This is a genomic window from Nocardia anaemiae NBRC 100462 (assembly GCF_001612725.1).
GTDB lineage: Bacteria > Actinomycetota > Actinomycetes > Mycobacteriales > Mycobacteriaceae > Nocardia > Nocardia anaemiae.
Genome location: NZ_BDAZ01000004.1, coordinates 282,595 through 340,265 on the forward strand (window position 1 = coordinate 282,595; position 57,671 = coordinate 340,265).

Below are 57,671 nucleotides of genomic sequence, written 5' to 3' on the forward strand. Positions count from 1 at the left end.
GGCTACAACTACTGGAGCCTCACCGACAACTACGAATGGGGTTCCTACACACCACGTTTCGGCCTCTATACGGTGGACGTCCGCACCGACCCCAGCCTCACCCGCAAGCCCACCGACGCCGTCCCCGCCTACACCGCCATCACCAACCAGGGCGGCGTCACCCCCGACTACCGCCCGACCCGCGCCCCCAAACCCTGCTCCTTCGTCGACGCCGCCGCCAGCTGTGCCGACCCGGTTACTGTCCCGCGCTAGCGCGACTCGGGGTCGACACCCGCGGGTGCCGACCCCGACCTATCTCAGGAGCCGGTGAACTGTTGCCCGGAGATCGAGCGCGACTGCTCGCCGTCGACGCCGACCGGGATGTCGCCCTCGAGGGTGGTGCGGTACAGCACGCGGGTGACATCGAGGTGGTTGAGGTCGCCCGGGGCCAGATGCGCGGTGGCGCGGTTGTCCCAGAACGCCAGACTGCCCTTGTCCCAACGGAATCGGACGGTGTAGGCCGGATTCGACAGTTCGTCGAACAGCAGCTGGAGTACGGCGTCGCTCTGGGCCGGGCTCAGACCGACGATGTGGGTGGTGAAGCCGGGGTTGACGAAGAGCACCTTCTCACCGGTCACCGGGTGCACGCGCACGACAGGATGCTCGGTCACCAACGGAGCATCGGCGACCTTCTTGGCGTAATCGCTTTCCTCGTTCCATGCCGGACGGCTGCCACCGAACCGGTGCACGGCCCGCAGTCCCTCGACGAAATTGCGCAGCGACTCGGGCAGATTCGCGTAGGCCGCCGCGAGATTCGTCCAGCTGGTGTCCCCCCCGCGCTCCGGTGCGATCTCGGCGCGCAGCAGTGACGCGGCGGGCGGGTTGATCAATGCGGACACATCGGTGTGCCAGTGGTTGGTGTAGGTGAATTTCTTGACACCGAACCGCTTTTCGTAGAGTCGGCTGTCGACGGCCAGGATCTCGGGGAATTCGGTCGGCGCGTCATCGTCGTAGGGATGCGAGGGGGTCACGGCGCCGAACCGCCGGGAGAAGGCGATGTGTTCGGCATGGCCGATGTGCTGGTCGCGGAAGAACAGCACCTTGTATTCGTAGAGGGCCGCGGTAATGTCGGCGACCTCCTGATCGGTGAGCTCGGCCCGCAGGTCGACGCCCGCAATCTCGGCGCCGATATGTCCGGCGACGGGCGTGATCCGGAGGGTGGTGGTCGTGGGCTCGCTGACAGTGGTCATGGTCGTACTTTCTTCGGCGATGGTTGGGGATGGTCGGTGCAGCACGGGCGACAACCACTGCTGCCCATTCGCATGAAGTCGACGGCGCGCCGCCTGGTCAGCCGGAAACTCATGCGCCGAGTTCGGTTCGCACGTGGGCGAATTGGCTTTCCACCGGCGCCAGCCCGTAGTGCCCGCGCAGGGTCGTCGCGGTGTAGTCGGTACGGAAAAGGCCGCGCTCCTGCAGGATCGGGACCACCCGGTCCACGAAGTCCTCTAGACCACCCGGGAGGTACGGCGGCATGATGTTGAAGCCGTCGGCGGCGCCGTTCTCGAACCAGGACTGCAGTTCGTCGGCGATATCGGTGGGTGTGCCCGCGAAGGTGCGGTGTCCGCGCCCGCCGCCCAACTTGCCGATGAGCTGACGCACCGTGAGGTTCTCCCGCTCGGCGAGTTCCTTCACCAGCGTGAATCTGCTCTTGCCTCCTTCGATTTCGCTCTCCGCGGGCAGCGGTGGCAGCGGTGCGTCGAGTGCGTGTTCGGTGAGATCGACGCCCAGCAGCGCGGACAGTTGCCGGAGTGCGTAATCCGGTGAGATGAGATCGGTGAATTCCTGTTCGAGGGCCAGTGCTTCCGCGCGGGTATCGGCGATGAACGGCACCAGACCAGGCAGCACCTTCAGCTCATCGGCCGAACGCCCGTACTTGGGCAGTCGCGCCTTCAGATCCCGGTAGAACGCCTGCCCCTGCGCCAGCGAGCGCTGCGCGGTGAAAACGGCCTCCGCGTAGTGCGCGGCGAAATCCTTACCGCTCTCCGACGATCCGGCCTGCACCAGCAGCGGCCGCCCCTGCGGGCTGCGCGGCGAATTCAGCGGGCCGCGCACCCGGAACCGATCACTGACGTAGTCGATGGTGTGCACCTTGTCCGGATCGGCGAAGATGCCCTCGTCCGGGTCGAGCACGATGGCCGAGGATTCCCAGCTGTCCCAGAGCCGCACGGTGACGTCCACGAACTCCTGTGCCCGTTCGTAGCGCCTGGCGTGTTCGGGAATGGCGTCGAAGCCGAAGTTGAAGGCCTCGTCCTCATTGCCCGAGGTGACGATATTCCAGCCCGCCCGACCGCTGCTGATGTGATCGAGCGAGGCGAATTTGCGGGCCAGGTTGAACGGTTCGTTGTAGGTGGTCGAGGCCGTCGCGATGAGCCCGACCCGTTCGGTCGCCGCGGCGATGGCGGCAAGCAGGGTTACCGGCTCGAATACGGCCAAGGTATTGCGCTTGATGCGCGGTCCGACGGCCAGCCCGTCGGCGAAGAAGACCGAATCGAGTTTGCCGCGTTCGGCGATGCGGCCGAGTTCCTGGAAATGCCGCACATCCAGGACCCGGCGCTCCTCGGTGCGGGGATGCCGCCAGGCCGCCTCGTGATGACCGACGCCCATCAGGAAGGCATTGAGATGGAATTGCTTGCGGGGTAACGACATCGGAGTCCTTAACGGGATGGTTCGGCGCGCCAGCGGGACAGGCGGCGTTCGACAGCGACGAGTAGGCCGTTGAAACTCAGCCCGAGCAGCGAGATGGCGATGATGCCCGCATACATATTCGGGATCTGGAAGTTCTGCTGGGCCGCGGTGATCAGATAGCCGAGTCCGGCGCGGGCGCCGACCATTTCGGCTGCGATGAGCACCAGGATCGAGGATGCCGCCGCCATTCGCACGCCGGTGAAGATCGATGGCACCGCGGCGGGCAGGATCACCTTCTGGAACAGCCGAATCGGCGAGAAACCTAACGATACAGCGGATTTGATCAGCAGCGGATCGACCGTGCGCACCCCGGTAATGGTGTTCAACAGGATCGGGAAGAAGCTCGCGTACACCACGAGCGCGATCTTGGATGTCTCTCCGATGCCAAGGATCAGAATGAACACCGGCAGCAGCGCCAATGCCGCGGTATTGCGGAACAGTTCGAGGATAGGGTTCAGAAAATCGGCCACCGGGCGATACCAGGCGATGGCGACACCGACCGGAATGGCGACCGCGAGCGCGAGCGAGAATCCGGTCGCCGACCGGGTCAGACTGGTCGAGACGTGTTCCCACATCTCACCGCTCTCGACCAGATCCACAAAGGCCTGCGCGACGGTCGAAAACGGCGGCAAGAAGACTTCGTCCACCAAACCGAGCCGCGGCGCCGCCTCCCACACCGTGACCAGCAGGCCGATGGCGAAGGTGGGCTTGAAGATTCGCCATGCCAGCAGCGCGACCGCCCGCACTACCCGCGATACATCGACTTCCCGTGTCGGCACGGACTCGGCCCGGTTTCGGACGACAACCGGCCGTGACTTCTCGACGACTTGCACTGCGCTAGACATGAACCGGCTTCCTCTCGATGCTCGTGGCCGACAGCGACTCGCGTTCGAGTCCCTGTGCCCGGGTGACTTCGCTCTGCAATTGCGACCAGATCTGGTGCCGTGCCTCCCGGAAGGCTTCGCTGGAGCGCACATCCGCACCGGAACTCCGGTCGATATCGATATCGATCACCGCCTTGACCCGGCCGGGGCGTGAGGTCAGCACGGCGACTCGCTGGCCGAGGTAGACGGCCTCGTCTATGCCGTGGGTGATGAACAGAATCGTTTTGCCGGTGGCTCGCCAGATCCGTAACAGCTCGTCCTGCAACGACTCCCGAGTCTGGGCGTCGAGCGCCGCGAACGGCTCGTCCATCAGCAACACCTCGGGATCGAAGGCGAGGCTGCGGGCGATGGCGACACGTTGTTTCATGCCGCCGGACAGCTCATGCGGATAGCGGTCGCCGAATCCGGCCAGACCCACCAATTCCAGGTACTCGTCGGCGATCTTCCGGCGTTCCCGACCCCGCACACCCTTCGCTTCCAAACCGAATTCGATATTGGCCCGGGCGGTCCGCCACGGCAGCAGCGCGTACTGCTGGAAGACGATCCCGCGATCCAGACCCGGTCCGCTGATCGGCTTGCCGTCCAAGAGGATTCGCCCGGCACTCGGCTTGCTCAGCCCGCCGAGCAGATCGAGCAGCGTCGACTTCCCGGACCCGCTCGGGCCGACGAGTACCAGGAACTCGCCGTCGCGCAGCTCGAGCGAAATATCCTCGATCGCGGTGAACTCCTCGTTCGAGCCACGGATCGGGAACTGTTTGCGCACTCCGGTGAGTGCGAGTTTCACCTGAGTCATTTCGCCACCACCTCTCCGGTCGGACCGGTGGTCGGACCGTAGGTGCCGTTGGCGTAGGGGTTGTCCTTGTTGGTGTAGAGATCCTTCACCGACAGCTTCCCGGCGGGCACATCACCATTGCGGACCAGCCAATCGATCCAGATCTGCAGTTCCTTCTCCGCAATCACCGCGCCGGGGACCGGCAGGCCCGGACTCCGCCAGAATTTCAGCAGATCGGTATTCTCATTGCGGCCGCGCTTGTTGATGATCGAGGCGAAGCGCGCCACCACCTCGTCGCGCGGGGTCACCTGCAGCCAGCGCGTCGCCCGCGCGGTCCCCTGGACGAAGTCCTTGACGGCCTCCGGGTTCTGCGCGATGTAGTCCTTGCGGAAGACATAAGTGCCGTAGTCGAATTGACCGAACAGGTCCTTATCGGTGTAGAGCGCGTGGATACCGCCACGCCCGACCGCGCCTTCCCGGAAAACTCCGCCCAGCGCGCCGACATCGATCTGGCCCTTGCGTAGCGCATCCTCGGTATTGGCCGGTGGCACCACGATCAGTTCCACCTGCTTGATCTCCTGATCGGTCAGCCCCTGCTGGTGCAGCCATTCGCGGGTGATGAATTCATGGTGTGCGCCGAGGGTATTGATGCCGACCTTCTTGCCGATCAGGTCACGGGGCGATTTGATGCCCGCATCGTCACGGACGAAGTAACCGGTGAACGACTGCTCGTCCGCGCCGTAGGAGCTCAGCACCGAAGTCACGGGTGCACCGCCCGCGACCAACTTGACGACCGCGCCGTTGAAGGCGCTGCCGAACTCGATCTGACGGGTCGCGGCGGCCTGGATATTCGCCGGTCCGCTGGTGGTGTCACCCTCCCAGTGCAGCGCGATCTTGCTGAAGTAGCCGAGATCGTCGGCAAGTTCGTAGGCCGAGACCTGGCCGGTCGATCCCTGGTAGCGCAGTACGGCCTTGCCGTCGGCATTGGTGCCCGGCTCGGATTTGCCGCAACCCGCGAGCACCGCGACCGCGGTGGGAATAGTGAGCACAGCGGCCACCGCACGGAGGAACCGTGGCCTGGTTTTCTGGGACAGCGTCATGGCAGTTCTTTCACGGAATGCGCTCTGCCGCAGCGTGATAGGGCACGCCACAGCGGCAGGCAAGCGCGGAGGATTACCTGATTCGGCTAAATGCGGCGGCCAATTTCGGCGACCGCGGATTCAGGCGCGACAGACTCCATGGGGCAGGCGCATGAAATCCACCGTGCGACGGCGGATCAGCGCAATGGATGCGATCATGTCAACGACCTTTGTGGGATTCGGATAGAAGCGGCGACCCCGCGGCTTTGTGTCCATGGTGAGGGTCGACCGTCATGGACGACAATGCCGATTTCACATTGTGAAAATCACCGTGAGTACAACTCCACCGGCGCATCGGTGATGGCGGCAGTGGACTGGAACAGTGGCCCGATCCGGCCCGCGATCTGCCGCATAGCGGGCACGATGCCGCGCACCAGCTCCTCGTTGAGCCGCGCCGAGCGGGCCTGCACGCCGAGCGCACCCCACACCTGCTTATCCGGACCGAGGACAGGCACCGCCACCGAGCGGACCGGATCCTCGCGCTCGATGATCTCCACCGCGAAACCGCTGCGCCGCACGCGATCCAGATCCGTCGACGGCAGTGGCGCTGGCCATCGATCGAGTCCGTCGACAACCGGCGCGAATGCCAGCAGGGCCTGGCCGACGGCGCTGGAGCGCAGCGACTGGCGGGCCTGGGGCAACTGGTTGGGGCAGAAGTACACCGGCGGCCGCGCCTGAAAGACGGTGACCGCGTCCCGATCATCGGCGATGCTGAGGCTGACGGTGATCTTGATGCCCGCGGCCAGCGCGTAGAGATGCGGTGCGGCCGCGTCGATGCCGAGGCGCGACAGCGCGGGCCGGGCCAGCGAGGCGAGCCCGTGCCCGATGCGATAGCGATCGGTCGCCGCATCCTGCTCCAGCAACCGACCCCGCACCAATGCCTGGGCCAACCGATATGTGGTACTGACCGGAAGTCCGGCCCGATGCGCCAATTCACTCACCGACAGTTCGGGATCATCACCCTCGAAGCAGTTCAGCACGTGAATCGCGCGGTCGACCGCTTGGGCACCCGAACGGGGTTGATCGGCGGCAGTCATGGTTCCTCCTGATATTTCTACCGATCGGGATGTGGACAGAACTATCGCCGGATGATCCGGGTGCGGCAATGGTTCTGCGCCCGCTGCGCCGATTCCTCGCATAGCAATGGCGGCACCGTCAAAATCGCGCTGATCCGAAGGGTTTTGCGAATCCCACGATGCGCACAGAATCGAATTCCCCGCGCTGACCCCGCATTCCGCCGACGATTGCCGCTTTCGCAATCCCGACGTATCAGGAGCAGACGCATGAGTGAACTCTGGCAGACCAGCACCGATGTACTGGTGATCGGCGGCGGTCCGGCCGCCGCATGGGCGGCCATCCACGCCAAGGAAGCTGGGGCCGAGGTGACCCTGGTGGACAAGGGCTACTGCGGTACCAGCGGCGCGACCGCACCTTCGGGCACCGGTGTCTGGTATGTCGCCCCGGAGGCGACCGCCCGTGCCAATGCCAAGGCCAGCCGGGAGGCGCTCGGCGGCCACCTCGCCGATCACTATTGGATGGATCGCGTCCTCGATCAGACCTACACCAACATGAATCGGCTTGCCGTGGAAGGCAAATACCCGTTCCCGACCGATCCGGCGACCGGTGCGCAGCTGCGCACCGGGGTGCAGGGGCCGGAGTACATGCGCCGGATGCGCGCGTGGGTCAAGCGGCTCGGCGTCCGGATTGTCGACCATTCACCGGCTCTCGAACTGCTCGTCGATGATTCGGGCACGGTTCGCGGCGCGGCGGGATACCAGCGTCAACTCGACCGCGACTACCGCATCTCGGCAGGTGCGGTGGTGCTGGCCAGTGGAGGTTGCGCATTCCTGTCGCGTGCGTTGGGCACCAATGTCGACACCGGTGACGGTGCGCTGATGGCCGCCGAGGTAGGGGCGCGCTTCTCCGGCATGGAATTTTCCAATGCCTACGCGATCGCGCCGAAGGGTTCGACGATCACCAAGACCGCCTACTACGGCTACGCGACGTTCTTCCACGAGGACGGGCAGGTACTCGAGGGTGCGGGCTCCACGAAGGGCCGATCGGTGATCGCCCGAACCCTGTTGTCGGAGAAGGTATTCGCCCAACTCGACCGCGCCGATCAAACAGTGCAGCAGCAGATGCGGTTGGGGCAGCCCAACTTCTTCCTGCAGTTCGATCGGCGCGGCATCAACCCGTTCACCGATCGTTTCGAGGTCGATCTGCTCGCCGAGGGTACGGTGCGCGGCACCGGCGGAATCGATATCGTGGACGACGACTGCGCGACCACGGTGCCCGGACTGTTCGCGGCGGGCGATGCGGCGACCAGGGAACGCATCTGCGGTGGTTTCACCGGTGGCGGCAGCCACAATTCGGCATGGGCGATGTCATCGGGCAGTTGGGCCGGTGCTGGTGCGGCACGGTTCGCGCTCGGCTCGTCTCGGCCGGACGATGCGGCCCTGCGCGGCGCGGGACGAACCGGCTTGCGGCCCAGCGACTCCCCCACACTCGGTGCCACCGAAGTTGTCGAGGCCGCGCAGGCCGAGCTGATTCCGTTCCAGAAGAACTACCTGCGCCACGGCGAGCGACTGCGGCCCGCACTCGATGCGCTCGACTCGCTCTGGGAGCGCGCCGGTAAGGAGCTCGGTGGGCACACCGGTGACGATCGGATCCGGGCCAGGCAGGCCGCCGCAATCACCGCGGTCGGGCGGCTCATGTACGAATCGACCTTGGCACGCACCGAGACTCGCGGTATGAGCAAGCGTGCCGATCATCCGGAACAGGATCCGGCGCAGCGCCACCACATCCTGTCCGGCGGCCTCGACGCCGTGTGGACCGAGACCGCCGAGGTCGCGTCATGATCGAAGTCGTACTCACCGACGCCTGCATCGGCTGCGACAAATGCGTCGATGCCTGCCCCACCAACGTATTCGACCGCACCGAGTCCGGAATCCCGGTCATCGCGAGGCAATCCGACTGCCAGACCTGCTTCATGTGCGAGGCCTACTGCCCCACCGACGCCCTGTACGTCGACCCCGAATCGACCCCGCTACCGCCCGGCAGCCAGATCGCCGAGGAGCAGATCGGCCGTTACCGCGAGAGGATCGGCTGGGGCAAGGGCCGCACAGCGGGCAGTCTGCTGGCCATCGGTCCCCGACTCCCCCATGGCGCACCACCGCCGCGCCTGCCGCACTAACCGCGGTAGCCGAGTTGTTCGAGGAGACCGTCGAGTTGGAGTTCGAATAATTCGGCGCGGTCGGTGAATGTGTCGGTGCCGTACTGATCGAAGACATCGAAGGTTACGGCGCCGAACAGGCCGACCCACATGGTGATGCCGCGTGCGACGAGCCAATCCGGAATGTCATGGTCGAACGCGGCTCTGATATCAGCGAAATTCGCTGCGAGCGCGGCGGATAGCGGGCGCTCCTTGACCGGTGGGGCGAGCAGGTCATCGTGATACGCGCGGGCGAAGAGGGTTTGCATGGTCGCGATGACCCGCGTGCCGGGAACGGTGGTCTGCTCGGCGGGGGCGTCGTAGCCTGGCACCGGTGTACCGAATAAGAGCCCGTAGCGGGCGGGCTCGGCCAGTGCCCAAGCACGGACCGTGCGGCCGACGATGCGCAGGCCCTCGATCGGATCGTCTGGACCGTCGGCCAGCGCCGCATCCACCGCGTCGCCGAGTGCGTTGTAGCCATCGATCACGAGCAGGGTGAGCAGTTCGTCGCGGCTGCGCACGTAGCGATATACCGCAGACGACACCACACCGAGATCGCGGGCGACCGCGCGCAGCGAGAGGGCGGCCGCGCCGTCGGTGGCCAGGTGTTCGCGGCCGATCCGGACGATATCGTTCATGGTCTGGGCCCTGGCACGGGCACGTGGTGTCGTCGCCATACCGATCACCATGCGCGCTGCAGAGAGCAATGTCAACTAATGCGAGCACTGCTCTTGACTTTGGCTCGCACCGGCTGCATGCTTGGACACAACAGAGAGCACCGCTCGCCAAAGTAGACAAGGACTCACCATGTCGGAGCTGCACATCGTCACCGGAGCCGGGCCTACCGGAACCACCATCGCCGAACAATTGGCCGCGGCGGGCAAAAAGGTTCGGGTGCTGACTCGTTCCGGGAGTGGGCCCGATCATCCACTCGTCGAGCGACGCAAGGTCAATGCGACCCTGCCCGAACAGCTTTCGGGTGAGTTCGACGGCGCGACGGCGGTCTACCACTGCCTGGGCGGTTCGGAGTATACGGCGAAGGTTTGGCGTGCGGAGCTGCCACCGGCCGAGCGCGCCGTGCTCGATGCGGCCGAAAAGGCTGGCACAGTAGTAGTTTTCGCAGAGAACATCTATTCCTACGGCAAGGTCGACGGTCCGATCACCGAAAACCTGCCCCGCAATGCCGATTTCGGTAAACCCAGCGTTCGCACCCAACTGGTGCGCGCTCGCGAGGCACACGCCGCCGCGACGGTGAGCGTCGCCGCCGCGGACTTCCTCGGCCCGTATGTGCGGGCGTCGCTGGCCGGGGAGCAGGTCTTCGTCCCGATCCTCACCGGCAAGCGGGTGCAGGCATTCGGCAAGCTCGACCTCCCGCACTCCTATACCTATATGCCCGACCTCGCCGCCGCCATGATCCGCGCGGCCGCCGACGAATCGGTCTGGAATTCCTTCCTGCACGCCCCAACGGCGCCGCCGATCACCCAGCAGCAACTCTTCGACATGATCGCCGATGCCGCGGGCGTCGCAGCGCCCAAGGTCTTCGCGGCACCGGCCGCCCTGCTGCGCATGATGGGCCTGGCCAACGAGACGATGCGCGAGCTCGCGGAGATGAGTTACCAGGTCACGAGGCCGTTCGTACTGGATTCCTCGGCCAGCGAGCAGCGCCTGAGCCTGCATCCGACGCCGATCGACGAGGCCGTCGCGGCCACCGTCGCCTGGTGGCAGACCCAGCTCTGAGCCTTTGCTACTCGGTAGTAGTGTTACCGGTGTCACTGGCGACACGGATCGAGGAGCACCACATGGACCAGCGAGAGACGGATTTCGACGTACTCGTGGTCGGTTCGGGATTCGGCGGCAGCGTCACCGCGCTGCGGCTGATCGAGAAGGGCTACCGGGTCGGTGTGCTCGAAGCCGGACGACGCTACGCCGATGACGAACTACCCGAAACCAGCTGGGACCTGCGCAAATTCCTGTGGGCACCGAAGCTCGGCTGCTACGGCATCCAGCGCATCCACCCGCTGCGCAATGTGCTGATCCTCGGCGGCGCTGGTGTCGGCGGCGGTTCGCTCAACTACGCCAATACGCTCTACGTGCCGCCGGAGCCGTTCTTCCAGGATCAGCAATGGCGCGATATCACCGACTGGCGCGCCGAGCTGACCCCGTACTACGAGCGCGCGAAGAAGATGCTCGGCGTGGTGCAGAACCCGCATCTGACACCGGCGGACGAGGTGTTCAAGAAGGTCGCCGACGATATGGGCTGCGGCGAAACCTTCGTGCAGACCCCGGTCGGCGTCTTCTTCGGCGAGCCGGGGAAGACCGTGCCGGACCCGTACTTCGGTGGTGTCGGCCCGGACCGCACCGGCTGCCTCGAATGCGGTGAATGCATGACCGGCTGCCGTCACGGCGCGAAGAACACTCTGGTGAAGAATTACCTGTACCTCGCGGAAAAGGCTGGCGCGCAGGTGATTCCGATGACCACGGTGACCGCGATCCACCCGCTGCCCGACGGTACCTGGGATATCTCGACCGAGCGCACCGGCGCGTGGTTCCGCAAGCGCCCGCAGACCTACACCGCTGGCCAGGTCGTGCTCGCCGCGGGCACCCTCGGCACCCAGAAGTTGTTGCACGCGATGCGGGATCGGGGTGTGCTCCCCGAATTGTCCGACCGGCTAGGCCAACTCACGCGCACCAACTCCGAATCGATTGTGGGCGCGGCGACCCGCAAGGTGAATCCGGACGTCGACTTCACTCGCGGCGTCGCGATCACCTCATCGATCCACCCGACCCACGACACCCATATCGAGCCGGTCCGTTACGGCAAGGGCTCGAATGTGATGGGTCTGCTGCAGACGCTGATGGTGGACGGCGGCGGCCGGATACCGCGCTGGCTGCGCTTCCTCGGCCAGGTGGTGCGAAACCCGTTCACGCTCATCAGTTTCCTCAGTGTGAAGAACTGGAGCGAGCGCACCATCATCTCGCTGGTGATGCAGCACCTGGACAATTCGATCACCACTTACACCAAGCGCGGCCTCTTCGGTCGCAAGCTCACCAGCAAGCAGGGCCACGGCGAACCCAATCCGACCTGGATTCCGGCGGGCAACGAGGTGACCCGCAAGGTCGCCGAGGAAATCGGCGGGGTCGCGGGCGGCAGCTGGGGTGAAGTCTTCAATATCCCGCTCACCGCCCACTTCCTCGGCGGCGCACCCATCGGCGCGGACCGCGACACCGGCGTAATCGATGCCTACCACCGAGTTTTCGGCTACCCGACGCTCAGCGTCGTCGACGGCGCCGCCGTCTCGGCGAACCTGGGCGTCAACCCGTCGCTTACCATCACCGCCCAAGCCGAACGCTGCGCGGCCTACTGGCCGAACAAGGGCGAGCAGGACCTGCGTCCCGCACAGGACATTGCCTACCAACAGATCCAGCCCATCGCCCCCAAGAACCCGGTCGTCCCCGCCGACGCCCCGGCCGCCCTGGTCCTCCCGATAGTCGAAATCCGCACACGTAAGTCCGCCGCCAGCTGACCGCGGACATCTCGTCTGCCCGCATTGCCGGGTCGGTCGCTGTCTACCCCGCACTTTGTGTTCGAGCCGGGCACACCATGGGGTGGACGCCCGTTTCAAGGATGGAGTGCCCGCCGATCGGCTCGGGACCGTTTGCATGGCTTCGCACGCCGTCATGTTTCGCCTTGGCCGGGCGGCACAGTCCTCGCCAGGGTCGGCCGTTCACTGAAGTGAAGCTGGGCTGATGCGTACTGGGTCCAGCGTGCTCGTTTAGGGTGTGGGGGCGGCTTGGCCGCGTAGTCAGTTATGCGTGAACAGCTCTACGTTCCGTGGTTGGTTCCACCGAATCGAAAGGCGCTGCATGGCAAAGGACTTGACGCAACTCGAACTATTGACGGAACTGGAGCCGGTCGTCGGTGCCAACATCGACCGGCATTTGGCCACCGTCAAGGACTGGTGTCCACACGATTATGTGCCCTGGGACGAGGGGCGCAACTTCGCAGCAATGGGTGGGCAGGATTGGGATCCCGAGCAGTCACGGCTCTCGGAAGTGGCCAAAGTCGCGATGATCACGAATCTGCTCACCGAGGACAATCTGCCTTCCTACCACCGCGTGATCTCCGAGAACTTCACCAATGACGGTGCGTGGGGCACCTGGGTCGGTCGCTGGACCGCTGAGGAAAACCGCCACGCCATCGCCATGCGCGACTATCTCGTATGCACCCGCGCTGTCGATCCCGTCGCTCTGGAGAACGACCGGATGGTGCATTTGACCCGCGGTGTCCACCCGCCGAAGGACTTCGCCGGTGTGCTCGATCAAGTCGCATACGTGACCTTCCAGGAGCTGGCCACCCGAATCAGCCACCGCACCACAGCACGAGTCTGCGACGACCCGATCGCCGATCGCATGTTGCAGCGCATTGCGGCCGACGAGAATCTGCACATGATGTTCTATCGCAACATCACCGGCGCCGCGTTCGACATCGCGCCGGACCAGACGATCGAGTCGGTGACCAAGATCGTGAAAACGTTTTCCATGCCGGGCACCGGAATGCCGAACTGGCGTCGCAATGGGGTTTTGATGGTCAAGCACGGAATCTACGACCTGCGTCAGCACCTCGATGAGGTCGTATTGCCGGTCCTGCGGATCTGGAAAGTCTTCAACCGCACCGACTTCACCGCACGCGGCGAACGCAGCCGCGAAGAACTCGGCGAGTACCTCGAGAAACTCACGCGCGACGTGATGAAGTTCGAAGAACAACGCGCGCGCATCCTCGCCCGCGAGGCGGCGCGCGTCGGGTAGCGCGACCCTGGATGTCACAGTCGCGCATGAACATTCACGCGACTGTGACATCCGCCCCGATGCCGATCAGGTACGGTCGAACACTTCATCGACTACCCCAGCAGTGAACGCATCCCACTCGCCGGGAGTGCAGACCCGCCCGGCAGTCCGCCCGGCGGGTCTACCCGATTGAACGCGTCAGTTGCGGACGATCAGGACCGCACCCGCGACGAGCAGGGCCAGCACAATGGCGGCGATGCCGAAAACGAGGCGGTGGTTGCGCAGGGCCGGGATCATGCGGTCGACGGCGTAGCGGCCCGGGCCGGTGAGGGCGAGCGATGCGGCGGCAAGGGTGAGAAGCAGTTCGTATTCGACGCCCTTCGGAGCGAAGAAGCCGCCGCCCCATTTGACGGCGATCGCGTTGAGCAGGGTTCCGACCAGTGCCGCGGCGGCGAGCGGCGTGAGCAGTCCGATGGCGAGGGCGAGTCCGCCGAGGGTTTCGCTGAGGCCGGCGACCACAGCCATCGCCTTGCCCGACGGGTAGCCGCTCATCGTGAAAAACGCGCCGGTGCCGTCGAGGCCACCGCCGTTGAACCAGCCGAACAGTTTCTGCGCGCCGTGCGCGGCCATGGTGAGTCCCACTGCCAGTCGCAGCACAAGCAGACCGAGGTCGTAAGTGTGAGTGGGCGTTGCGGTTTCGGTGTACGCGGCGGGAGTGGTGATGGTCGCGGTCATGGGGATGCCTTTCGTGATGAGGTGGATCAGCCGAGCTGGATGGAGCGCCGGGCCATGCCCAGCCAGAACCCGTCGATGACGGTGCGTTGGTTGGCGAAATCGTCGGCGCCCGCACCGAGCGCGACGAACAGCGGTGCGAAATGGTCGGTGCGCGGATGCGCGAGATGGGCTGCGGGAGCTTTGTTTTCGAAGTCGAGCAGGGCATCGAGATCGTGGGCGGCCAGGGTTTCGCGGCCCCAGTCGTCGAATTCGGCGGTGAAGTTGTAGACGTGCTCGTCATCGGTGGTGATGGCGCGCAGGTTGTGCGTGAAGAAGCCGCTGCCGACGATCAGCACGCCCTCGGCGCGCAGCGGCGCGAGCCGACGGCCGATGTCCATCAGCCGCCGCGGGTCCAGCGTCGGCATCGACAGCTGCAATACCGGCACATCGGCGTCGGGATACATCTCCTTCAGCGGCACGTAGGCCCCGTGGTCCAGCCCGCGATCGGGCACGTCGACGACACCGCCGCCGAGCAGTTTGCGCACCGCGTCCGCCAGTTCCGGCGCGCCCGGTGCGGCGTATCGCACGTGGTAGTAGCGCTCCGGGAAGCCGCCGAAGTCATAGACCAGCGGCACCGTCGTGGTGGCGCCGAGTGCGATCGGCGCGGCCTCCCAATGCGCGGAAATCATCAAAATCGCGGTGGGACGCGGCAATTCGCGCGACCACGCGGCCAGCTCACCGGGCCACCGCCGGTGATCGGCCAGCGGCGGAGCGCCATGTGAGAGGTAGAGCACCGGCATCTGCCCGGCCATCGCTGTCCTCCATCTAAGTTGTTCAAATTTGAACTCGGAATGACTATAGCCGGTTGTTCAAATTTGAACAACATCGGTAGGATGGCCGCCGTGGCTGACGCGAAATGGCTGAACGAGCGGGAGATGCGCACCTGGCAGGGTTTCCTGGCGGCGGGGGCGCTCGTCGGCCGACGGGTCGAACAGCACCTCAAACAGGAGGGGCTCTCGCACACCCAGTACGAGGTCCTGGTTCGGCTCGCCGCGGCGCCGGAGGGGCGATTGCGGATGACCGAATTGGCCGATGCGCTCTACACCTCGAAAAGCGGCCTGAACTACCAGGTCACTCAGATGGAGAAGGCCGGTCTGGTGCGCCGCGAGGCGTGCCCGACCGATGTCCGCGGGGTGATCGCCAACCTCACCGCGGCCGGGCGCGACCGCCTCGAGCAGATCGCCCCCGGCCACGTCGAGACGGTCCGCCGCGTTCTCATCGATGTGCTGACACCCGAACAACAAGAGGCCATCGCCACCGGCCTCGGCGAGGTCGCCCGACGACTCGGTTAGTGCTCAGCGCTTCGTTTCGTCCCTCGGCGGTGTCACTCGGGTAGCCGAGTTCTCGGTCATCGGCACGTGGACCCTGTGGTGGGGTGGCTGTGCGCAATGGAGCTGGCCACACTGTGGCGACTTGCCAGCAACTGGTACACCGGGCGCATGGAATATGGATATACCAGGCGCGATCCCGCATCCGCCGCAAGCTATTTCGCACGGGTCGGTCTGCGCGGGCAATTCTGGGGTTTGTCCGAGTGAGCCGTGTGCGGGTCCAACCAAAGGAGGACAGCGGCCGCGACCTCGGGGTGATGTCACCGGCACTGGGAACGCCGCACAATCAGGGCCGTAAGAAATCTGTTGGGAAACTCTAAGCCCGAACAGATTTGATAACCAGGTACGGATGTGACGCTGATGGTCGCAGATTTGAGCCGAGAACGGAGAAGATAGTGCCGACGACGTTTCCGAGTTCCGTCACCGAGGCCACATCGGATACGGTGCAGGACTGCCGCCGACGTGGTTGGACGGTCGCGGAAACGACCAACGGCGTCTGCCTGATCACCGATCAGCGGATCTCGGCCATCGAACTCACCGGCGCACTGGCCGCCACCGTGCGCCGGTACCTTCGGGCCAACAATCTGTCCGGTCCGGTGATCGAAATCCCTGGTCCGCAGCGCCGTGAGATTCATCTGGTGGTCGGTGCGGCCAAGGCGGCCATGGCAATCCGCGCACTGCGCGGCCTCGGCGCGATCGTGCACACCGACGGCGCGAGCATCCCGCTCCCGCCGACCCGCCTGTCGGCCGGTTCGGCCTGCTGGGGAATTTCCCCGCGTGAGGCCCGCTGGGTTCCGCCCGTGGTCGCGATCGCCGCCGCGGTGCGGACCGCCGAATCCGGCCGCAAACGGCATGTCACCGATCTGGCGAGCTGAGACGCGTCAGACCGACGTCGGATCCGATTCCGACGGCATCGCGGCCGCGATGTCGGAAGCTGGTTCGCGGACAACCACTTTCCGCTGGATACGCCGTAGCCAGGCCGGTGCCCACCAGCAGGCGTCACCGAGCAGCTTCATGGTCGCGGGGACCAGCAGCATGCGCAGAACGGTGGCATCGATGAACAGCGCGGTGACCATGCCGAGGGCGATGTACTGCATCATCACCAGATCCGACAGCGCGAAGACGCCGGTCACCACAATCAAGATCAGTGCGGCGGCGGAGATGATCCGGCCGGTGCGCGCGACTCCGGTGCGGACCGCCTCGGTCGTGGCAGCACCCACCCGACGTGCCTCGACAATGCGGGCGAGCAGGAACACCTCGTAATCGGTGGACAGACCGTAGATCACCGACACGATCAGCATCAGCACCAGCGACATGATCGGCTGCGGTGTGAAACCCAGCAGACCGGCGCCGTGACCTTCGACGAAGATCCAGGTCAGCACGCCGATGGTGGCTCCGAGGCCGAGCAGGTTCAGCACAGCTACCTTCAGCGGCAACACGATTGAGCCGAAGGTAAGAAAGAGCAGTGCGGAGGTCGCGATGAATACCAACGTAAGCATCAGTGGTAGCCGGTCCAGCAGCGCGTCGATGCTGTCGCGTTGTGCTGCTGGTTCGCCGCCGACGAGCACCGTCGTCCCTCTAGGCAGTTCCATGGAACGCAGATAGTCGATGGTCGCGTCGGCGTCCGCCGAGCTGGCCAGCACGGTCTCGGTGGTGTAGACGAACGGTTGTGCCGGGCGCTGTGTCGGTTTCGGGAACGGGGCGGCCAAGCCGGGGACCTGCTCGGCGCGCGTCACCACCGTCTCGATATCCGGACTGTTATAGGTGATCATGACCAGGTAGATCGGATCGATCCGCCGCAGCGGGAAGATCTCGTCGAAGTGCTGCTGCGCCGATCGCGTCGGGTGATCCGGCGGTAGAAAGCGCTCGGTGATGCCACCGAATGCCACCTGCCGCACGGGCGCGATCAGCAGCAGCAGTCCCGCGCAGAGCGGGATCGCAACGGCGAGTGGTCTTTTCATCACACCCGCGGCGACGCGGCCCCAGAAATTGTCCGATACCTCGGCAGCTGATCCGGTCTTGTGGAACCAGTCGAATCCGAGCAGGTCCACCCGGTGGCCGAGAACAGCGAGCAGCGCGGGCAATAAGGTGACGGACGTCAGCGCGGCCAGTGCGATGGTGACGATCGCACCATAGGCAAACGATCTCAGAAATCCCTGCGGGAACAGCAAGATGCCGCCCGCCGCGGCCACCACGATCGTCGCGGAGAACACGACCGTGCGTCCCGCGGTCGACACCGACCGCCGGACAGCCACCGGCACCTCGTGGCCGTCGGCGAGCTCGTCGCGGAATCGGCTCACGATGAACAGTCCGTAGTCGATGGCCAGACCGAGCCCGATCATCGAAACAACCGGGGAGACAAAGGAGTTCACCTCGGTGACGGTGGTGATGGCGCGGATCATCCCCCAGGCCGCGAGCACGGTGAGCCCGCCGACGATCAGCGGGAGCGCGGCGGCGACGACCCCACCGAAGAGGAAGAACAGCAATACCGCGACGGCGGGGATGGCGAACAGCTCCATCCGCGCCTGATCGTGCACCATCGTGTCATTCAGCGCACCGGCGACCGGCTGTCCACCGGCGACCTCCATATCGATCCCTGGTACGTCGAACCCGTCCGCGACCTTGCGGAAGTTGCGCATCAACTCGGTCTCGTCATTGCCTTTGACGGCAATGGAGGCGAATGCGTGCTTGCGGTCCGCGGAGCCGAACAGATCAGGTACCGCCACACCGGTTTCGGTGGGCCAGTACGTTCCGTTGATCTTGGCGATTTCATCAGGGAAGCGCCGTGGCAGCTCGTTCAGGCTGTCGACGATCACGCTGGCGAATGCCGGATCGTCGATGGTCGAATCCGCGGGCGCGTGGTACAGCAGGATGACATCACCGCTGTGATCGCGCCCGAATACCTCGTCGCGCAATCGCGCTGCCTGTGCGGATTCCGAGTTCGGATCGTCCCATCCGCTGGAACTCAGATCGTCGCCGAGCCCGAGACCATACGCGCCCAACCCCAGCATCGCGACCACAATCACGCCGATCACGGTGAATCGTCGCCGAACAATGATATCTGCCCACTGCGTGAAATCGGCGAACAATCGCCGCCTCCTAATGCGTGCGTGAATAAACGGCCGGGACGACCAGCTGGATCGTAACAATGTCGCCGTCGGCCACACAGGTATCGGCCCGGATTCCGACAGCACACAATAAATCGGGTACTCCGATTGTGAGCTGGTCCGACTAGCGCGCGAAATCTCAGGTGGCACAAGGTTCTTCGGCTAAGGCGTTGGGTTAGTTCACAGTCTAAGGGCCGCGATTTGACGTGATCTACAGAATGTCGCGGGCGCCCATCGCCACCTCGATAGACTCGGGCCCGGTTTGTCCACTGTGTTGGACTTCTTTATGCATATCGCCCTATTCGCGCGGCGACGAGTAGCCGTATTCGGGAGGAACTGCGTGTCGGATATCGCTATTGTTGGTATCGGCTGTCGATATGCGGGCGGAATCGATTCGCCCGATACATTCTGGAAATTCGTGGTCGATAAACGCGACGGTGTCATCGAGATTCCACGGGACCGGTGGGACTACCGCCGGTACTACGATCCGGATCCGCGTACCCCTGGCCGCAGTTACACCAAGCACGGCGCCTTCATGACGATCGATCCATGGGAGTTCGACCCGGACTTCTTCGGCATTTCGCCGCGTGAGGCGACAGTGCTTGATCCACAGCAGCGTCTGATGCTGGAGGTGACCTGGGAGGCACTCGACGATGCCGGGATGGCGGGCCGGGCAGCGGGTGCGGCGGTCGGCGTCTACGTCGGCGGGTTCGTGGTGGACCAGTCGGTGATCGGCGTGGTGGGTCCGGCGCTGTTCCACACCGATATGCACACACCGGCCAGCGCGTCCTACACCATGCTGTCCAATCGAATCGCGTACGCGCTCAACCTGACCGGGCCCGCCTTGACCGTCGATACGGCGTGCTCATCGTCGCTGGTCGCCTTCCATCTGGCCTGCCAAGCGCTCGACAACGATGACTGCGCGGTGGCATTGGCCGGTGGTGTGAATGTGATGCTGCAGCCGGAGACATTCGTGCTGATGTGCAAGGGCAGCTTCCTGGCCGCCGACGGCCGCTGCAAATCCTTCGACGCCGCCGCCGACGGCTACGGCCGCGGCGAGGGCGCGGGCATGGTGGTGCTGAAGAAGCTCGACGATGCGGTGCGCGACGGTGACCGCATCTACGCGGTGGTCAAGGCCACAGGGTCCAATCAGGACGGCCGCACGACGGCCATCACCGTACCCAACGCCGATTCCCAAGAGGCACTGGCACGTTCGGTGCGCACGCGCGCCGGTCTGTCCCCGGACGACATCACCTACGTGGAGGCGCACGGAACCGGAACGCTGGTCGGCGACCCGGTCGAGTTGCGTGCACTTGGACACGCCTTCGGCGCTCCGGCGGGACGTTCGAGCATCCTCGGCGTCGGTTCGGTCAAGGCGACACTCGGTCATACCGAGGCCGCCGCCGGAGTCGCGAGTGTGATCAAGGCCGCGTTGGCGATTCGGCATCGCACGATTCCGCCACAGGGCTGGCTGGACAAGGCCAATCCGGATATCCCGTTCGACGAATTGGGCTTGCGCGTGCAAGTGGACGCCGAAACGCTGCCGCCGGATTCCGCTCCGATGACGATCGCGGTCAACGGTTTCGGCTATGGCGGAACCAACGCCCACGCGATTCTGCAGGAGTACCGTGCGCAACCGGTGACACCGACCGCCGCGCCCGGACACCATCCGGGCATCCTGCCCATTTCGGCCCGCAGCACCGGAGCCGCCCGAGCCATCGCCGGGCGTTTCGCCGACATGATCAGCGCGGGTGCCGATCCGGACCACCTTGCCGAAGCGGCGTGGACGCGACTGGCCCACCATCAGTACCGCACCGGCGTGCTCGTCGGCGCGACCGATGACCTGGTCAGGGATCTGCGGCAGTTCGCGGCGGGCGAGGGCCGCGACGCGGTGCGCACCGTGGTGTCCCGAAATGACGAGCCGGTATTCGTATTCTCCGGCATGGGCCCGCAGTGGTGGGGTATGGCACGCGAATTGCTTTCCGCCGATGGCATATTCGCCGAGACCGCGCAACGGATCGATGCGGAGTTCCGAGCGGTCTCGGGCTGGTCCGTTATCGAGGAGCTGGTGCGGCCCGAGCAAGAGTCGCGTGTGACCAGCACCGAGGTGGCGCAACCGGCCAACTTCCTGGTGCAGGTCGCATTGGTGGCCGAGCTCGCGCGGTTCGGGATTTCGCCCGCCGCCGTGGTCGGTCACAGTGTGGGCGAGGTGTCGGCGGCGTATGTGAGCGGGATGCTGACACTGCCGGAGGCGGTACGGGTGGCTTATCACCGAGCCCGATTGCAGGCGAGCACCGCCGGATCGGGCGGCATGCTGGCGGTCGGGCTCACGCCGGACCGGGCCCGCGAACTGGTCGGTGACGATCCGCGGGTGGATATCGCGGCGATCAACAGCGGAAACTCTCTCACCCTGTCCGGTGATGTCGACCGTTTGGACGAGATCGCCGAAAAGCTCACCGAGGACGGGGCTTTCGCGCGACGGCTGCGGGTGGAAGTGCCGTATCACAGCCGGTTGATGGATCCGATCCTGGATGAGCTGCGCGCCGAACTCGCGGATCTGTCGCCGCGTCCGCCGCGCGTACCACTGTATTCGACCGTGACCGGCGATCTCGTCACCGATGCCGACTGGGATGCCGAGTACTGGTGCGCGAATGTCCGTCAGCCGGTGCGGTTCTTCGATGCCATCACCAAGGTGATCGCCGCGGGCAGTCGGGTATTCCTGGAGGTCGGGCCGCATCCGGTGCTGTCGGGCAATATTCGCGAGGCCCTGCTCGACGCTGACGTGCACGGCACCACGGTGGCAACACTCGACCGAAAGCAGCCGGACTCGGCGAGCATTCGACGCACCCTGATCGGCCTCTACGGTGCCGGTGTGCTGAACCAGGAGGTGCTGTTCCCCGCCGACCGTCCCGCCACCGCACACCTGCCGCTCCCCCGCTACCCCTGGCAGCGGACTCGATTGCATTCGACGCTACCGCTTTTCGAACAGGCCAGGCTCGGAACACCGGACACCTACGCAATGCTCGGCGACCCTGATGTCGAAGGCCGATCGGACTGGCTGTTGCAGGTCGGTTCCGAATTGCTGCCCTGGTTGGCCCATCATGTGGTCAACGGGGTGCGGATCATGCCGGGCGCGGCATATCTGGATGCCGCGCTCAGTGCGACGGCGACGCGGCTGGGTATCAAACGAGTTGCGCTGGAACAGGTTCGGTTCGTCGCGCCGCTGATCATGGGCGCACCGGACGTGCCGCTCATGGCGTTGAGCGTCGAGGAGTCGAGCGGCAGGTTCCTGATCAGATCGCGCAATGCCACCGGGACGGCGTGGACCGTGCACTCGTTCGGCCGGACGCTGACCGGCAGCCACGCGCCGATGAAAGCGACCGTGCCCACCATCGATGTCGGTATCGATATCGATCCGGCGATGTTCTACTCCGGTTTGGCGGCGGCGGGCTTGCAGTACGGCCCAGCCTTCCAGCGGGTGACATCGGTGCGGGTCGGCGAGGATACAGTGGTGGCGACGGTCGACGGCACGATCGCCGCGGACTCCGGACATCTCGCGCATCCGGCGGTGGTCGATGCCGCGATGCAGACCGCGGCGCTGCTGTTCGCCGACGAGCGGATCAAGGAGGGCATCCTGGTGCCCGTCGGCGTGGCGGCGGTCCGATTGCTCGCGCCGATTCCCGACCGGATCACCGTGGTCGCGCGCCGCGATCCGCGGGCGCGGCTGCGCGCCGATGTGGACCTGCTCGACGCCGAGGAGAATCTGGTGCTGCGGTTGACCGGACTGCAGATCGGGGCGCTGAAACCGGGCGACGATCCGCTGCACCGCATGGCCGATTTCTTCTACGCCGACACCATGGAACAGCGCGATCCCATCGATCCGGCCGCATTGGGCGATACCGGTCCGGTCGCCACCGTGGTTATCGCGCTCGGAAAGAGTGGCCGCGCTGAGCAATTGGCCGAAGCGATCCCGGAATCGCGGCTGTTCGTCGCCAATCCGGCCGGGCCGGAACTGGCGACGGAACTGGTCACGCACCTGCTGGCCGCGCGGACGCAGGACGTGCGGCGACTGCACGTCTGCGTCGTCGTCGGCACCGTCGAGGACGATCTGGCAGACTTGTGGACGCTGAAGCGGATCGCCGTCGCCGTGCACGAATTCGCCAACCCGCCGTCCGCCGACGGCACGCCGCAGACGGTCTTCGGCGACGGCTCGGCCCACGTCACCCTGGTGACCGAGCGCGCATTCACCCTGCCGGGCAGTGCGATCGCGCCGGATTCCCGGCAGGCCGCACTGGCCGGGGCGCGGCGAGTGCTGTTGAACGAGCAGACGCCGCTGCGGTGGCGGCTCATCGACGTCGAGCCCGATACCAGCATTGCCGAACTGCTCGCGGAATTGGCGGTGCCCGGGGCGTTTTCGTACGACAACTCCGATGAGGTGCTGCTTCGCGACGGCAAGCGCTGGGTGCCCGTGGTGACCAAACCGCTGCCCGAGCGTCTCGAGGCACTGGATACGTCGGAGCCGCTGACCGACCCGGAGGCCAATTTCGAGCTGGAACTCCCCCGAACCCGGCTGCTGTCGGCGCTGGCCTGGCGGCAGTGCCCGCGCCCGGAACCGGGTCCCGATCAGGTCGAGGTCCGCATGCAGGTCATCGGGCTGAATTACAAGGATCCGCTCAAGGTCATCGGGCTGCTCGGCGAAAGAGAATTGGCACCAACGTATTTCGGCACTGTACCGGGTATGGAGGGTGTCGGCACCGTGGTGCGGGTCGGTGCCGAGGTCGAGGGCGTCGCCGTGGGCGACCTGGTCGCGGTCGCGGCCAAGGGCATGATGCGGCGCTTCGCCATTGTCGATCGGCAGCTGGCCATCCCGCTGCCGCCCGATGCCGATCCGGCATACTGCACCAGCACAATCGCTTTCGGTACCGCCGAATACGCACTACTGGATCTGGCCCGATTGGAGCCGGGTGAGACGGTGCTGATCCACGGTGCGGCCGGTGGCGTCGGCACGGCGGCCATTCAGGTCGCCAAGGCGCTGGGCGCGCGGATCATCGGGACGGCGAGTTCCGATGAGCGCCGGGCACATATCCTCGCCCTGGGCGCCGATCACGCGATCAATTCACGCTCGCTCGACTTCGTCGACGATGTATTGGCCCTGACCGACGGCAAGGGCGCCGAGGTCGTGCTCAGCAGCGCGCCCGGGGAGATCCTGCGCCAGAACTTCAATGCCGTCGCCGAATTCGGGCGCATCGTCGAGGTCGGCAAGGCCGATATCTACACCGGCGGGCTGCTGGAGCTGGCCAATTTCGACAAGAACGTGGCCTATTACTCGATGGACCTGGACCGGCTGGTGGCGGTCCGTCCGCAGCGGCTGGCAAAACTGCTCGAGCGGGTGTACGAGAAGGTCCTCGCGGAGATCTACCGGCCGCTGCCGTACCAGATGTTCGAGACCGAGGAGGTGGGCAAGGCCTTCGAGGAGACCATACGATCGACCCGGCTCGCCCGGATCGCACTGCGCATGGATTCTCCGGAGCCGCCGGTCCGGCCGTACCTGCCCGAGATCGAGATCCATTCCGAAGCAACCTATCTCGTCACGGGTGGCTTCGGCGGATTCGGGATGGCGACCGGCCGCTGGCTGGTACTGCGCGGCGCCCGCAGACTGGTACTGCTCGGCCGCGGCGGTGCGAGCAGCGAGGAGGCGCGCCGACAGCTCGAGGCCTGGCGCACGGTCGGCATCGAGGTGATCGAGGAACTGGTCGATGTCACCGCCGCCGATGCGGTCGCCGATGTCGTGGCCCGCGCCCACAGCGCCGAGCACCCGCTGCGCGGCATCTTCCACGCGGCCGGATCGGTGGCCGACAACCGACTCGACCAGATGGAATACGAACAATTGGCCAAGGTGTACCTGCCGAAGGTGCACGGTGCGCGCGCACTGCATCGCGCGGTCACCGATGCCGGTATCCAGCTGGATATGTTCGTGCTCTATTCCTCCGGCGGCTCGATGTACGGAATCTACGGCCAGTACAACTATTGCGCGGCCAATGTCGCGGTCGAGGCGCTGGCCGAAGAATGGTCCAGAGCGGGCGAGCGGGCGCTGTGCGTCGGATGGGGCCACCTGTCGGGAGCGACCGGTGGGATGGCCGCCGACGAAACGGCCGTCAAATACCTCGACCTGGTCGGCTTCGGACCGATCGATATGGCCGATGCCACCGCCTATTTGGAGCAGACACTGCGCCTGGGCGAAACGCGGGCGGCGATCATCCCCACCGACTGGGCCAAGCTCACCGGCACCTTCCCGCAGCTGACCCGCACCGGCCGGACCATCGAACTGGCCAAGGCCTCCGCCAAGGACACCTCCGAACTGGCGCGGCTGCGGTCCGAACTGGTCGAGATGGACGAAAGCAAGCGCGGACCGTTCATCGCCCGCAAGATGGCCGAGGAACTCGCCGTCGTCATGGGCGTGCCGGTGGATTCGATCGATATGACGGTGCCGGTGCCCGAGCTCGGGCTGGATTCGCTGATGGCGGTCGAATTGGGCGCGCGCGTCACCAAAACCCTCGGCATCGACCTCATGTCGATGCAGATGGGTCGATCGTTCAGCCTGGAACAGGCCGGTCCGAAGGTTGCCGAATTGATTCTGGCCGCCGAACCCGGTCAGTCACAACCGATTTCGGACCCGGTAGTCACGACGGCCGCGACCAATGGGTCGGCACACAACACCGGGAACGGGTCGACACCGAAAGGCGCCGTGACACCGATCGCCGTACCGCAGCACTGACCGCCCTCATCGACGAATCGAGGTATCGCCGTGGTCGATTTCGGCCTTATCGACGAATGGAACCCGGCCCCGGGGCGGCTGATCACCTGGGTTGCCGCACCGGAATCGGTGGCTCGGGCCGCCAAGGCACGCGTACATCCCGCACCACCGTCCCATCAACAGGAACAGTATCTGCGCCTCGCAGATCGGCACGCCGCCGCCGACTTCCGGTACTCCGGCCTGTGTCTGGTCACGGCCGAGATACCGACCGGCGATCTCGGCCTGGATGCGATGACCCGCGTCATCAATGCATTCCTCTTGCGCCACGACACCTTTCGGACCTGGTTCGCCATCGATTCCGGTGGCACGGTCCGGCGACACCTCGTCGCACCGGATGTGGTCGATTTCGTTCCGATCGATTACGGCCGTCTCGATGACGCCGAAGCCATCCGTGAGCATGTGCAGAAGACCACTCCCGGCCCGTTCCAATGGGATTGCTTCACCGTCGGCGCGATCGAGCACGGTGAATCGACCACGGTCTACCTGGCGGTCGACCATCTGCACACCGACGGGCTCGGACAATACCTGTCCTGCTTCGACCTTGCCCACCTCTACGCCCAGCAGATCTGGTCGGACGTCGAGGACTTGCCCCCGGCGGCGAGCTATCTCGACTACTGCGCCACCGAACGCGAGTACACCGGCGCGATGACCCTCGCCTCGCACGGCGTCCGCAAATGGCTGGAACTGATCCGCGGCAATGACGGCGAATTGCCCTCGTTCCCTTTGGATCTCGGTAAGCGCACCGATGGTTACAACCGCAGTGCCCATCGCAGCATTACCTTGATGGACGAGGACGACGCACGTCGATTCGAAAAGGTCTGTCGTGACAACGATGCCGAATTCGTCGGTGGTGTCTTCGCTGCGGCGGCGCTTGCCGAGCGCGAACTCGTCGACAGCGACTACTACTTCGGCATGACACCGATCAGCACCCGCACATCTGCGGCGGAACGTGCCTCGGTCGGCTGGTATGTATCCCTCGTCCCGGTGGCCTTCCCGATCGGCACCACCAGCTTCGCTCGCGCCGTGACGATCGCACAACGGGCCTATGAGAACGGTATTCGACTGGCCCCCACGTCATTCCACCGTGTGCTGGAATTACTGCCCGCCGATACCGATATCAAGGCCGGGCCGGGTTGGTCGACGCCGATGATCTCGTATGTGGACGCGCGCGACTTTATCGGACACGAGTTCTTCGGCGAGGTGCGCGGGGGCGTGTATGCCAATCGCGCGGCCTCCGAGGAGGTTCTGGTGTGGGTCAACCGACTGCCGCAGGGGACATCGTTGAGTGTCATCTATCCCGATACACCGGTGGCGCACCAATCCGTAAATCGCTATGTGTCGGCGATGCGGGCGGTGTTCATGTCGGTCGTCGGAACTACGTGACCAATTCCATCAGCCCTCGCGGATCGGAAGGCATGACCTCGGTCGGGAAGCTGAATCGCACCAGCCGATGTGGCGGTGCCACGTCGAAGTGCGCGACGGATGACGGTATGAGACCGCCGATCACCTTGTCCAAGAAGCTGTTCATATGCGCGAAGCCGGGCCGCAGGTGGACCGGCCAGCTGCTCAGGCGTCCGGCGGGCACCTCGACGGTCGCCTGCCTAGCCACCCGTGCCGTCAGCGGCCAATGCACCGAGAAGGCCAGCCACATATCCAGCGATTCCACCGCGCCCTCGGTGAAATCAAGGCCGCGCAGCAGTGTCAGACCGCCGATGAGCGGCATGACATTCGATGGGAAAGGCGCTACGCCGCTGCCGAACTGGAGGTGGGTGGTGTCGACGAAATGCGCCTCCTCGCGCGAGACGACCATATCGCCGGAACGTGTTTCGGCGCGATAGTCGTGCGCGCGCAGCCAGCCGTCGACCCGCTGGAAGCGCTGTTCGATCCGGATCGTCGGATCCCCGTCACCCGGGCGCATTTCGACGGTCGAGCGATAACCGTCGTCCTCGTGCGCCACCACACTGGTCACCTCGAATCGGTGTGGCTGATCCGCGATGCCGACGGTGTACACGGATTTCTCACCGTCCGGAATACCGGGATCACGGAACGCAGTGCGCACAAGTCCTCCGATCGGCGACGATATGGATGATATTCAAATCGCTTGCGGCAGTGGGGAACCAGCGAAATCGTCATGCCTGCGACTATTCACAAAATGTCCACATTTCAGACAGTGTTCCGCACACAATGTTGCTCGTTCATCGTCCGAGCGCCGCACTCAGTAGGGGCCACGAATTGTGCAGATCCTCCTGCCAATACCCCCAGGAATGCGTGCCGGTGCGCCGGAAATCGAAGGTGGCCGGAATATCCAACTCGCGGAACCGATCGCGCAGTTGTTCGGTGCACCTTGCGGTGATGGCATCCAACACACCACCGATGAACAGTTGGTCCAGGAGTTTCACCGGATTCGCATTGATTCCCGGTCCGTCCAGCGTATCGAGCGGTCCCGGTTGCCCGGTGCCGGTGGATACGTAGATCGTCGTACCGCGCAGCTGGTCGGCATGCAGATAGGGATCGTTGGCGGCCCACGCCGGATCTGTCGGCGGACCCCACATATTCAGCGGATTGCCGCGACGTCCGGTCACAATGGCATTCACCATCGCCTGGCCCGTCGGGTCACTGGTGCGCACACAACCGCTGTAGGAACCGATGGCACGGTAGAGTCCCGGTGCGGCGATGGCGAGTCGGAATACCGCCGAACTCGCCATCGAAAGGCCCGCAATCGCATTGGCCCCGGTACCGCGAAAAGCCGAGTCGACAATCGATGGCAGTTCCGCGGTGAGAAAGGTCGTCCAGCGCTGCCTGCCGATCACCGGATCGTCGGCCCGCCAATCCGCGAAGAAGGTGCCGCCACCCCCGACCGGCATCACCGCCGTGACCTGCTTATCGGCGAAGAATCGCTCGACATCGGTCTTGGTGAGCCAATTGCTGCCATCACTCCAGACCCCGGTATCGGTGCCGCCGTCGACACCGTTGAGCAGATACAAGGTCGGTGCGGGTTGCGAATCGTGCACCGCCGGAAGGACTTCGACAGGCACGGTGCGACCCATCGCCTCGGAATATACGGCCAGATCGAGCACCCGTCCCGGTCCTTGCGCCGCGGTGAGCAGTCGCGACCCATTGGGTGCCGGTCGCGCCGCGGCCAGCGCCCGCACCCGTATCGGCGCATCCGAGTCCGATGCGGAATCCGCGAGCGCGATACCGCTGGCACACGCGAGGGCCGCGGCCGTGCACAGCGCGGCCGAACGTCGACGACACCAGAGCTTCACCCGACACCTCCGACCAGTCAACGGCATACTCCGGCCGAACATAAGCCGGGATCGCGCCGCGGCGGAACCGCTCGGCCGGAATTTGGATGATCTAGTCAGCCGCCGCCGAACCCCCTGGTACTCGCCACAAATGCCGTATCGCTGGGGGTTCGGTCGAACGTAGTCGAATGGTGGTCATCCACGCCGGATTCGACCGCCATATCACTACGCTCGGCGAGCTGCCGGGGGCGGATAACGCAGCATGCAATCTGGAGGCGGCTCTAGAAGCTGTCCGAATCCACCAGTGCGCGTATGCGTTCAGGGAGCAGCGGATCCACTTTGCAGGCACCGATGCCCGGTGCCGTCTGACCATCCCCTCCACGGTCAGACGGCGGCAACTGACGCGCGAGGACATCGGCAGTCGAGATGTTGTTACCATTTGGATGATAGACGCATCCGAATATGCATGACAACGCCGAAGGCAGCACGATCGCGCGCCACCAGCTACATCTCGGCCATTCGTAGCGCCGCGCGTGATCATCGAACCGGTACGCTGCGCGGTGCCGCAGGAAGCAAGGGAACAGCGAAGGGACCGATGGTTCGTCTGACGAGGGCACAGCAGCAGGACGCCACCCGCAGAAAGGTGTTGGCCGCGGCCAAGTCCGAGTTCGCACAGCGCGGATTCCGCGGCGCGACGGTCGACGGTATCGCCGAGCGCGCGGACATGACGCGTGGTGCGGTCTATTCCAATTTTCCGGGCAAACGGGCGCTATATCTCGCGGTGCTCGCACACGAAGCCGAACAAGCTCCCGCACCCGCCGGCCACCCGAAGGCCGATACACCAGCCGCCGCGCTCGGCGCGTTCGCCAGCACCTGGCTCGAGCAGTTGCCGCAGTCGAGCCAGTACGAGTACAGCGAGGACGAGCAGTTCACCTCACCCGCGCTGAGTGTCGACTTCGTACCCGAAGTCCTGATGAGCGAACAGATCCGGCGACCTTTCGCACAGCTGCTCGCGCTCGACGCGCTGCTGCTCGCCGTATCACTGCGGGCAATCAGCCAACCGACGTCGGCGCCGCTGGAAAGTTTCATCGCCAGTGCCGAATCGGTGCTGACCATCCTGTACGGAACAACCCAGCTGTCCTACGTCGCGCCCGAATTCACCGATCCGGCACGGGCAATCGCATTGTGCGAACAGGTGGCGCTGCTCGGCGGCGTGAAGACGCCGAGCCCGCCCGCCCCCGCCGACGCGCGCGTCACTCGGGTCGACGAGCCTTGGGAGCCACCGAGCTGCATCGATCGCGTGCGGGCCGACTCGGCACGGCTCGACGGCGACGGCCTGGTCGCCGTCGTCGGCATGCACCGGATCGCCACCATCGAAGCGGCGCTGTCGATCTGGCCCGAACACGCCGATATCACGCTGGCGCTGGTGAGCGATCGTCCCGCGGAACTCGCACCGCTGGCGCGGCTGGCGATCGCGGATATCTGCCGGTCATTGCGCCATGCGTTCCCGGCGGCGGCGCTACCTCGGCTACAGGTGATCGTCGATGATGGCGCAATGCTCGCTGCCGCATGCGGATTCGATCGGGTCGACGACAGTTCCGAGTTCGCGATCATCGTCGAGAACGGCCGCATCACGACGCGGGCCGAAGGGCGCGGCGCAGGCAAGGCCGCGGCAACCGCACACACGAATTCATCGGCTGCGGACCGAACGTGAGTCTTCCAGGGTGCCGAGCGATCTAGCCAGCGCCTGACAGGCGCCCGTCCCGGTCGCCCGCGCTACCACCCGGTCGCCGTCGACGAAGACCGCACTCTCGGTATCGTCGTCGACCCGATCAATCCCGCACGCCCGTGCGAGTTTGCCGGATTCGTCGAGCACCACCTGCATGCCGGGAACAGCGGGGCACGGAAACGCGGCGCGCAGCGACCGGCTGATATCGCTGACCGCCAGCCGAGCCAGCTGCGCCACCTCCGTCCCGTCGTCGGTGGCCATCGCGATCGTGGTGCGACCTCCGCTGGGCCGCTCACGCAGGATATCCGCGACGGCCCCGAGCTTGTTCATCCCGAGTACGGCAACAACGTTCGCGCCGGAAAGGTCGGCGGCGGCCGTATGGACGAGGTCGCGGCACGGTGGCGGCATCCACGGTTCATCGACGCCCGCCACCGCGACGGTGTCGGTGGTCGCCCGCGTGGTGTCGTCGATCCGGTGGTGCACCATCTGCTCACATGCGGCGATCACTTTCGCTCGGTCCACGAATTCCGGTGCGACGAAGGACAATTGGGTCGCACCGTAGAGCAGGGTGATCACCGATTCGGCGATGCCGAGCCAACGGCCGGGCAGTACCGATCCACCGCCGCCGTCGAGACCCGCCAGCGCCAAGCCGAGCAGGATCGCGTCCAGTTTGATCAGCTGCACGAACGAGCCGCGCAGACTCTCGTTGACAACGAGTTCCGGGATCAGGTCGTGCGCCAGCATCGGTGAGCGCAGCTGCGAGACGCCGCCTACCGGGAGGTTTGCCGAACCGGGGAGCCGGTCGACCCAGGTCCGGGCGAATCGGCCGACGGCAACCACCGGGGTGCGCGCCGGGCCACCATCCAGCAGCTCCGGCGCCCGCTCGGCTTCCGCGGCAAGTACGGCCAGGTACAACGCCCGCTTACCAGCGAAGTTGGAGTAGACCGCGCCGCGGGTGAGGTCCGCGCGCTCGGCGATGTCATCCACCGTCGCCCCGCGAAAACCGCGTTCGGCGAATTCGGCCTTGGCAGCCGCTAGGACCCGGTCGCGATTGCGTTGCTGCAATGCGGCTCTGCTCTGACGACTCATCGGTTCTCCACCAACCGTTCTGTTCGTTTACAGATGCGCATACCATCCAAATGTTGATACCATCTCAATGCTACGTGCGACTGAGTACGAGCGATGCGGGCATTGAAGGACGGGTAGTGGGCATCACCAGGTACGAATCCGGGTCGCGAACCGCGGCCGCGGTGCTCGATGAGGCGAGGCGTCTGGTCGAGCCCGCATATCGCTCCTCCCTGGACCGCATTGCCCCACCGATCAGAATGATCGTCGGCTACCACGCCGGTTGGTTGGACGCCACGGCACGGCCGTGTAAACAGGTCGGCAAATCGATCCGTCCGGCACTGGTACTCGCATCCGCCAAGGCCGTGGCCGCGGCGGAGCCACCGCAGGGTGTCACCGAGGCCGTCGCGGTCGAACTCGTGCACGATTTCTCATTGCTGCAGGATGAACTGCTGGACGGCGACGAGCAGCGACGCAACCGCCGAGCGGCCTGGTCGGTCTTCGGCGAACGCGGCGCCCAGCTCGCGGGAGACGCACTACTGGCCATGGCGATCAACGAGATGGTCGGCCGCCCCGGCATCACGCTGCTGTCGAAAGCCCTCGACGCCCTATGCAACGAGCAGCCTGCCGATATCGACTCCGAACACCGCGAGAGCGTCGACGAATCGCTCGCCATGATCGAGTCGAAAACCGCGGCCCTGTTGTCCTGTGCCTGCGAGATGGGGGCGATCGCCGGTGGCGCCGACCCGGACCAAGCCAGAGCACTCGCCGAATTCGGACACCATCTCGGCATCGCATTCCAATTGATCGATGACATGCTCGGCATCTGGGGCAACCCCACCATGACCGGGAAGCCGCTCTACCCCGACCTCGCCAATCGCAGGAAATCCCCGCCGATCGCGCGCGCCTTGGATTCGGCCGGGCCCACCGCGGACGCGCTGCGCGAGTTGTATCGGGATGTCGGACGAGATTCCGAAACGCTGCACCGGATCGCCTGCCTTATCGAACTCACCGGAGCACGCGAGTGGGCCGAACGGGAAGCCCGGCGACAGCTCGATGCCGCGCTGGACTGCCTGAGGGAAGTATCCGCCGACGATGCCACCGAGGACCTTCGACTACTCGCCGCGATGATGACCAGCAGGTCCGCATGAAGAACTCGATCGATGCGATCCCGCTAGCTCCGAACACTGTCCCGCTTCTCGGCCACGGCCTCCGTTTTCTCACCGACCCGATCGGATTTCTGTCCGAACTCCCCGCGCACGGCCGCCTGAGCCGGGTCCAACTGGGTCCGCTGCCGGTCGTGGTGGTCTGCGATCCCGAGTTGGCCCGGGTGGTACTGCTCGACGACCGCACTTTCGACCGCGGCGGACCGCTCTATGATCGCTCCCGCGAGGTCGCCGGTGACGGTATCGGCAGCTGCCCGCACAGCAGGCACCGCCGACAGCGTCGCCTGTGCCAGCCCGCGTTCCAGCCGGGGCGTATACCCGGATACTCCGAGGCGATGGTCGACTCGATCGAAGACGTGATCGGCTCCTGGCAGGACGGACAGCACATCCAGCTCGGCGCGGAAATGTCGAAACTCACTGTCCGCGTGGCGGTTCGGACGATGTTCTCCTCATCGTTCCCGGAGAACTCGGTACAGCAGGTCGCAGACGATTTCGCGACCATCGCCGGAAGCATATTCCGGAGGATGGTGTTGCCACCGGTCATAAATCGACTGCCAACACCGGCGAACCGGCGCTATTACCAGGCTCGCAACCGGCTGCGTGCGGTGGCCGCCGAACTCATCGAACAGCGGCGGGCCGACACTCGCGACCACGGTGATCTGCTGTCGTCGCTGATGCGCGCCCGCGATCCGGACTCCACCGGCGCGCAGGTCGCGATGAGCGACGAGGAACTGATCGACCAGGTATTCACCTTTCTGTTCGCGGGTGCGGAAACCACGGCGAGCACATTGACGTGGGCGCTGTATCTGCTCGGACGAAATCCGCAGCTACTACAGCAGGTTCAGCAAGAGGTGGATACCGTGCTGAGCGATGGCACCGCCCGCTACCAGGACCTGGCGAATCTGCCGGTCGTCAATCGAGTGGTCACCGAAGCACTGCGGTTGTATCCGGCCGGATGGTTGCTGACCCGGGTGGTTTCGGCGGATACCACCCTCGACGGCGTTGCGCTCGCGGCGGGCACGACCGTCGCGGTGAGTCCGCATGTCATCCATCGGCGCGATGAAATCTACGAGCGGGCAGACGAATTCGTGCCCGATCGGTGGATCGGCGTGGAGCCGGACCGCACGCGGTTCATATCCTTCGGCGCCGGTGCGCGCCGCTGTATCGGTGACCAATTCGGGCTCGTCGAGGCCAGTTTGGCGCTGGCGACGATCGCGGCGCGCTGGCGCGTCGCTCCAGTGTCGACGCGGCCCGTATCCGTCTCGCTCGCACAGCTGCCCGCACCGACCAAACTCGGTATGCGGGTGTGGCGTCGAAATCCGGTGGCCGTCAACGCGTCCGCATCGGAGCCGGGGTAGGTAGCCGTGGCCGCGCCACCCGAAGCGCCCGCGTGCCGCCGGGTCGGCGCGCTGACCAGCGGCCTACTGCGTGAGGTCCACATCTGGTGGTCGTTCAGCGCAGGCGATCTGACCGCGACCGTTGTGCCCGCGACGACCTTCGCCGTCGCGGCTTGGGCGAGCACCCATGCCGCTGTCGCGGCACTGCCGCTGGTGTTGGCCGAATGTCTGGTCTATTTCTGGCTTTACATCTACACCTTCAACCTTTCCAACCAGCTGACCGGGATCGAAGAGGATCGCCGCAATAAGCCGCATCGGCCGCTGGTCGTCGGACTCCTCACCCCACAGGGCGCCAGGTGGCGGCTGGTGTGGGTCACTGCCGCCTTCCTCGTGCTCGGTGCGGTGCTGGGGGTTCTGGAATGGACAGTGCTCTGGATAGTCGCGTGGAGCTTCCACGATCACTTCGGCGGGGCCCGCACACTGTGGGGTAAGAATGCCGCGATGGTCGCGGGCACGATCGCCCAACTCGCTGCCGCCTGGCAGATCGTGACTCCGCTGACCGCTGCGGCCTGGATCTGGATCGCGGCGATCGCCATACCCTTGGGCGTGTTGGTATCGCTGCAAGATCTGCGCGATATCGACGGCGACGTGGCTGTCGGAAGACGCACCGCCGCAGTGGTTTTCGGTGCGGTGGCCTGCCGTCGGTTCTTCGCGGCGGCATTCGTGATTTATCCGATTACCATGCATTTCCTCGTCTATCGGAACGCACCGGCCGCCGCGGCGCTGGTCGGGTTGGCCGCAGCGCTGCTGTCCCTTGTTATCGCCTACCGCGTGCTGCGGTTGCGCGATCGCCGTGCCGACCACACCACCTACCTCCTCTACACCTACTGGTACTGCCTGACTCTGGCCAGCGCGGTCTTCGCCTTCGCAACGTGACGAATCACGATCATCGGCAGGACGCGCCCACGCGGATCCGGGGAGGGATCGGGTTACCCGAACCGGATGAACGCGACCTGCCCTCGAACACCGGCTACGCCAGCGACACCGACTGCGGCCTCGGTGTCGCGCCTGCGAGTATTCGAGACACGGTGTCGGCGACGGTGCCCGGTGATCACCATGTGTTCTCAGCTTAGGGTTGCCTGAACGCTTGGGCAATACCATTGGGGCACAACATCATTGGCCAGCATACGGATTGTGATCATTCCCAGGTGCTCGGCGGGCGTATTCCGATGACTATTGGGGTCATTCACATGGGCGTCGGGCCACGGTTGGGCGCGGACCCAACTTCGCAGTGAATGGTGGGCAACACGGGTGGGGCCTCGCATACTTGCGTCTATAGGGGTTACCGCCGACCCGAGCTGTTCGAACCGGCCGACGAGAAGTGCATGAGTTGGTTACCGACATCATCGATGTGGGCGCGGAATTCACGATCGCCCGGCAAGCGCTCTGGGATCTGCTGCTCGAACCGCAGACCTATCCACGGTTATTCGCTGGTATCGGCGGGTGCGAACGCGTGGAATCCGGTACCGACAACGGCATTCTGGAGGTGCGGGTCGGCACACCGGAGTCCGGCATACGCACACATCAGGTGCGGTTGCGGGTGTGCCGCTGGTACGAGAGCTTCGAATTGGAATGCCTCGACACCGGCAGTTTCGCCTCGATCCGCCTGCGCGGCGATGAGCAGCACACCAGGATCGTCATCACCCTGTTCGCGCCGGGGCGGATGCATCCGCTGCTGCCGGACCAGTCCAATGCCGCGGTGGCGGCGTGGGTCGACAGCGGCTTGCGGCACGCGGTCGATGTCATTCGCGGCGCACCCACCTCGGTGGTGGTCAATGCCGAGAATTCCCCGCTGCGGCGACAGGTCGGGGTGGCCAAGCAGATCATGAGTACCGGTGTCGCACGGCCCACCAGCCCCGCGACCAGCATCAAACAGGTTCGCTCCCTGGCGAAATGGGGTTTCAATCTGGCGGGCGGCTATGCGGCGGGGGCCGCGCATTCACCGGATCGGATGGCCGTCGTCGACGACTCCGGAACCCGCACCTTCGCTCAGATGCACGAACGCACGAATGCGCTGGCCGGGGCCATGGCAACGCTGAGTCTCGGGTCTGGTGACGCGGTGGGGCTGCTGTCGCGCAACCATGCGGGCATGGTCGAAACCATGGTCGCCGCCGGGAAACTCGGGGTCGATGTGGCCCTGCTGAATGCGGGGCTTTCCGGACGGCGCATCGAGGAAATCGTGCAGCGCCATCGGCTTTCGGCGCTGTTCGTCGACGGCGATCTGGAACAGCTGGTCCGCTATCTGCATACCGATCTGCCCCGTTTCAATACCGACGGCCGCCCGCCGGTACCCGGGCGGTCCACCATCGACGACCTGATCGCCATGGGGCAGTCCGAATTTCGCATCCCGGCACAGCCCGGCAGGCTCATCGTGCTGACCTCGGGATCCAGCGGCACCCCGAAGGGCGCGCGCCGCCCCCATCCGAAGGGATTCGGCACCATCGCGGCGCTGCTGTCGCGGATTCCGCTCACGATGGACGCGGCAATGCTCATTCCGGCCCCGCTGTTCCACACCTGGGGGCTGGCCGGGCTGCAACTCAGTACGGCGCTGCGTGCGACGGTAGTGCTGCCCGAGCGTTTCGATGCCGAGGACTGTTTGCGCCTGGTGGCCGAACACCAGGTCGAGAGCATGATCGTAGTGCCGACGATGGTGAATCGCATCCTGGATCTGCCCACCGCTGTGCGCGCACGCTACGACACGTCCAGTCTGCGCACCGTGATCAGCTGCGGCGCACCGCTGGCGGGGGCGACCGTGCTGCGGTTCATGGACACCTATGGCGAGATCCTCTACAACGTCTACGGTTCCACCGAGGTCTCCTGGGCCACCATCGCGACCCCCGACGATCTGCGCACCGCACCGACCACTGCGGGCCGACCGCCGCTCGGCACCAGGGTCGCGGTGCTGGGTCCGGATCAGCGTCCGGTTCCGATCGGTGTCACCGGGCATATCTTCGTCGGCAACCACATGCTGTTCGACGGTTATGTCAATTCCGCGCCGCCCACCGAGGCCGACGGCATGCTCGACACCGGGGACCTGGGCTATCTCGACGTCGCGGGCCGGATGTTCATTGCGGGGCGCGATGACGAGATGATCATCTCGGGCGGTGAGAACGTCTTCCCGCGTCCGGTCGAGGAGGCGCTCGCGCATCTGCCGCAGGTCAGTGAGGTCGCCGTGGTCGGCGTCCCGGATATCGAATTCGGACAGCGTCTGGCCGCCTTCGTGGTGAAACGTGAAGGCGCGGGGCTGGATTCGGATATGATCCGGTCCTACATTCGCCACCGGCTCAGCCGTTTTTCGGTACCGCGCGATGTCACTTTCCTCAACGCACTTCCGCGCGGTGAAACCGGCAAGATCCTCAAACGCCTGCTCGTCGGCTCCGAGCACGGCGAATCGTCTCCGCTGGGCACCTCCGGCTCCGCCTGAGCTTATGCGGGGTCCTGCGACGGTGTTGGCAATGCCAAGGTCGGCACCGCCAGGGCAATCGCGACGACCGCGATGGCGGCCAACATGACAACGCTGCCGTCCAGGGTGTGGGTGCGGAAGAACACCACGCTGAGCAGCGCCAGCCCGACCGCATTGCCGATCTGCTCGATGGTGGGCAGCTGGCCTGATGCCTCCGCCATTTGCCGCTGCGACAATCCCGTCAGCATCAGCGGCTGCACTTGCACACCGAACAGACCGACCCCGAATCCGGCGATGAAAACCGGGCCGAGCGCCAAGGTGAGATTCACCTCGCCTGCGGTCAGCCGCAGATATGCCGCGCCGATCGCCACGCAGCATCCGTACATCGCGATGCCGAATGCGAGTGCCCGTACTCCCCAACGCCTTACCAGCGGCAGCGAGGCGAGCGCACCGGCTCCCGCGCCGAGGGCGAACGGTGTCATCGCCACACCGGTGCGCAGGGCGGACCAGTGCAATTCGTCCTGCAGGGTGATCGATACGGTGAAGACGAATGCGGTGAACAGACCGAAGAAACTCGCCACCAGCGCCGCACCGATGGCGAAGCCGCGATCGGCGAACAGATCCAGGCGCACCAGCGGACTGCCGCCGCGTCGAACCAGCCTGCGCTCGTGGGCGAAGAACACCGCACCCAGCGCGAATGCGGCGGCGATTACACCGAAAGGCCGTGGCCGCCAACCATTCTGCTGAATGTCGGCGAGGGCGGCGAGTAGGGCGAACAGACTCACCGTGGACAAGGTCACGCCGCCGAGATCGAGGCGGTCGCGTTCCGGCGGCCTGCCGAGGTGCAGATATCTGAAGCCGAGGACGAAGGCGAGCAGGCCGATGGGCAGATTCATCAGGAATATCGAATGCCAGCCGAGTCCGGCGATATCGGCGGTGACCAGCGCACCGCCGAGGATCGGTCCGAGCATTCCGGCGAATCCGGCGGTCGCGCCGTAGAGCGCGAATACCTGTTGATGTCGATTCGCTGGGAAGCTCGCGATGAGGATGGCGATCGTCTGTGCCGCCATCCCGGCGCCCGCGACCCCCTGGACGATTCTGGCGATTACCAATTCGGTTGCACCGGTGGACATTCCGCACCACACCGACGCCGCGGTGAATGCGGTGACCGAGACCAGGAAGACGGTGCGGCGACCGAAGACGGCGCCGATGCGCGCCGCGGTGAGCAGCGTGCACGCGAAGGCGAGCGAATAGCCGGAGACCACCAGCACCTGCGCCGACTGCGAGGCCCGCAGGTCGGCGGTGAGATTCGGCAGTGCGGTATTGACGATGGTCACATCGATCATCTGCATGAAGACCGCGATGAGGCAACCGGCGAAGGCGAGCCACGCGCCGAATTCACCGCCCGCCCGCTCATCGGATAGTCGGGTACCGATCTCCGTCACAGCTGATCCTCCCGAACGCGGGCATCGAACGCGATGACGGTAACGAACAATCCGGTGGCTACCGCAGATCAGCGATCAAACACTCCGTCAACACACAAGCCGACTGTCACCCATCTTGTGAACCGGCCCAAGTGGCGGTTCACCCCCGGTCTGATCAGGCCGACAGATCGGTCGACTCGGCTCGCGCCATTTTCACCAGCATGTCGTGCAACTCCTTCGCCAACTTTCCCGCTCGATCCCCGTGCAGCGCGACGTCGGTGAACGCATCGAGCAAAGCGAGGCTCGGATCCAGCGGGTTGTAGGCGAGATCCGCACTGCCACGCAAGGATTCGGTAATCAGTCGGCGCTGCGCCTCGTGCCGGGCCCGAAAGTCCCCCGCGACATCGAGCGCGCAACCGAATTCACGCACAACCGCGGCGTACACCGGCCGATCGGCATTGCGCCGCCGACGCAACCACCGGCGCGGGCGCGCGTCCCCGGCCTCCGGAACCAGAGTCGCCAACGCCCCGCCATCGAGCACCATCCAGATCGCCGACGCATCCGACCGCGGCAATGCCGGAGACGGACCACGCATCGCGGGCGCGCTATCGTCCGGATCGGTAATCTGTATGCCGCGCAAGGAAATCGGATACCTGGTCAACATATCGTCGACCGCCGCGGTCACCTCGCGAACAACATATGTGTCCACGTTCGGCCCATCGAATCCGATGATGTCCAGACCATGCTGCGTCGCCAACTCGACAGCGGTCCTCGGTGTCGCCGAATCGACGAAATCCGCGCTGGAGCGCGGCATCTCGACATCGGGATACGTCGGAAATCGCAGCGCCTCGGATTCCTGAACATATATCGGCAGCGGTACCGTCTCCGGCTCGAACTCCTCCCCCGGCGGCCGCACCAGCTCGGATTCTCGAACGTAGACCGGCAGCGGACCCGACTCGGATGGTTGAACATAGACCGGCCGCGATACCGCGTCAGGTTCTTGGACTCGCGCCGGTTCCGGCACTGCCTCCGGCCAAGGAACATCTTCCGGTAGCGTCACCGCGCCAGGCTCGGCAGCACCCGCTGGCATCGGCAAGGCCCCGGGTGCCTCGCTCGCCACGGGCCGTGCCGTCTCGGGTTCCCAAAAGTAGGTCGGTTGCGGCACGGACTCGGGTCCCCGAACGTCCGCTGGCAACGGCACCGCCCCGCTATCCTCCGGCGCACTGACCGGTAGCGGCGGCCCAAAAACATCCACCGCTCGCGGCAGAGCCCCGTCTTCGCGAACATCCGCTGACAGCGACAGCGAGTCTGGCGGCCGAACATCCACCGGTGGCGAAACTACCTCCGGCTCTTGGATATCCGGCGACGGTCGAATCACCTCCGGATCCTCGGTATCGCCCGCCAGGCGGCTCGGTGCCGACGCGGCATCGGACTCTCGGATATCTGGCGCTAGCGCCACCGCTGCGGCTCGGCCGCATCCGCCAGCACCGGCACAGCCGCGGGCACCTCGATATCCACCCACGCCTCGGGGACCGAGGTGTCGGCCAGTTGCGGAATTGCCTCCGGCTTGCGATCCGCGAGGTGCGCTCCCGCCGTTGGTTCCGCGATTTCAGCCGGTAACGGCGCCGCAACATCTTCGGATTGTCGTACCGTCTCGGATTCCTGGACATCTGCTGCTAACGCAACGGCCGCGGGCTCGGCAGCGTCCGGCGGTCTGTCCGGTTCGCCGTCCACCGGCAGCCGTTGCGCCGTCTCGGATTCCTGAACATCGACCGGCAGAGATGGAGTCGGATATGTCCCGATATCCATCGGCGCGGTCACTGCGACGGGCTCCGCGACATCCGGCGACGGGTGCGGAGGATCTGGCGGCCGAACATCTACCGGTGGCGAAACTACGTTCGGCGCTTGGACAACCGTCGGCGGTCGAAATGCATCCGGTTTCGCGGTTATGCTCGGCCGACCAGCCGCCGACACGGCCTGGTCGGCGCCCGCATTGACCGTGGGTTGGCGGGGCGGGGGTGGCTGGATTGTCGGTGGGGTTGGGCTTGCGAGTGAGAGTGGTTCCGACGCAGGGGATTTGGACGGGGCGGCGGGCGCATTCGACCTCGCCGGGCGTGGGCGGACCGTGCGTTGGGACCACGGAGTGTCCACTCTGCGACGGGACCATGGAGTGGGTGCGGGCTCGCGTACGAGTGGGCGGTGTCGACTCGCGGTGTGGTGGTCTGCTGTCGGTCGATCCGATGCGATATTCGGGCGCACCGCCGTGGATGTGAACCCCGCCTTCGGTGATGCACCGGCAGAACGCATTTCTGCGGATGCCGCGTCCGGATGCACCTCTGCGGACACCGCCTCCGAAGGCGCCTCTGCGAGCACGCCAACCGAATCCAACTCCGCGTATTCGATCGCGGCCTTCAGCTCGACCACGGTTCGGTTGGCCTCGGCGATCAGGCGTTCCAACCTCGTGACCATCGCCCGCAGTTCGCCCGGGTCGAACCGCGACCGCTGATTCACCGAGGTCTCCTGCTGTGTCGTTACCGCGGTCAGGTGCAACCGGGTGTGCTGACCCGTAACCATGGTCCGACTCGCATGAACCCGAGTACGGACAGTGGCACAGTCAATTTTCACTCAGGGCGTCAAACCTCCCGAGATTGGGAAGTCCACACCTTGCCGAGCTCGACCGATTCGGGCAGGGTTCATCGGTCCAGCTCAGAGGCTGCCGCCCCCTCCGATCAGCCACGGGTTGAAGCTGCAGTCGCGGTTCGAATGATGCGCGGGATCCAGGGCCTCGAGGGCGATAGCGGCCGAGCGCGGTGAATACATCATCGTCAAGTGGTCGGACAGATCCTGTTCGCAGCCGTCCTGCAGCGTGATGTTCTCGACCGGGGCATCCGGCCCAGCCTGCAGGAACGTCCAGTTGTACGGATTGGTGACCTCGTCGTACCGCGATCCGACGACCGTGTAGTCGACACCGGGCACGGTATCGCCGTTCGCATTGAGCCGCGCGTAGAACGAAGACCCTACCGCCTGTTCGATATTCGACAGCCCGACGATCGGCTCGTAGAAACCGAGGATATTCACGCCGAGGTTATTGATGGCCCGCCCTAGCGTGGCGATGCCCATCAGTGTTGTGCCATGGTGGGTCGCACCGAAAGTGACCAGCTTGCCGACCTTATCGGCACCCCCGTCGAATTTCAGATACTGATTGGCCACCGTGCCGCCCTGCGAATGGCCAACGATATCGACCTTCTCCGCGCCGGTGGTCGCCCGCACCCGCTCCACGAAATCCGCGAGCTGACGCGAGGATTCGGCCATCGGCCCGACCCCGTAGCGACCGGGTAGCGCCGCCCCGATTCCTCCCCCGTCCAGCAGCCCCGATCGCCCGAAGTTGAAGGCGAACACACAGAATCCCGCCCGCGCCAACCGCGGCGAGAGGTAGGCAAAGGTGTCGAATGCATTGAGCCAGGTGCCGTGCAGTAGCACCACCGGGTTCGGATGTTCGGCACTCGGCTTGCAGTCCCACCGGTTGGCACCCGCGGGTGCGGCGTCCGGATGCGTGAGGCCGTAGGCGAAAGCCGCTAGCGCCGTGGTCATTTCGGGTCCCTCGCCGACGGTGTTGGAGGCGATGCTCTTCGCCCAGCCCGATCCAGATCCACTTCCGGTATCCACGATCGCCTGTGGCCGCCGCCCGTCCGGAGCCGGGGCCAGGCCCGCGTTGATCTGCTCTACGAGGAATTGCTGATCGGATTCGGCGGGATCCGCGCCCGCCGTACCGATTCCGAGCCCATGCGCCACGGCCAGTCCAGCGATGAGGGCGGCGCCCGCGAAGGCGCGACACCCGCGTTGCTTCATTGCAAACATTTCGTACTTCCCATCCCGATCGGTTCCGCGCTACGCCGGTCGCTATGCCATGGGTCACAGATCGATCGAAATGTGATGGCCGCCATTGTGTTTACGCGGTACTCGAAATGTAGGACGGTCATTAGTCGACGTCACTACACGGCATGACGAATAAACTCCGCACTGTTTTGTCGTCGACGACAAAGTTCTGGTTGAGAAAACCGAAACGTTGAAGTGCGCACTGTCCTCGACAACAATCGGCGCATGACAATCGCTACCACCTCGGCCACCCGAGACGCTCCATTGGTGATCCGGTTACTGACCAGGTGGCCGCAGATCTCCGAGCGCATGCTCGCCGAGGGCCTCGGTGCGACCCCGCCCGCGACGGATCTGCCCGACGGACATTTCACCGCGGAGGTGCTGCCCGCCATCTACGCCTGCGGCCGCGCCGTATTGCAGGCCATCGGCGAAGACCGTGTATTCACCGGGGCCGAGGTCGCGGCCTTCGTGGCACCGGTTGCCGAACGGCATGCCGAAGACCGCTTTCCGCTGTCCATCCTGATCGAGGCCATCCACGGTTCGGCGCAGTCGGTGCTCGCCGAGGCCGCCGCCCTGGCGACACCCGATGAAATGGCCGATCTGGTCCAAGTCGGCTCGCGCCTGCTCGATCTCCTCAAGCACATCAATATCATCGTCGTCGAGACCTACACGGCGGTCGAACAATCCATCTACAACGCCGAGCGCGAAGCCCGCCGCGAACTGTGTTCGGCACTGCTGCGTGGTCAGCCCGCCGACGAACAGGCCGCCCGCGCCGATACCCCGCTCAGCGAGCGCTATACGGTGCTCGGCATCCATATCGATTCGGACGACCAGCCCACCTCGGTCGCCGATCTACTGGCCCGGCGGCGGATCCGGATCCTGCACCGCACCCTCGATACGATCAGTAACGGCACGGCGCTGGTGACCTTCGACGGTTCCACCGGAATCGCCTTGCTCCCAGCATATTCCGAGGAACCGCAGCGGACCCGATATGCGGCGTTGGCGGCCGAGTTGGCCGAACAATTCGGCGCGGCGGCACATCTGGCCGAATGTCCAGCGGTCGCGCGCGCCGAACTGCCCGATGCCGCGAAGGAAGTCGCCGAACTCGCAACGCTCGCACGCCTACTCGGCCGCCCGACCGGCAGCTACCGACTCGACGATCTACTGCTCGAATACCAGCTCACCCGCCCCGGCCACGCCCGCGACCGACTGGCCGAGCGGATCACCCCACTGCTGAGCAACCCGCACCTACTGGAGGCGTTGGAGGCGCATCTGCGCTACGGCTCCGACCGCAAGGCCGCGGCGGCGCGACTTCATGTGCACCCCAACACCTTCAGCTATCGACTGCGCCGCATAGCCGAACTCACCGGCACAGATCCCAGCGATCCGAACAACTCGCGGCTGCTCGCCGCATCGCTGACCATCCAGCGCACACACCAGCCGCCGGATCCGCAGCGGTAGGACCTTCAGGCGCCGATCCGGGCTACTGTTTCCGCGACTCGCTCCAAATGATCGGTCATCGCCGCACGGGCGGCTTCCGGCGCACCGGCCTCGATGGCCCGCACGATGGCCTCGTGCTCGCGGTCGGAATCGGTGCGGCGGTCCTGGGTCAGGTTCAAGAACTCCGATTGCAGGTCCAGTGCGCGGCGGGTGTCGGCGACCATGGCGGTCAGCATCGTATTGCCGCTCGCGGCCGCGATGGCGGTGTGTAACTCGCCGTCGTAGCGCACCCATTCGTGCGCATCCGGGGCCGCGGCGAGCTTGTCCAGGATCTCGAACAGCTGCCGCACCTGCTCCGGTGTGCGGCGCTCGGCGGCGAAACCGGCGGCCGGTATTTCGACGAGCCGTCGCGCCTCGATCAGGTCACCGGCGCCGACGCCCGCGAAGGTCGGCTGGGTGTCGGCGTTCTTGGAGACGATGAAAGTGCCTCGGCCGGTATGGGTTTCGGTGAGTCCGAGGATGGCGCAGGCATGTAGCGCCTCGCGGACCACCGGCCGACTCACCCCGAACTGCTTGGCCAGCGCCAACTCCGCGGGCAGGCGATCGCCCACCGCGTAATCGTCGCTCTGGATGAGGCTCTTCAGCCGACGAAAGACCGCTTCGGTGGCGCCGATGCGCTGCACGTACCCTTCCTCGACCGTCACGCGACCAGTATGTCATTGACAGCCGCTGTGACCCCCGTTACAGTCGACCTGTCTTACAGCCTGACAGCCTTACTTCTTCGGGGCTGGATCCGGCCCACGGAAGGTTTTCGATGCAACACCACGACCAAGAGTCGATCGCCACCACCGCGCCCGCACCGCGGATCGATATCGGGGATCTCGGCTACCAGAAGCGACTACACAAGCGCCATATGCAGATGATCGCGATCGGCGGATCGATCGGCACCGGACTGTTCCTCGGCGCCAGCGGCCGGATGTCGCTCGCCGGACCGTCGCTCGCCCTCGTCTACATCGTGTGCGGAATCTTCACGTTCATGGTGGTGCGCGCGCTCGGCGAACTGGTCATGTACCGGCCTTCGTCCGGGGCGTTCGTGTCCTATGCCCGCGAATTCCTCGGTGAACGCGGCGCGTACTCGGTGGGCTGGCTGTACTTCCTGAACTGGTCGACAACACTGGTCGCCGACATCACGGCGGTCGCGCTCTACGCGCACTTCTGGTCGTTCTTCGTACCCGTGCCGCAGTGGGTGCTGGCGCTCATCGCGCTGACGGTCGTCGTCGCGCTCAATGTGATGTCGGTGCGGCTGTTCGGCGAACTCGAATTCTGGTTCGCGCTGGTCAAGGTCGGCACCATCATCGTATTCATGGTGCTGGCCATCGGATTCATCGTCACCGGCACCGCAGTCGGCGACAACGTCCCCGGCATCTCGACGATCACCGATCACGGCGGACTGTTCCCCCGCGGTCTGGCACCGATGCTGACCATCGCGCTCGGTGTGGTGTTCGCCTTCGGCGGGACCGAGATGATCGGGGTCGCCGCGGGCGAAGCCGACAACCCGAGGCTGGTGGTGCCGCGCGCGGTGAACTCCATCATGTGGCGGATCATCCTGTTCTACGCGGGCTCGGTCATCCTGTTCACACTGCTGCTGCCGTGGACGGCCTACTCCGCCAGTGAGAGTCCGTTCGTCACGGTGATGAGTTCGATCGGCATTCCGCATGCGGGCGATGTGATGAACCTGGTGGTACTCACCGCCGCGATGTCGAGCCTGAATGCCGGGCTCTACGCGACCGGCCGCACCCTGCGTTCGATGGCTGTGGCCGGTGCGGCACCGCGTTTCGCGCAGCGGATGAACCGCAATGGCGCACCGTATGGCGGCATTCTGATCACCAGCGTGGTCGGCATCGCGGGCGTGGTGCTCAATCTGGTCATGCCGCAGAAGGCCTTCGAGATCGTGCTTAATCTGGCGGGACTCGGCATTGTCGGCACCTGGGCTTCGATCATGACCTGCCACTGGATCTTCGTGCGCCGAGCCGAGCAGGGACACTACCGCAGGCCCGCCTTCCGGCTGCCCTTCGCGCCGGTGCTCAATATCCTCACCCTCGGCTTCCTGCTCGCGGTGATCGTGCTGATGTTCTTCGACGATGAGATCGGGCGCATCACCCTGGCGGCATTCCTGCTGGTCGTCGCCGCGATGGTGGCGGGTTGGTACCGGGTGCGTGGACGGTTGGATCCGGACGTGCTCGCGCCGGTGCAGGGCACTGGCACCGGATCGGACAACTCATGAACTCGATCGCTACTGTGCCACAGCATGTTTCCCAGATCAGTGTGGACATCCTCTACACCGGTGGCACTTTCGGGATGGTCGATCATGGTGACGGACTACGGCCGCGCCAGGGTCTGGGCGGCGAAATCGCCGAGGCTCTGGCACGATTCGAGCGAGACAGCGGTATAGCGGTTCGATTCGACTACACCGAAATCGAGCAGGTCATCGACAGTTCCGACGCCGGGTCCGATAACGCCCGCCGGATCGCCGAACAGGTTCGATCCGGTATCGCGCAGCGGCGGCCGAACGGAGTCATCGTGGTGCACGGCACCGACACGATGGCCTATGTGGGCGCGCGGATGGCATTCGAGCTGCGCGATATCGACGTGCCCGTCGTGCTGACCGGAGCGCAGATCCCGCTGGGCCTTCCCGGTAGCGACGCACGGAACAATCTGACGCTGGCGTTGAACAGCATTGCTGCCGGGACAGTTTCGGGAACGTCTATCGCATTCGGCCAGTCGCTGCATCCCGCCGTGCGCGCCAGCAAACGCGCGTGCGACGACTACGACGGATTCACCACGGTCCGGGAATGCACACCGCCGCCCGCGCCGCCCCGGCTGCCCGAGGTTCAGCCCCGCCCGAACGGCACGCCGGTCGGCCTGTTCACCGTCTTTCCCGGAATGCATCCGACCATTCTCGACGCGGCACTGCGTCACTACCGGGGCGGACTCGTGCTCGAATGCTATGGCTCGGGCACGTTGCCGCTGCACGGTTCGGCAACGGTCGAGGCGATCCGTGCGGCCACCGCACAGGGGACGCCCGTGCTCGTCATCACCCACTGTGACAGCGGCACAGTCGATCTCGACCGCTATCAGTCCGGCCGGGCCATGCGCGACGCCGGTGCGATCGGCGGTGGCGATATGACCAGGGAGGCCGCACTGGCAAAACTGGGCTACCTGGTGGACCTCGGCCTATCCGGTAGCGACCTGCGCCGGTGGATCACGACCAATCTGCTCGGCGAGCTGTCGAATCACTCTGCGCCACAGCCCATCCCGCACACCTCCAACTGAACAGGAATCCGATGACCGAAAGCACTCGCACCGAACGCGATTCCCTTGGCACCCGCGCGGTACCACGCGAGGCCTACTGGGGCGTCCACACCGCCCGCGCGCTGGACAATTTCGCCATTACGGGCGACCGCATCGGCAATTACCCCGCACTGATCACCGCGCTCGCCGCGGTGAAACAGGCTGCCTGCCGTGCCAACCGAGACCTGGGCCTCCTCGATTCGCGCCGCGCCGAAGCCATCGATGCGGCCTGTGCCGAGATCCGCGGCGGCGCTCTGCACGACCAGTTCCCCATCGATCCCATTCAGGGCGGGGCGGGTACTTCGACGAATATGAATGCCAACGAGGTCATCGCCAACCGCGCACTGGAGCTGCTCGGCCACGACCGCGGCGGCTACACCGAATTGGACCCGCTCGATCACGTGAATCTGGGCCAGTCGACCAACGACGTCTACCCGACCGCGGTGAAACTCGCCATCGTGCACCATATCCACGATCTGATCGCGGTATTGGGCCGACTGGCGACCGAATTCGACGGCAAGGCAGCCGAATTCGCCGACGTCATCAAGATGGGCCGCACCCAGCTCCAGGATGCGGTACCCATGACGCTCGGACAGGAGTTCGGCACCTTCGCGATCATGGTGCGCGAGGACCGCGCCCGCCTCGACGAGGGCACCGCACTACTGCGCGAATGCAATCTCGGTGGTACCGCGATCGGCACCGGTATCAACGGCCATCCGGACTATCCGGCGCTGGCCTGCACCCATCTCGCCGATATCACGCGGATTCCGGTGACCTCGGCCGCGGACCTCATCGAAGCCACCCAGGACTGCGGCGCGTTCGTGCAGATCTCCGGCATCGTCAAACGCGTCGCGGTCAAACTGTCCAAGATCTGCAACGACCTGCGGCTCATGTCCTCGGGACCGACGGCGGGTCTGGGGGAAATCTCGCTTCCCCCAGTACAAGCCGGATCATCGATCATGCCGGGCAAGGTCAATCCGGTCATCCCCGAGGTCGTCAACCAGGTCGCCTTCGCGGCCATCGGCAACGATATGACCGTGACCATGGCCGCCGAGGCGGGCCAACTCCAGCTCAACGCCTTCGAGCCGATCATCGCCTACAGCCTGCTCCGCACCACCGCCCACCTCACCGCCGCCATCGACACCCTCGCGACCAGATGCGTCGCGGGCATCACCGCGCACCGCGACCACCTGGAACAGGGCGTGCGCCGCTCCATCGGCATCGTCACCGCGCTCACCCCCCACATCGGCTACGCCGCCAGCGCCCGAATCGCCAAGCAGGCCTTGCACACCGGCCGCCCCGTCGAAGAAGTCGCTACCGAACTCGGCCTGCTGCCAGTCGAAACCGTGAAATCCCTACTGGCGCCGCACCGCCTCGCCGGACTGCCGACTCCAGTGTCTGAAGCTGCTGCGGCACAGTAGTTAACGCGGTCGTGCCGCACTGCTGGTTCATGCTCGGTCGCCGGACGGTGGCCTGGGGCGTCGGAGTTCGCGGGGTCGACGCCTCGGCTTCGGACACGCCGATCTCGGCGTGGCGGCATAGATCTGCGGGCCGGTTGGGCTAGCATGGCAGCGCTGTGTGACGTGGCGGCGTTCGCACAGCGAACGGGGAAGAACCTGCCCGGCGGCACTCTGTGTCGCCGGGCAGGTCGAAAACCCTCCCGCCATGCTCGACACGGTGCCGGTTCCCATCCCAGCGGCCAGGCATGCACGGAATCGCCTCATTTCTGGCGAGTATCGCCGCATGGTAATCCAAACCCTCTCTGCCCGAGGGCGCCTCACTCGACGAGGTTCGCTCGACGCTCGCCGACGAATTGCTGGGCACCGCAGGCCTTTTCCATGCCTGTTCTCGCAAGCGGGCTCGATCATCACGATGTAGCAGACACCTGCGCCGGGGCAGCGCGAATCCGGGCGAGCGTCGCGCGACGATGCCGCACGATAGTCCGGCCCCAAGCCGGGCGCGAAAGGTACTGCGGGAACCGGTATTCGGACAAATCGGAGCGTGCTACTCCCAGTCGGAAGCACTGTCGCGCACATGCGAGAATCGTCCGCGATGATCACCTATCTCGAAGCGACTGTCATCGGTGCGGTGCAGGGGGTCACCGAGCTGTTCCCGATCTCCAGCCTCGGCCACTCCGTGCTGATCGCCGCATGGGTGGGCGGCGATTGGCGAAAGTTGTTGGTCCAGAACGAATCCGGCGCGGGTAATCCCTATCTGGCATTCGTAGTCGCGCTGCACGTCGCGACCGCTGTGGCGTTGCTCGGATATTACTGGCGCGACTGGTGCTCGATAATCGCCGGTTTCATCACGTCGCTACGCACCAGGCGGCTCGATACCGTTCCGCAGCGATTGGCGTGGCTGATCGTGATCGCCTCCACGCCCGTCGCCATCCTCGGGCCGCTGCTCGTCCATCTGCTGCACGCACTGTTCGAGGGGCCCATCGACGCGGCCATCTTCCTCACCCTCAATGGCGTCGTGTTGGTAATCGGTGAGGGACTGCGTCGACGCAACGAGCCGACGCTGGCGGAATACGGGCGGCGTTTCGCCCTCACCGCCGCATCGCATCCGGCCCGCCAAACGGATCGGCGGCTGGCCGCGCTCGGGGCGCGCGATGCCGTGGGCATCGGATTCGCCCAAGCCGGTGCCCTGCTGACCGGATTCAGCCGTGCGGGCCTGACCATGGTCGGCGGATTGTGGCGCGGTCTCGAGCACACGCACGCTGCCAAATTCGCCTTCCTGCTCGCCACTCCGGCAATCCTGGGCGCCGGAATCGTGGAAATACCGGAACTGTTCGGACCGGAAACCGACGGCATCCGAGGGCCGGTCCTCGTCGGCGCCATCGTGTCCGGGACGTCGTCCTGGCTGGCCGTGCGCTACTTGGAGCGGCACTTCCAAACTCGCACCCTGCTACCGTTCGCGACGTACTCACTGATTGTGGGGCTCCTCTCTATCATCCACTTCAGCTGAATCATCCGATCCGCCTTCGACAAGCAGGGTTCGAACTCAGATGACAACATCGACCTATGACGAATTCGGACTGTTCGCCGAGAATGCGGCCGAGGCCGGGCTGCCCTGGTCGGGGCCGCCACGGGTGCAACGGTTCTCGGTCGACATCGGCTCCGGTCACCGCGTCAGTGGCCTGCGTTGGGGTGACGGCGAGCCGGAATTGGTGCTCCTGCACGGCGGCGCGCAGAACGCGCACACCTGGGACACCGTGGCGCTGGCGCTGGATCGCCCGCTCGTCGCGCTCGACCTGCCCGGCCACGGCCATTCCGACTGGTGGCCCGACCATCTGTACACACCACATCGGCTGGCCGATGCGGTAGCCGCCGCCGTCGAAACCGTTGCGCCGCAGGCGAATGCGGTTGTCGGCATGTCCCTCGGCGGGCTGACCGCACTGCGACTGGCCGCGCATCGTCCAGACCTGGTGCGGCGCCTGATCATGGTGGACGTTACCCCGGGCACCGGCGACAACCCGAACAAGACCGCGGCCATAGTCGCATTCGTCAACGGCCCCGCCGACTTCGGCTCCTTCGAGGAGATCCTGGAGCGTACCGTCGCACACAATCCGGGCCGATCGGTCCAGTCGCTGCGACGCGGAGTCCTGCACAACGCACGTCAACGGGATGACGGCCGCTGGATCTGGCGCTACGACCGACTCCGCCCCACCGCGGACGGCTCACTCGACCTCAGCCCACTCTGGGACGACGTATCCGCTGTACAAGCACCACTGCTGCTCGTACGCGGCGCACGCTCACCGGTCGTCGACGATGCCGACATCGCGGAACTGCACCGCCGCCGCCCCGGCGCACAGGTCGTGCTCGTCGAAGGCGCCGGGCACTCGGTCCAGGGCGACCGCCCCCTCGAACTCGCGGCACTCATCCGCGACTTCACCTTCCCCGCCGAATGATTGCGCACCGATTCCTCAGTGCCGATCGATCCTGCGGAAATCGTGACCGGAGGCATTGCGCCCGAAGGTGGTTCGCAACAGAGACGATCGGGTGAACGCCGCGTTCAAGCGGTTCAGGAAAGGACTGCGCGGCCGGGTGTCGACGGCGTGCAGAGCCTCGGTGAGCAGGCTGATGGGTTCGGTGCAGGTGGTGTAGCGGGCGCTGGGATCCTTTGCCAGCGAACGGTGCACGACCGAATCGACCTCGGGAGGGATCCAGTGTCGGCGCGCGGAGATATCGGGCGGCGGGTCGTGCAGGTGGGCCTGTGCGGTGGCCATGAGATTTCCGCGGGGGAACGGCGGGCGGCCGGTGAGCAGTTCGATGGCCGTGGACATCAGCGCGTACTGGTCCGTCGCCGCGCATACCGCGCCTGCCTGCAGCAGTTCCGGCGCGGCATACGGCACCGAGACTACGACGAAACCGTGGGCGGCCAGGGGCGGTTCGGGCCGGTGCAGCCACCGGGCCTGATCGAAATCCGAGAGTTTCACCGTCGCGGGATCGTCTACACCCACCAATACATTCGCCGGTTTGACGTCGAGATGAACGATGTCGTTCGCGTGCACGAAATCCAGACCCGCCGCGACCCGCCCCAGCACGTGCAGCACCCGCCGCAGGTCCGGATGTCGGTGTGGCATGGGCACCAATGTCGAACCCGTTGCACCGGCGACATACTCGTGCGCCGACCACAGCCTGCCATCGGTTTCACCGTGCGTGTACATCCGCACGATATTGGGATGCCGCAGCACGGACAGGATGTCGAACTCGTGCACGAAGCGCGCTCGCGCCTCGGGTGAGCGGCTGTCCTCGGGGCTCAGAATCTTCAGCGACACCGGCCGCGATCGTTCCAGATCCTCGGCCAAATAGACATCACTGCTACCGCCATGACCAAGCCGAGCCTGCACAACGAATCCAGCAAACCGGTCATTCGGTTCCAGTACCACCGCCACACCGTAGTTCGCCGAGGCCCGGCATCGGCGGCGCAACCTCTCGCTGCTGGGAAATCGGGTGCGGTCAGTCCTTGGGTACGCGCTCGTGCAGGGTCAGCAGAATGTGGTCGAAGCTGGCGACGGTCGCGGGATCGGGCGCGGGGACGGCGCACAACTCGGCGATCAGTTGTTCGGCCAGCACGCGCAGCTTGATATTGGTTTCCTGCGAACGCCAGATGAGCACCTTGAACGCCTGCTCGGCACTGATCCCGTACAGCCGCATCAGCACCCCCTTCGCTTGTTCGATCACCGCGCGCGACTCGATCAGCTCCGGCAAACGCACCTCGAGCGCTTCGCGTTCGGCTTCGGCGAGGGTGGCGCTGAGGTCGATATAGAAACCGGCCGTGCCGACCGGTTGGCCGTCGTCGTCGAGAATGCGGTCGGCGACCACCATGACATTGTGCTCGACACCGGCGGTGTCGATGAACCGGTGGCGGCTGGAGAACGGCTCGCGAAGGTCGATGGAACGGGCGATGCGTTCGGCGACCGGTTCGCGGTCGTCGGGATGTTTGTGCGCCAGCAGCAATTCAGTGGTCGGCTCGATTTCCCCCGGTCGGTAGCCATGCATGCGGTAGACCTCCGGCGACCACTCCCAGCGGCGGCTGGCGAACCAGAACCGGAAACTACCGACCGCGGACTGTACACCCGACTGTCCGGGCAACGCGGTATCGGCGATCGGAGATCCGGGCGAGGACGTCACCAACCAATTATGGCCCCGCAAAAACGCAGGTCAACTCACTCGTCGAGCAGCCGCCACGCCGTGAGAGCGAGCCTGGCCCGTAGCAGACCGGTGGGCTCGGCGAGTTCGATACCCGTCACCTTCTCGATCTGTTCGAGGCGGCGGGCGACGCTGCTGTGGTGCAGGTGCAGCAACTCGGCGGCCCGACGCAGCGAACCGGTGGCACAGTAGGCGTCGAGTGTCTCCAGATCCTCGGGGGCGCTCGCCATTCGGGCGATCGCGCCGACATCGGCGTTCTCGCGCGCGGCATCCAGGGGGACGTGGGCGAGCAATGCCAACGCACCGAGGTCGCCGTAGTGGACGATCGGGCTGCGCGCGGTGGCGAAACGCAAGGCAGTGCGGGCTTCCCGCCAGGACCGGTCCGGCCGATCGGCCGCTCCGATGCCCGCGCGCACGCCTGCTGGCAACCGGGCCGGGTCCACCGTGGTGGCCAGGATGACGCCCACGTCGGCCAACGGTGCCGCCTTCACCGGTCGGGCCGGACAGATCAGACCCCCGAGCTGATCGAGCGGAAGTTGCGACCGGACGGCCACCACGCGCACCGGCAGGTCCGCGGCGAAACCCAAGAGCCGCAACGCCCGAGCCCTGGCCGCCTCATCACTGTCGGCACTGATCACCAACTCGACCAGCGCCGGATCAGCCATGGTCGTGCGTGCCGGGCCATACCGCTCGACGACCGCAGCCGCGGCGATGGCGAGCCGCTCCAACAGCAGTTCATCGAGCGCGCGGGAGATGTCGGTGCGTTCCAGCCACACCGTGCCGATCTCCTCCTCGTCCAGGGTGATCGGTCCCGAGGTGGACGCGGCCAGCGCCGGACCTGGCACTTCCCGTCCGTCGGGTGCGAATCGGATCACCCGTCCGGTACCGTGCAGCCGAATACCGGTCACACATTCGGCCAGCACCGCCGAGGCCCGGGCGAGCGCGGGGAGATCCACTCGTCGGCGCATCAGGGTGTCGTAGAACATCACGACGCGCAGCGCGCCTTCGGCTTCAACATCCAACTGCGACAATCGGACCACCAAGGCATCCATGTCTGGAGGCTACGCCTGGTCCGAGACCCGCTCATACCACCGATCGAACCGGTTCCCCAGCACCGTGTAGGTGTCCAACCACCCACTGCTGGCGGCGATTTCACATAGCGGGCCGGTCGCGACGAACAGAAACTTCAAATCGCGCAACCGACTCATATCACCCCGCCGAATCAATTCGAGATGATCGGTGAGATCGCTTATGAGCTCGGCCTCATCCGCATACCGAGCCTGCCAGCTCATATCCTGCGGCCCGGCCCGAACGACCGCCATCACCCGCTCGAGGATGTCGAGTATCTCCGCCTCCGACTTCATCCCATCAGCCTGGCACGCCCGAATCAGCACAACACCGACTCCCGAACCGGGGGTTGCCCCATGGTATTGCGCACACCGCCGATGTGCAGGAACTGCGGCGCGACCGAGTTTCGTAGTACACCAAGACATTTGCAGTCCCGATCGGCTTACCTCGCCCAGCATCCCGATACAGGTCTTCGGCAATGCCAGTCAGCGCCATCGCGAGCCACGAATAGGATCACGTCCCGGTTCGCCGGGCGGGCAGTGTCACGATGAAGCGGGCGCCGCCATCGGCGCTGTCGCCGACCTGGATACGGCCCGCGTGACGGTTCACGACGTCGGCGACTATGGCGAGACCGAGTCCGGCTCCGCCGTCGTCGCGGCTGCGCGCGTCGTCGAGCCGGACGAACCGTTGAAAGATCCGGTCCCGGTCGGCAGTGGGCACACCGTTTCCGTCATCGGCGACCTCGAGCACGACCGCGTGGTCGGCCGTGCGGTTCAGGCTCACCCGCACGGTGGTGGCCGCGTGGCGCTGCGCGTTGTCGACGAGATTGCCCAGGACCCGGGCGAGTTGGGTGCGACTGCCCGTGACGGCCACGCTGTCATCCGGTATCACGGTGTCGACAGGTAGGCGGTCTCCGGTTCGGCGAGCCAACTCGTCGTGGATCAGCGCGGCCAACTCGACCCGTTCCACACGGGGCTGCTCCCCCGCGTCGAGACGGGCGAGCAGCAATAGATCGGCGGCAAGGTGTTCGAGCCGGATGGTGTCTCCGATCAGCCCGTCCAGCTCGAGTAGCCGCGGGTGGGCGTGGGCGACTTCGAGCTGAGCGCGCAGGCTGGCGATGGGACTGCGCAGTTCGTGCGCGGCATCGGCGATGAAGCGGCGCTGCCGTTCCGCGGATTCTTCGAGTGCGGCGAGCGTGGCGTTCGTAGTGGCTGCCAGCCGGGCGATTTCGTCGCGTGCGGCGGGTTCGGGCACCCGGCGGGACAGGTCGCCGCCCATGATTTCGGCGAGTTCGGCCCGGATCGCTTCCACTGGGCGCAGGGCACGCCGGGTTACCAGCCACGTCACCGCCGCCACCACGAGGAGCAGCACCGGCAGGCCCATCAACATGGCCCTTCGAACATCGGCAACCGCATTTCGGGCGGAGTCGAGGGAAGCGCCCGCGTAGACCGTGACCGGCTGCCCGCCGACGGTGGTGGTTTCGATGGCGGCTACCCGGAATACCTGGTTGATGATCTCCTCGTCGCCCACCGGGAGCCGCACGTCACGAAACGTGGCGACGGACGTTGTTCCGGCAGTGGAAACGAGCTCGGTCTCGTCATCGTCATCTGTCGCGGCCGGTTTCGAAGTCGGGACGAAGTCGGCCATGGGTCGACTCCGCAAGTCGTCATCGGCTGCCAAGACCCTTCGGTCGGCCGAAACCACTTGTACCGGTTGACTATCCTCGTCGGGCAACTTCAGCTGCGCGAAATCGGTGCCGATGCTGATCTGGGTGACGATATCGCGAGCGGCGATCTCCGCTTGCAGGCTCGCCCGATCGACCAGGTTGTGGCGCAGGACCTCGAGCACGACCAGTCCGGCGACCACGAGTGCCACCGCGACGACGGCCGTGGCCAGCATTGTGGTCCGGGCGCGCACCGAGTTCCACCACCGCGGCCGCGGCCGATCAGCCACGATCCGCCGCCAGCCGGTAGCCGACGCCGCGGACGGTGGTGATCGATCGACGCCCGAACGGAGCATCGATCTTGCGACGCAGCGTGCTGATGTAGACCTCGACGATATTGGGGTCACCGTCGTAGCCTGAGTCCCAAACATGCTGCAGGATATCGGCTTTCGATACCACCCGGCCCGCACGGACCGCCAAGTGTTCCAGGACGGCGAATTCCTTGGCGGTCAACGTCACCTCATGCGTGTCCCGCATGCACGTGTGCGTGTTCGGATCCACCGTCAGATCACCGACGCGCAACACCGGGGCGCCGCCGCGAGTTCTGCGGCGGCACAGGGCGCGGATACGGGCGAGCAACACCACATAGGAGAACGGTTTGCGCAGATAGTCATCGGCGCCGGTATCCAGACCCTCCGCCTCGTCGTATTCGCCGTCCTTCGCGGTGAGCATCAGCACCGGCGTCTCGTTCCCCGCGGAGCGCAGCGTCGCACAGACCTGGTAGCCGTTCATACCCGGCAGCATGATGTCCAGGATGATCAGGTCGTAGTCGGTGGTGACGGCGAGATGCAGCCCCTCGGTGCCGTCGTGGACGATGTCCACGGCGAAACCCTCGGCCGCCAATCCCTTTGCCAGGGTGCGGGCCAGACGCTTCTCGTCCTCCACGATCAGCAGACGCATCCGCTAAGCGTGACAGACAGTTCCTGAAGCGGCCTTCAGGAGGCTTCAGGCCACCTTCAGCTGCGCTTGCCAGAGTGGTTATCGGATTCAAGATCGCCGCTCGCACAGGAGGTTTCACTCATGTCATCCGTTATCCGCCGCGCGTTCGCCAGCTTGCGATGGATCATCGTCGGCGCTGCCGTTGTCGGCGCCACCGTCGCCGGTCTCGCCCTGGCCACCAGCACCGTCGGACACAAGGACCACACCGTCGCGGTCAACGTGTCGGCCACCGACTTGGCACTGCTGGCAGACCCGCAGATCAGCAGGCAGCAGGCCATCGACGAGGCGGTGCGGGCCGTGCCGGGAAGCACAGTGGATTCCGCCGAGATCGACGCGGATCGTGGAGTGTGGGAGGTCGAGCTCAGCACCCCTGATGGCGTCGAGCACGAGGTGAGTGTCGATGTGAAGACCGGCAAGGTAGTCGGCACCGTCGAGCACGACTGACTCACCTGGTGCGCATCGAGAGCCGCAGGCGGCCTGCGGCTCTGCGCCAACCGATCGGCGGCGCGCTCAGGATCGGGTCGTAGGCCAGTTTCGAAATGCGCTCGTATGCGGCGCTCGTCGCACGGCAGGGGCACAATGCCCGACGGTTGGCGGATGACCCCCGGATGTCGGATCGCGAGGATAGTTCTCATGGATCCCGAACTCGAACC

The 57,671-nt window shown here is 65.5% G+C and carries 48 protein-coding genes (2 of these 48 only partly in view); 24 read left to right on the plus strand and 24 right to left on the minus strand.

Going from position 1 to position 57,671, the window contains the following annotated elements; genetic code table 11:
* A protein-coding gene (locus NA5_RS04725) for a family 1 glycosylhydrolase (RefSeq protein WP_062982221.1) crosses the window boundary here: on the plus strand, positions 1-252 show its end. Its footprint begins 1,071 nt before the window's first position; the window shows 252 of its 1,323 coding nt (coding positions 1,072-1,323); its start codon lies beyond the left edge, outside the window; its stop codon occupies positions 250-252.
* Between the two features lie 44 nt (positions 253-296).
* On the opposite strand, the gene NA5_RS04730 is transcribed toward NA5_RS04725, so the two are convergent.
* The 6 genes from NA5_RS04730 to NA5_RS04755 all read right to left on the minus strand — a co-directional run bounded on the left by NA5_RS04730 (position 297) and on the right by NA5_RS04755 (position 6,556).
* Positions 297-1,229: a TauD/TfdA dioxygenase family protein gene (locus NA5_RS04730; protein ID WP_062982222.1), complete on the minus strand. Its 933-nt coding sequence runs from the start codon at positions 1,227-1,229 to the stop codon at positions 297-299.
* Between the two features lie 109 nt (positions 1,230-1,338).
* On the minus strand, positions 1,339-2,685 hold the full coding sequence (locus NA5_RS04735) for an LLM class flavin-dependent oxidoreductase (protein WP_062982224.1): 1,347 nt from the start codon (positions 2,683-2,685) through the stop codon (positions 1,339-1,341).
* 8 nt (positions 2,686-2,693) lie between these two features.
* Complete coding sequence (locus NA5_RS04740; protein WP_062982226.1) at positions 2,694-3,569, minus strand: ABC transporter permease; 876 nt, start codon at positions 3,567-3,569, stop codon at positions 2,694-2,696.
* The gene (locus NA5_RS04745) at positions 3,562-4,401 is read right to left on the minus strand and encodes an ABC transporter ATP-binding protein (RefSeq protein ID WP_062982228.1); all 840 of its coding nucleotides are present in this window, start codon (positions 4,399-4,401) and stop codon (positions 3,562-3,564) included. Before NA5_RS04745 ends, NA5_RS04740 begins: the two co-directional genes overlap by 8 nt.
* Positions 4,398-5,480, minus strand: a complete 1,083-nt coding sequence (locus tag NA5_RS04750) for an ABC transporter substrate-binding protein (RefSeq protein WP_062982230.1) — start codon at positions 5,478-5,480, stop codon at positions 4,398-4,400. Before NA5_RS04750 ends, NA5_RS04745 begins: the two co-directional genes overlap by 4 nt.
* Before the next feature lie 305 nt (positions 5,481-5,785).
* On the minus strand, positions 5,786-6,556 hold the full coding sequence (locus NA5_RS04755; protein ID WP_062982231.1) for an IclR family transcriptional regulator: 771 nt from the start codon (positions 6,554-6,556) through the stop codon (positions 5,786-5,788).
* Between the two features lie 246 nt (positions 6,557-6,802).
* On the opposite strand from NA5_RS04755, the gene NA5_RS04760 reads away from it, so the two are divergent.
* A complete protein-coding gene (locus NA5_RS04760) occupies positions 6,803-8,377 on the plus strand; it encodes an FAD-dependent oxidoreductase (RefSeq protein ID WP_062982233.1) in 1,575 nt (524 codons plus the stop codon).
* Positions 8,374-8,712 carry a 4Fe-4S dicluster domain-containing protein gene (locus NA5_RS04765; protein WP_062982235.1) on the plus strand — a complete coding sequence of 113 codons (339 nt, stop codon included), beginning with the start codon at positions 8,374-8,376 and terminating at the stop codon, positions 8,710-8,712. The genes NA5_RS04760 and NA5_RS04765 overlap by 4 nt, the downstream gene beginning before the upstream one ends.
* Here the strand turns inward: NA5_RS04765 and NA5_RS04770 are convergent.
* Positions 8,709-9,407: a TetR/AcrR family transcriptional regulator gene (locus NA5_RS04770; protein WP_062982430.1), complete on the minus strand. Its 699-nt coding sequence runs from the start codon at positions 9,405-9,407 to the stop codon at positions 8,709-8,711. The two genes, NA5_RS04765 and NA5_RS04770, sit on opposite strands and share 4 nt — an antisense overlap.
* Positions 9,408-9,537: 130 nt before the next feature.
* Here NA5_RS04770 and NA5_RS04775 point away from each other — a divergent pair, with 130 nt between their 5' ends.
* The 3 genes from NA5_RS04775 to NA5_RS04785 all read left to right on the plus strand — a co-directional run bounded on the left by NA5_RS04775 (position 9,538) and on the right by NA5_RS04785 (position 13,536).
* On the plus strand, positions 9,538-10,467 hold the full coding sequence (locus NA5_RS04775; RefSeq protein WP_062982237.1) for an NAD-dependent epimerase/dehydratase family protein: 930 nt from the start codon (positions 9,538-9,540) through the stop codon (positions 10,465-10,467).
* A gap of 62 nt (positions 10,468-10,529) precedes the next feature.
* Positions 10,530-12,254, plus strand: coding sequence for a GMC oxidoreductase (locus NA5_RS04780; RefSeq protein WP_062982238.1), 1,725 nt, complete (start codon positions 10,530-10,532; stop codon positions 12,252-12,254).
* Positions 12,255-12,594: 340 nt separating this feature from the next.
* The gene (locus NA5_RS04785; protein ID WP_062982240.1) at positions 12,595-13,536 is read left to right on the plus strand and encodes an acyl-ACP desaturase; all 942 of its coding nucleotides are present in this window, start codon (positions 12,595-12,597) and stop codon (positions 13,534-13,536) included.
* Positions 13,537-13,713: 177 nt separating this feature from the next.
* Here the strand turns inward: NA5_RS04785 and NA5_RS04790 are convergent, their stop codons facing one another.
* Both NA5_RS04790 and NA5_RS04795 read right to left on the minus strand, forming a co-directional pair.
* The gene (locus NA5_RS04790; RefSeq protein ID WP_062982242.1) at positions 13,714-14,250 is read right to left on the minus strand and encodes a DoxX family protein; all 537 of its coding nucleotides are present in this window, start codon (positions 14,248-14,250) and stop codon (positions 13,714-13,716) included.
* A gap of 26 nt (positions 14,251-14,276) precedes the next feature.
* Positions 14,277-15,041, minus strand: a complete 765-nt coding sequence (locus tag NA5_RS04795) for a dioxygenase family protein (RefSeq protein ID WP_062982244.1) — start codon at positions 15,039-15,041, stop codon at positions 14,277-14,279.
* 90 nt (positions 15,042-15,131) lie between these two features.
* On the opposite strand from NA5_RS04795, the gene NA5_RS04800 reads away from it, so the two are divergent.
* The gene (locus NA5_RS04800; RefSeq protein WP_062982431.1) at positions 15,132-15,581 is read left to right on the plus strand and encodes a MarR family winged helix-turn-helix transcriptional regulator; all 450 of its coding nucleotides are present in this window, start codon (positions 15,132-15,134) and stop codon (positions 15,579-15,581) included.
* Between the two features lie 431 nt (positions 15,582-16,012).
* Positions 16,013-16,492, plus strand: coding sequence for a hypothetical protein (locus NA5_RS04805; protein ID WP_062982246.1), 480 nt, complete (start codon positions 16,013-16,015; stop codon positions 16,490-16,492).
* A gap of 6 nt (positions 16,493-16,498) precedes the next feature.
* On the opposite strand, the gene NA5_RS04810 is transcribed toward NA5_RS04805, so the two are convergent.
* Positions 16,499-18,706, minus strand: a complete 2,208-nt coding sequence (locus NA5_RS04810; RefSeq protein ID WP_062982248.1) for an MMPL family transporter — start codon at positions 18,704-18,706, stop codon at positions 16,499-16,501.
* Positions 18,707-19,064: 358 nt separating this feature from the next.
* Here NA5_RS04810 and NA5_RS04815 point away from each other — a divergent pair, with 358 nt between their 5' ends.
* Together NA5_RS04815 and NA5_RS04820 are read left to right on the plus strand one after the other, a co-directional pair.
* Positions 19,065-25,499 (plus strand): type I polyketide synthase, encoded by a 6,435-nt coding sequence (locus NA5_RS04815; RefSeq protein ID WP_084483871.1) that lies wholly within the window; start codon positions 19,065-19,067, stop codon positions 25,497-25,499.
* Positions 25,500-25,529: 30 nt separating this feature from the next.
* Positions 25,530-26,921: a condensation domain-containing protein gene (locus NA5_RS04820; protein ID WP_062982249.1), complete on the plus strand. Its 1,392-nt coding sequence runs from the start codon at positions 25,530-25,532 to the stop codon at positions 26,919-26,921.
* Here the strand turns inward: NA5_RS04820 and NA5_RS04825 are convergent.
* Together NA5_RS04825 and NA5_RS04830 are read right to left on the minus strand one after the other, a co-directional pair.
* The gene (locus tag NA5_RS04825; protein ID WP_062982250.1) at positions 26,914-27,597 is read right to left on the minus strand and encodes a hypothetical protein; all 684 of its coding nucleotides are present in this window, start codon (positions 27,595-27,597) and stop codon (positions 26,914-26,916) included. The genes NA5_RS04820 and NA5_RS04825 overlap by 8 nt on opposite strands.
* 136 nt (positions 27,598-27,733) lie before the next feature.
* Positions 27,734-28,804: an alpha/beta hydrolase gene (locus NA5_RS04830; protein ID WP_245672092.1), complete on the minus strand. Its 1,071-nt coding sequence runs from the start codon at positions 28,802-28,804 to the stop codon at positions 27,734-27,736.
* Between the two features lie 167 nt (positions 28,805-28,971).
* Here NA5_RS04830 and NA5_RS04835 point away from each other — a divergent pair, with 167 nt between their 5' ends.
* Positions 28,972-29,253, plus strand: coding sequence for a hypothetical protein (locus NA5_RS04835; protein WP_062982251.1), 282 nt, complete (start codon positions 28,972-28,974; stop codon positions 29,251-29,253).
* A gap of 125 nt (positions 29,254-29,378) precedes the next feature.
* A complete protein-coding gene (locus NA5_RS04840) occupies positions 29,379-30,497 on the plus strand; it encodes a TetR/AcrR family transcriptional regulator (protein WP_063813202.1) in 1,119 nt (372 codons plus the stop codon).
* On the opposite strand, the gene NA5_RS04845 is transcribed toward NA5_RS04840, so the two are convergent.
* The gene (locus NA5_RS04845) at positions 30,474-31,601 is read right to left on the minus strand and encodes a TetR/AcrR family transcriptional regulator (protein ID WP_063813180.1); all 1,128 of its coding nucleotides are present in this window, start codon (positions 31,599-31,601) and stop codon (positions 30,474-30,476) included. The two genes, NA5_RS04840 and NA5_RS04845, sit on opposite strands and share 24 nt — an antisense overlap.
* A gap of 116 nt (positions 31,602-31,717) precedes the next feature.
* Here NA5_RS04845 and NA5_RS04850 point away from each other — a divergent pair, with 116 nt between their 5' ends.
* From NA5_RS04850 to NA5_RS04870, 4 genes are all read left to right on the plus strand, one after another.
* Positions 31,718-32,728, plus strand: coding sequence for a polyprenyl synthetase family protein (locus NA5_RS04850; RefSeq protein ID WP_218020048.1), 1,011 nt, complete (start codon positions 31,718-31,720; stop codon positions 32,726-32,728).
* Entirely contained in the window at positions 32,725-34,101 is a 1,377-nt protein-coding gene (locus NA5_RS04855) for a cytochrome P450 (RefSeq protein WP_062982257.1), read from the plus strand. Before NA5_RS04850 ends, NA5_RS04855 begins: the two co-directional genes overlap by 4 nt.
* Before the next feature lie 6 nt (positions 34,102-34,107).
* A complete protein-coding gene (locus tag NA5_RS04860) occupies positions 34,108-35,016 on the plus strand; it encodes a UbiA family prenyltransferase (protein ID WP_062982259.1) in 909 nt (302 codons plus the stop codon).
* 454 nt (positions 35,017-35,470) lie between these two features.
* On the plus strand, positions 35,471-37,564 hold the full coding sequence (locus NA5_RS04870) for an AMP-binding protein (RefSeq protein ID WP_062982437.1): 2,094 nt from the start codon (positions 35,471-35,473) through the stop codon (positions 37,562-37,564).
* Positions 37,565-37,566: 2 nt separating this feature from the next.
* On the opposite strand, the gene NA5_RS04875 is transcribed toward NA5_RS04870, so the two are convergent.
* From NA5_RS04875 to NA5_RS04895, 4 genes are all read right to left on the minus strand, one after another.
* Entirely contained in the window at positions 37,567-38,988 is a 1,422-nt protein-coding gene (locus NA5_RS04875; RefSeq protein ID WP_062982263.1) for an MFS transporter, read from the minus strand.
* Between the two features lie 154 nt (positions 38,989-39,142).
* A complete protein-coding gene (locus NA5_RS04880) occupies positions 39,143-40,027 on the minus strand; it encodes a hypothetical protein (RefSeq protein ID WP_157110219.1) in 885 nt (294 codons plus the stop codon).
* Positions 40,028-40,416: 389 nt separating this feature from the next.
* Positions 40,417-40,788 (minus strand): hypothetical protein, encoded by a 372-nt coding sequence (locus tag NA5_RS04885; protein WP_062982267.1) that lies wholly within the window; start codon positions 40,786-40,788, stop codon positions 40,417-40,419.
* Positions 40,789-41,673: 885 nt separating this feature from the next.
* Positions 41,674-42,816, minus strand: a complete 1,143-nt coding sequence (locus tag NA5_RS04895) for an esterase/lipase family protein (protein WP_062982271.1) — start codon at positions 42,814-42,816, stop codon at positions 41,674-41,676.
* Between the two features lie 252 nt (positions 42,817-43,068).
* Here NA5_RS04895 and NA5_RS04900 point away from each other — a divergent pair, with 252 nt between their 5' ends.
* A complete protein-coding gene (locus tag NA5_RS04900) occupies positions 43,069-44,304 on the plus strand; it encodes a PucR family transcriptional regulator (RefSeq protein WP_062982439.1) in 1,236 nt (411 codons plus the stop codon).
* 5 nt (positions 44,305-44,309) lie between these two features.
* Here the strand turns inward: NA5_RS04900 and NA5_RS04905 are convergent, their stop codons facing one another.
* Complete coding sequence (locus NA5_RS04905) at positions 44,310-44,987, minus strand: FadR/GntR family transcriptional regulator (RefSeq protein WP_062982273.1); 678 nt, start codon at positions 44,985-44,987, stop codon at positions 44,310-44,312.
* A 110-nt stretch (positions 44,988-45,097) separates the two neighbouring features.
* On the opposite strand from NA5_RS04905, the gene NA5_RS04910 reads away from it, so the two are divergent.
* The 5 genes from NA5_RS04910 (at position 45,098) to NA5_RS04930 (ending at position 51,544) form a co-directional block, all read left to right on the plus strand.
* Positions 45,098-46,567: an amino acid permease gene (locus NA5_RS04910; protein WP_062982274.1), complete on the plus strand. Its 1,470-nt coding sequence runs from the start codon at positions 45,098-45,100 to the stop codon at positions 46,565-46,567.
* The gene (locus tag NA5_RS04915) at positions 46,564-47,616 is read left to right on the plus strand and encodes an asparaginase (RefSeq protein WP_062982276.1); all 1,053 of its coding nucleotides are present in this window, start codon (positions 46,564-46,566) and stop codon (positions 47,614-47,616) included. Before NA5_RS04910 ends, NA5_RS04915 begins: the two co-directional genes overlap by 4 nt.
* A gap of 11 nt (positions 47,617-47,627) precedes the next feature.
* On the plus strand, positions 47,628-49,055 hold the full coding sequence (locus NA5_RS04920) for an aspartate ammonia-lyase (protein WP_062982278.1): 1,428 nt from the start codon (positions 47,628-47,630) through the stop codon (positions 49,053-49,055).
* Between the two features lie 613 nt (positions 49,056-49,668).
* A complete protein-coding gene (locus NA5_RS04925; protein ID WP_062982280.1) occupies positions 49,669-50,601 on the plus strand; it encodes an undecaprenyl-diphosphate phosphatase in 933 nt (310 codons plus the stop codon).
* Between the two features lie 40 nt (positions 50,602-50,641).
* On the plus strand, positions 50,642-51,544 hold the full coding sequence (locus NA5_RS04930; protein ID WP_062982282.1) for an alpha/beta fold hydrolase: 903 nt from the start codon (positions 50,642-50,644) through the stop codon (positions 51,542-51,544).
* Positions 51,545-51,559: 15 nt separating this feature from the next.
* Here the strand turns inward: NA5_RS04930 and NA5_RS04935 are convergent, their stop codons facing one another.
* The 6 genes from NA5_RS04935 to NA5_RS04960 form a co-directional block, all read right to left on the minus strand.
* The gene (locus NA5_RS04935; protein ID WP_169811262.1) at positions 51,560-52,525 is read right to left on the minus strand and encodes a serine/threonine-protein kinase; all 966 of its coding nucleotides are present in this window, start codon (positions 52,523-52,525) and stop codon (positions 51,560-51,562) included.
* Positions 52,526-52,595: 70 nt separating this feature from the next.
* A complete protein-coding gene (locus tag NA5_RS04940; protein WP_062982441.1) occupies positions 52,596-53,246 on the minus strand; it encodes a PAS and ANTAR domain-containing protein in 651 nt (216 codons plus the stop codon).
* A 59-nt stretch (positions 53,247-53,305) separates the two neighbouring features.
* Positions 53,306-54,340, minus strand: a complete 1,035-nt coding sequence (locus NA5_RS04945) for a PucR family transcriptional regulator (protein ID WP_062982286.1) — start codon at positions 54,338-54,340, stop codon at positions 53,306-53,308.
* A 9-nt stretch (positions 54,341-54,349) separates the two neighbouring features.
* Complete coding sequence (locus tag NA5_RS04950; protein WP_062982287.1) at positions 54,350-54,652, minus strand: hypothetical protein; 303 nt, start codon at positions 54,650-54,652, stop codon at positions 54,350-54,352.
* 217 nt (positions 54,653-54,869) lie between these two features.
* Entirely contained in the window at positions 54,870-56,273 is a 1,404-nt protein-coding gene (locus NA5_RS04955; protein WP_245672094.1) for a sensor histidine kinase, read from the minus strand.
* Positions 56,274-56,301: 28 nt separating this feature from the next.
* Complete coding sequence (locus NA5_RS04960) at positions 56,302-56,979, minus strand: response regulator (RefSeq protein WP_062982289.1); 678 nt, start codon at positions 56,977-56,979, stop codon at positions 56,302-56,304.
* Positions 56,980-57,099: 120 nt separating this feature from the next.
* Here NA5_RS04960 and NA5_RS04965 point away from each other — a divergent pair, with 120 nt between their 5' ends.
* Complete coding sequence (locus tag NA5_RS04965) at positions 57,100-57,462, plus strand: PepSY domain-containing protein (RefSeq protein WP_062982291.1); 363 nt, start codon at positions 57,100-57,102, stop codon at positions 57,460-57,462.
* A 189-nt stretch (positions 57,463-57,651) separates the two neighbouring features.
* Positions 57,652-57,671, plus strand: the beginning of a protein-coding gene (locus NA5_RS04970) for an alpha/beta hydrolase (RefSeq protein ID WP_157110220.1). Its footprint extends 877 nt past the window's final position; only the first 20 of its 897 coding nucleotides appear in the window; the start codon lies at positions 57,652-57,654; its stop codon lies off the right edge, out of view.

Coding starts and splice junctions, on each gene's coding strand:
- NA5_RS04730 (WP_062982222.1), bottom strand. CDS start 1,229: ATGACCACTGTCAGCGAGCCCACGACCACCACCCTCCGGATCACGCCC.
- NA5_RS04735 (WP_062982224.1), bottom strand. CDS start 2,685: ATGTCGTTACCCCGCAAGCAATTCCATCTCAATGCCTTCCTGATGGGC.
- NA5_RS04740 (WP_062982226.1), bottom strand. CDS start 3,569: ATGTCTAGCGCAGTGCAAGTCGTCGAGAAGTCACGGCCGGTTGTCGTC.
- NA5_RS04745 (WP_062982228.1), bottom strand. CDS start 4,401: ATGACTCAGGTGAAACTCGCACTCACCGGAGTGCGCAAACAGTTCCCG.
- NA5_RS04750 (WP_062982230.1), bottom strand. CDS start 5,480: ATGACGCTGTCCCAGAAAACCAGGCCACGGTTCCTCCGTGCGGTGGCC.
- NA5_RS04755 (WP_062982231.1), bottom strand. CDS start 6,556: ATGACTGCCGCCGATCAACCCCGTTCGGGTGCCCAAGCGGTCGACCGC.
- NA5_RS04760 (WP_062982233.1), top strand. CDS start 6,803: ATGAGTGAACTCTGGCAGACCAGCACCGATGTACTGGTGATCGGCGGC.
- NA5_RS04765 (WP_062982235.1), top strand. CDS start 8,374: ATGATCGAAGTCGTACTCACCGACGCCTGCATCGGCTGCGACAAATGC.
- NA5_RS04770 (WP_062982430.1), bottom strand. CDS start 9,407: ATGGCGACGACACCACGTGCCCGTGCCAGGGCCCAGACCATGAACGAT.
- NA5_RS04775 (WP_062982237.1), top strand. CDS start 9,538: ATGTCGGAGCTGCACATCGTCACCGGAGCCGGGCCTACCGGAACCACC.
- NA5_RS04780 (WP_062982238.1), top strand. CDS start 10,530: ATGGACCAGCGAGAGACGGATTTCGACGTACTCGTGGTCGGTTCGGGA.
- NA5_RS04785 (WP_062982240.1), top strand. CDS start 12,595: ATGGCAAAGGACTTGACGCAACTCGAACTATTGACGGAACTGGAGCCG.
- NA5_RS04790 (WP_062982242.1), bottom strand. CDS start 14,250: ATGACCGCGACCATCACCACTCCCGCCGCGTACACCGAAACCGCAACG.
- NA5_RS04795 (WP_062982244.1), bottom strand. CDS start 15,041: ATGGCCGGGCAGATGCCGGTGCTCTACCTCTCACATGGCGCTCCGCCG.
- NA5_RS04835 (WP_062982251.1), top strand. CDS start 28,972: ATGGTGGTCATCCACGCCGGATTCGACCGCCATATCACTACGCTCGGC.
- NA5_RS04840 (WP_063813202.1), top strand. CDS start 29,379: ATGGTTCGTCTGACGAGGGCACAGCAGCAGGACGCCACCCGCAGAAAG.
- NA5_RS04845 (WP_063813180.1), bottom strand. CDS start 31,601: ATGAGTCGTCAGAGCAGAGCCGCATTGCAGCAACGCAATCGCGACCGG.
- NA5_RS04855 (WP_062982257.1), top strand. CDS start 32,725: ATGAAGAACTCGATCGATGCGATCCCGCTAGCTCCGAACACTGTCCCG.
- NA5_RS04895 (WP_062982271.1), bottom strand. CDS start 42,816: ATGAAGCAACGCGGGTGTCGCGCCTTCGCGGGCGCCGCCCTCATCGCT.
- NA5_RS04900 (WP_062982439.1), top strand. CDS start 43,069: ATGACAATCGCTACCACCTCGGCCACCCGAGACGCTCCATTGGTGATC.
- NA5_RS04910 (WP_062982274.1), top strand. CDS start 45,098: ATGCAACACCACGACCAAGAGTCGATCGCCACCACCGCGCCCGCACCG.
- NA5_RS04915 (WP_062982276.1), top strand. CDS start 46,564: ATGAACTCGATCGCTACTGTGCCACAGCATGTTTCCCAGATCAGTGTG.
- NA5_RS04920 (WP_062982278.1), top strand. CDS start 47,628: ATGACCGAAAGCACTCGCACCGAACGCGATTCCCTTGGCACCCGCGCG.
- NA5_RS04925 (WP_062982280.1), top strand. CDS start 49,669: ATGCGAGAATCGTCCGCGATGATCACCTATCTCGAAGCGACTGTCATC.
- NA5_RS04930 (WP_062982282.1), top strand. CDS start 50,642: ATGACAACATCGACCTATGACGAATTCGGACTGTTCGCCGAGAATGCG.
- NA5_RS04945 (WP_062982286.1), bottom strand. CDS start 54,340: ATGGATGCCTTGGTGGTCCGATTGTCGCAGTTGGATGTTGAAGCCGAA.
- NA5_RS04950 (WP_062982287.1), bottom strand. CDS start 54,652: ATGAAGTCGGAGGCGGAGATACTCGACATCCTCGAGCGGGTGATGGCG.
- NA5_RS04960 (WP_062982289.1), bottom strand. CDS start 56,979: ATGCGTCTGCTGATCGTGGAGGACGAGAAGCGTCTGGCCCGCACCCTG.
- NA5_RS04965 (WP_062982291.1), top strand. CDS start 57,100: ATGTCATCCGTTATCCGCCGCGCGTTCGCCAGCTTGCGATGGATCATC.